This window comes from Pseudoalteromonas sp., from assembly GCF_036960685.1.
Classification (GTDB): Bacteria; Pseudomonadota; Gammaproteobacteria; order Enterobacterales; family Alteromonadaceae; genus Pseudoalteromonas.
The window spans coordinates 1-57671 of the sequence record NZ_JBALXK010000004.1 but is presented as its reverse complement, the minus strand read 5'-3'; the positions used below and the strand labels follow the sequence as shown (position 1 = coordinate 57671).

Sequence of the window (57671 nt, the reverse complement as noted above, 5' to 3'; positions counted from 1 at the left end):
ATTAATCGCGAGTTAGCCAGATAAGCAGTCAGCTAACTCGCTGCAAACATAGAGGTTTATATGTCTCATACAGTAAGTGCGCCGGACGATATTATTTACGCAGTAGACGAGATACCAGGGAAAACTGAGTCATTTTTTGCAGGGCTCCAACATGTATTGGCAAGCTTTGTGGGAATTATCACACCCACCCTTGTTATAGGTGGAATATTGGGTTTAGGTAGTGAAATTCCTTACTTGATCAGTATGGCGCTTTTTGTGTCTGGAGTGGGCACGATTATTCAGGCCAAGCGTGTTGGTTCTATCGGTGCAGGACTCATTTGTGTGCAAGGAACTAGTTTTGCTTTTTTAGGAACTATTTTAGCGACGGGATTTACCGTAAAAGCTACGGGTGGCACGAATGAAAAGGTGCTGGGCACTATATTTGCGGTGTGTTTTTTAGCTGCAATAGTGGAAATTCTGATTAGCTTTTTTATAGAGAAGCTTGAAAAAATAATCAAACCCGTTGTCACCGGTGTAGTGATCACCACGATAGGGATTTATCTCATTAAAGTCGGTATGACTGATATTGGAGGCGGGCAATGGTTACTGACCAATATGCCAGAAAAGTTTGCATCGGCTAGTAACTTAATTGTTGGCTTTTCAGTGGTTGCATTAGTTGTGCTACTAAATGCCAGTAAAAACCAATGGATAAGGTTAACAGCTGTTGTGGTTGCTATGCTGGTAGGTTGGTTAATGGCAATTATGTTGGGTATTAGTGAATTTAAAATGGGCGAGTTTGACTTAGTTGCCATTCCGCTACCTTTTAAATATGGCTTTAATATTGATTTTGGTGCACTGATAGCCTTTGGCTTTTTATATTTAATTACAGCAATAGAATCAACAGGTGATATTACTGCTAATTGTGCTGTGTCTAAACTACCTGTAAAAGGGCCTAGCTATTTAGCGCGGATCCGTGGTGGCATTTTAGGTGACGGCGTAAATTCGATGATTGCTGCTGCATTTAATACCTTTCCTAATACAACTTTTAGTCAAAATAATGGGGTTATTCAGCTAACGGGTGTGGCCAGTAGACATATTGGTTTATGGATTGGTTGTATTTTAGCTATTTTGGGTCTGTTTCCAGTGATTGGGGCTGTACTGCAAAATATACCTAAGCCTGTATTAGGTGGGGCTACCCTCGTTATGTTTGGCACTGTTGCTGCCGCTGGAGTCAAAATTCTCGCCAGTGAAAAAATAAACCGCAGAAGCTTACTTATCATAGCCGTTAGCTTGGGGCTAGGTCTTGGGGTGAGTTTTGTACCAGAGTTATTTGTAAACGCACCGAAGTTAGTAACCGCTATATTTGGCAGTGCAGTTACAGTATCCGGTATAACCGCAATTATCATGACGTTGGTGTTACCAGAAAATTATTCTGCAAGTACTGACCAGCTTAAATAGAGTGTTCTATATTTAAATAGATGGAAAAAACAATGAAAATCAAAGCAATAAAAAAACTAGCATTAGTAACTGCAATTACTTTTTGCTCAACAAGTGTATCAGCTAAACAGTTATGGTCTGATTTTAGTATTACTGGATTACAAGGCGCCGATTATTTAGAGCCTTTTTCAAGCACTGAAGATGACCGAACGGTTGTGACTATTGAGCATGCTTCAGGCCATACTTGGGGGAGTACCTTCTTCTTTATGGATAGGTTGAGTAACCCTGATGATGTTTATGGTGAGCTGAACATTAATCCAACGCTTTACACTCCAGAAGATAGTTTTGTTACTGAGGTATTTTTAGGCTTACAAACTGAGTATGGCTCTGGTGCAACAGATCAAAATAACTATCTATTTGGGGGCGGACTTTCTTTTGATGTACCAGGGTTTAAGTACTTTAAAGTGGCTTATTATCGTCGTTTTCAAGATGACATAGGTATAGATAGAGGCGATAACAATCAGATCACAGTGGTTTGGGGGATTGACGAAGGTAACTTCCGCTACGATGGTTTTTTAGATATTGTTGATGGGGCTGATACTATGTTTGGTAAAAATGAAGGAGGCTTCAACTTTACTTCGCAAATCAAATATAACATTGCACCTATGCTGGGTTTAGACACGGGCCGACTTGATGTTGGTATTGAGTACGTATTTTGGAAAAACAAATTTGGTGTAGATGGTGAAACGGAGAACAACCCAAACTTGTTAGTTAAATGGCACTTTTAATTGTTAAATAACACTCTATGAGATGTGCAATGAAGGCTACTTTTTAAGTAGCCTTTTCATTAAGTGTATTGTTTTATCCTAGAGCCATACGTGTATTCAAATAGGATCAGACTGTTAAAGGGACATTAAGATTAATATCCTGTAAGCGTTGTTTTGTCAGTATCAGGGTAAAAGCGGGATTTTTATAAACTTAGCTATTTAGCTCTTTTACATAAAGCACAAGCGAACTATACAAAACGCTCAGCGCTTTAGTTACGTCGTCATCGATTACAGTTTCTGCGGGGTGGTGGCTTACACCGCCTGGGCTGCGTATGAATAACATACCAACCGGACAAATAGCGGCGATTGCCATAGCATCGTGACCAGCACCAGAAGCCAAAGTAGGAGATGCCTGATTATTAAACTCGCAGGCGCTTGCAAATAATTGTTGAATTTTCTCATCGCAAGCAACTGCATCGGCAGCGTGAGTCCATTGCCAATCGAGGGTTAGATTACGCTGCTTTGCTATTCGCTCTGCGCGAGTTTGTATTGCGGCAAGTAAATTAGTTAAATCTTGATCATTTTGTGCTCGAGCATCAAGGCTTATTGTGGTTTTACCGGCAATGACATTTGTGGCACCTGGGCATGCATGTATTTGGCCAACAGTTGCTACCTCGCTGTTTGTTGCGTGTTTCGCAAGTTGTTCAATTGCCAGGGTTAGCTCTGCGCAACCGGCCAATGAGTCTTGGCGTAAATTCATTGGTGTAGTGCCTGCATGACCACTTTGTCCTGTTAAGGTGATCATGGCTCTTTTTGCACCAGCAATAGCCGTTACCACACCTAATGCTTGATTAACTGATTCAAGAACTGGGCCTTGCTCAATGTGGGTTTCCCAATAACCCAGTAGTTGGTTTTTATTTAATGCGGCTTTTGTGAAGTCATCAGGGATTAGACCAAAATCAAACATGGCTTGGCGCATTGTGATCCCGCTTGTATCTTTAATATTTAACCATTGCGGGTCAAACTCATTAGCCAATGCTTTTGAGCCAATTAAAGTAGTGGCGAAGCGTGTGCCTTCTTCATCACAAAACCCCACTACATCTAAATGAAAAGGTAAATCGAGTTTAAGTTTGTGAGCAAGGGCTGCAACCTCTATAGCTAAAAGTACACCTAAAATACCATCGTAAGCGCCAGCATTGGGTACCGTATCTAAGTGAGAGCCAATAATTAAACGTTTGGCATTTGGATTAGATGACTCTAAACGACCCCATAGATTACCCACCTCATCTTGCCATGTTTGCATGCCTGCATCATTCATCCATTTAGCAGTAACACGGTTACATTCTTGGTGCTCTTTTGATAAGTACTCGCGATGAATTCCTCCTTGCATTTGTGATATCTCACTGAGCGTTTTACATCGCTCTAATGAACGCTTTGCTTGGCTTTTCGCCAGTTCTTTATTTAATAAACGGCTGTGTTGTGAGTTTGTAGATGTCATGCTAATCCTTAACTTTTATTTATAATGAGAAAGGGCTGCGAGGGCTGCTTCGCCTTTTGGGCCTTTATAGCCATTGGCGTGCAGGCATGCATCTAGGCTTGCAAGAGTTTGCAGTACGGCGTCTTTACGGGCGTTATAACCCATTGTACCGATACGCCAAATTTTGCCATGCAAGGGGCCAAATGAAGTACCAATTTCGATACCAAAATCTGTCAGCATTTGCCCACGAACATGGTCGGCATTAATCCCTGCTGGTATATAAACTCCCAACACGTTATTCATTTTATGATCTAAATCACCAAACACATTTAAGCCGAGTGCTTGAATACCGCTGAGCATGGCATCACCATGTAACTTATGTCGTGCAACACAGTTATCTACACCTTCTTCAATTACAATACGTGCGCACTCAGATGCACAATACAACATGCTGGTGGCTTCAGTATGGTGGTTTAAGCGTTCTTCGCCCCAGTAATTCATGATCATGCCTAAATCAAAATAATTAGAGCGAACAAAAGGCTCACTGCCATCTTCATGATCAGCAGTACGAATACCTGCTTCTACTTTTTTACGTTTTTGGATCCAATCGGCACACTTATCACTCAGTGTTAAAGGTGCAGATCCCGATGGGCCGCCCAAGCATTTTTGTAAACCAACAGAAAGTGCATCGAGTTTCCATTCATCTGCAGGTAGCTCGTTACCTACAATAGAAGCGGTAGCATCACAATAAAATAGTACATCATGTTTTTGACAAATATCGCCGATGTATTGAAGTGGCTGGTTCATGGTTGTTGAAGTATCACCTTGAACCATAGCGAGTACGTGGGGTTTTACATCAACAATCGCTTTTTCGATTTGCTCTGGTGAAAACACTTCACCCCAAGGCACTTCAATGGTATGTACTTTTGCTCCTACACGCTCAGCAATTTCAGCAAGTAAGTGACCAAAGCGGCCCATAATTGGCACCAGTACAGTATCGTTAGGACGTAAAATAGAACAAAGCACTGCCTCTATACCTGCACGAGAAGTTCCATCTACTAACATGGTCCATTGATTTTTTGTTTTAAATACTTCTCGGAAGCGTGCCATAGTTTCGTTCATAAACCCGGTCATTACAGGATCATATTGACCAATAAGCTGAGCAGACATTGCTCGTAATACGCGAGGGTCGGCATTTATTGGTCCAGGTCCCATTAACAAGCGTTGCGGTGGGTTTAAAGTTTGAATTTGCGTGTTATTAAACATGTTTATGCTCCAAGAGTTTGAATAAGCATACGAATACCAGTGATCATTAGCACTATGGCAAAGGCTCGCTTTAATTGTTTTTGATCCAGCGTACTACCTATTTTTACACCAATGGGCGCAAACAAAATAGTGAGTGGAATGATAAGTAAAAAGGCAGGCAGGTTAACTAAACCCCATGTGCCTAGGGGAGCATCGGTTGGCATAGAGCCAATACTTAATAAGGTAATCACACCAGGAAGTGCAATGAGTAAGCCAAATACAGCAGCAGTGCCTACAGCAACATGAGCGCGAACATTAAACGCATTTAACATAGGCACGCCAATTGTACCGCCTCCTATGCCAATCATAACCGATAATCCGCCCACAATACTTGCCATTATGGCTTGGCCAAACTTCCCAGGTAATTGATTTACCAAAGCGGGAGCTCCTGCTCTAAAGAGCATATTTAAGCTTACTAAAATGGCAATACAAGCAAACATGAGCACCAAGGCGTTGCCTTGAATAGAGTGCGCTAAGTAACTACCGACAACGGCCATTACTAAAATAAAAGGGGCCCAAAATTGAACTAATGCGACATCAATATTGCCTTTTAAATGATGTGATCGAATTGATGAAATTGACGTAGGAACAATGGTCGCAAGTGATGTTGCTGTTGCTATCATCATCGCGGACTCAGGGCTCACACCAAAACCTTGCAATAAAAAATACAGAACGGGCACAATAACAATGCCGCCGCCAACGCCAAATAGACCCGCTAAAATACCGGCAAATATTCCGGTTGCTATTAGGGCCGCAATAATCGGCCATTGATTAATTATTTCTGACATTGTCTTCCTGCTGTAGTTACTATTGCACGGCCATCTGAACGAGGATCTGTTGCCGCTTCAAGGTTGTTAGGCGCATCTAATATAGCCCCGGCATGGCCCATCATTTCATTATTGTTGGCAACACTTACCCAATCATGTTCGCGTTGGTTTAATTCATTTTTAATATCAGCCGCTAAGCTTTCTTCAATTTTTAAATTGCTGCTAGTATCACCCCATGTTCGGCCAAGTAACCAGCGAGGATCACTAATAGCTTGGTTGATTGATTTACCACGCCATGCGTAACCTGCAAAAACCGCCGCTTGTGTTTGTGGTTGACCTTCACCACCCATGGTTCCATAGGCTAAGCGACGACCATCAGAAAACTTGGCCAGAGCAGGGTTTAATGTATGCGCAGGCTTTTTGCTTGCTGCGAGCGTGTTATTATCATTATTATTTAAATTAAAACTAAGGCCGCGGTTATTCCATACAAAGCCGCCTTCACTCATTAGTATGCCACTACCAAATTCCCAATAGACACTTTGTATGAAGCTAACGAGTTGACCGTTTTTGTCTCTTGCGGCCATCCAAACAGTATCTCCTGGTTCAGAGTCAAATGGCCATTGCTGGGCTTTGTTCATATCAATATTATTAGCAAGCTCAGTTAAGTGTTGATCAGTTAATGCATTGTCGTAGTCTGAGCTAAGTGCCTGGGGATCAGCCCAAAGATTCGGTCGTTGCGCAAAGCTTTGTTTTGTTGCCTCAACAATTAAGTGAGTCCAATCGGCTGGTGTTTTAGCCAAATGTTTTAACTTATTAACTGCCGCAATTATTTGAAGTGAATGAACACCTTGCGTTGGGGCTGGTAGGTTATAACAATCTATTCCGCAGAGATTGGCAGTAAGTGCAGTTACTACACTTGCTTGAGTTTGATTTATATCGTGTAGGCTAATAGAGCTGCCAGCTTCGGCTAAGTCGCTAGCAAATGAGTTGGCAAGTTCACCATGGTAAAATGCATTCAAGCCATATTTAGCAAGGAGCTCAAAGGTATCAGCAAGCTTCGGATTTTTGAAATGTTGCCCGGCTTGTAAAGGCTTACCATTGGGAATAAATAAGTTTTTAAATGCATCGTTGGTGTTTGTGACAGCAGCTAATTTCTCACAGCCTGCTTGTAAGCTAGCTGAGACTGTAAAACCGTTGCGAGCAAGGTTTATTGCTGGTGCTAATATATCACTGAGTTCAAGGGTTGCATGTTCATCAAGTTCAAGCGCTTTTTGCCAGCCGCGAAGCGTAGCGGCTTGGGTTAATGCGCTTAGTCCACCGCGCTCAGGTACATGCGATAGTTTAGCATAAGCACTGATATCATTTGCTGCACGCCCACACGCGTCAATTGCAGTAGGAGTGTGTTGATTGGGATTATCAATAAGCCAAAAGCTGTCACCGCCAATTGAATTCATATGTGGGTAAACAACGCTAATTGCAGCAGCTGCGGCTACCATAGCTTCGGTTGCAGTACCACCTTGTTTTAAAATTAATGTACCAGCTTCTGTGGCGGCAAAATGCGGCGCGGTGAAAGCAATATTGTGTGTGGTCATGCTAATGTATCCTGTTAAAATTGTGCAGCTAAAGACTTAATGCAAGCAAGTAAACTTTTATCGTTACCATGGCTCATCATTAATGAAAATCCATAAGGGTGACCATTCTCTAAATTGGCTAATGGCAGATGTACCTGTGCCGAACGGCTTAAGCCAGCAATTGCCGTTAACGTCATTATCTGCATACGTAAAGCGCTTGTGTCTGCGCCTAGTTTAGGTGCGGTTGTGGGGCTAGATGGTAAAAATAAACAGGCGTTTGAGTTTAAGTTTCTAGCTACTATAGCTTGCCACTGAGTTTGTATTTTCCGAGCTTCTAGCTCTTCTTTTGTCGTTAAAGCGAGTGCCATTTTAAAGCGTTCAGCAATAGCTGGCGCAAACTGAACTGTTTGCTCTGATTGCTCAAGCCAGTCTCGGTGGGTTTTTGCAATAGCACGTCCTTGTAATACTCTAAAGGTGTCGGCCAGCTCAGTTAGCAAAGCTTTATTTGGTAAGATAAAATCTTTATGGTCATTAAAGTGAGGTTTTACTTTGGCTAGTAACTGTTCAAGGTGCGCTTGTATGTTGGACTCAACAAGTTCAAACAATGGTTCACAAATAACCAATGTATTTACAGGGTGAATCGCTTGCTGTGGTAATAGAGTATCGCCAACTTCACTTAATAGCTCAGCATCGTTTGTAAACCAGCCAATCGTATCGAACTCAGGAGCTAGCGGTATTAGCTTGTCTTTTGCAATTACATCATGGCTGGGCCTAATACCAAATAAACCACAATAACTTGCCGGTATTCTAATTGAACCGCCTGTATCAGTACCTAAGCCTATATCTGCTAAGTTTGCGGCCACAGCCGCGGCTGAGCCCATACTAGAGCCACCACAAGCATGACCTAAAAGCTTGGGATTTTGCGCTGCTCCATAATGGATGTTATTGCCCTCTAAGCTATAGGCTAGTTCATCAGTATGGGTAAAACTTATAAAGTTACAGCCTGCATCCATAAGTTTTGTAACTGCGCTTGCAGTGTGTTTTGCAGGGGTTGCTGTATTAAACCAACTTGGGTTTCCTGCACTATTAAGCTCGCCTTTTATTGCAAATACATCTTTTACAACCAGACGTTGGTTTTTTAGTCGCCCTTGGCTATGTGTTTGCCATGCTTTAGGGCCATGGTCGCAAAAGATACCGTTATGTTTATTATTTTGTTTGGTACTCATTTCACCACTCGTTATGAAATAAATCTGACCAAATGGTTATTCGGCCAGATTTAGGGGGTGATCAAAAAGGCGATGTTTTATTATTTTTTGCTTACTGCTAACGTTATTATTTTATTTAACAGAGCTAAGTTCGCTTTTTAATCGGTTTGTTTATATTGTTGATTAAAAGCTAAGCAAGAGAGATGCCAAAAAAACAAAAGCTGTCCATTCGGTCAGCTTTGTTGGGGTGGAAGCCAATTTTTTAATAATTAACGGTTTTAGTGAGCGCAGAATTAGCCATGAAAACAAACCAACTTGGTGCAACTGTGCACTAATTTGGTTTTGCTTATAAATATTTTTTGGAATGAAATGTTTAAAATAATGGTACTTTACTAATTATTAAACCGTTTACATCAGCATAAAGCCAATCACTAGGATTGATTGTTGTACTTAACATGGTAATGGCTTGATTTTTGTCACCAAAGTCTCGTTTTAGTGTACTGCGAGGGGTAGAGCCTAGCGCCATAACGGGTAGTTCCATGGTCGCGAGTATTTCTATATCGCGACAACAGCCATTTATAACGATACCTTCCCAACCATTTTTTAAAGCACGCTCTGCCATTATGTCGCCTATAAAGGCAAACCGTTTACTGGCGAAACCGTCGATCACCAAGACTTTTCCTTGGCCATTTTCGTGAAGAATATTAGCGGCGTATGAGTTGTCTTCGGGGCAGGTAACTGTTACTGCTTGGCCACAGAATGTGGTCTTTTTACCAAAATGGCGTAAGCCACTGTCAGCGACTTGTAAATTGTTGCGGTGATCGTCGTAAAGATCAGGGGTAGTAAAGTTATTCATGGTTTATGCCTTACTTTGCTCTGGTACTTTAAGACCAATGCCTTTTAAAATAATGTGGGCAATTGATTGCGTAATTTGTGCCACATCTGTTTCGTCATATTCTAACTTGTTCATCACTAATAGTACTTCACTCTGAAAATCAGCGTAATACTGGGTGGTCGCCCAGATCGTAAATAGCAAATGATATGGATCGATAGCATCTATTTTTTTAGCGTCCATCCATGCTTGGAAAACATCAACCTTTTGCTTAACCCACGGTCGAGTGTTGGTTCTAAAATAGTTTTGTAAATAGGGTGCCCCACGTAGAATTTCACTAGCGAATAAGCGTGATTGAAAAGGCTCGTTGATTGCTAATATTACTTTACTTTTTATATAGTTATAAAGCACGGTTGCGGGATCATCATCAGCAGTTACATTATCAAGTCCTAAGTTCCAATGGGCAATTATGCGATCAATGACAGCCTCATAAAGGCCATCTTTGCTTTTAAAGTAATATAAAATATTGGCTTTGGGCACTTGCGCTTCTTTCGCTACCATACTCATGCTGGCGCCTTCATAGCCAAGCTGTGAAAACAATTGTTCGGCAGCATTTAAAATGAGATTTTGGTTTTTTTCTCGCGTGACTTCTTTTTTATTTGGCTTTATTTGTGTGGTCATTATTGAGTGTATATGTTTAAGCTGTTGATTGATTGTAGCTTTATTGACCGAAAGGTCAATTAATGTTGGATGGTTTTTTATTTTATTGAAATTGATAGGCCATGGGTAGGCTTTAAAGGGGAAGCTGAGAATATAAAAAGTAATACAGTTTGAAAAGCATGTATCACTTTTTAATTGCAGAGATCATTTTTTTACCTGTGTAAGTAACTCAAGCACTTTGTCTTGACCAAACGTTTGTGCAAACTGTTCGGCTGTTTGCCCAGCTTTATTTGCATGCTCAGTATCGCAATCAAGACTTACTAAGGTTTTGGCAATACTAAACTCACCTCTAAAAATAGCTGCCATGAGTGCGGTATTTCCGCGTTTATCTTCAAGACATGCATTAGCGCCCAAGTTTAATAATGAATTCACTGTCTTAGTATTACCGTGATAAGTGGCAATCATTAACGCTGTATACCCTTTATTGTTATAGCTGTCGATAGGGATACCGGCAGATACGAATTGCTCGATCACTTCTTTATCGTCAGTGCGCGCTGCGGCAAAATAATAGGCAAGTAGGTTTTCATATTGTGATTGTGAGTCAGTGCGCGCTGGCTCTACAGCAACCGAGTTGAAGCTTAAAACAGTGACAAGAATAATAAATAGTTTACGCATCAGAGTGTCCTTAAAAAAAGAGGAAGGGCGTCCTTCCTCATCAAGGTTGGGAGTTATATTACTTTAATAATTAAAGCTTTGCGGCCAGTTGTTTAACCATTTTGATATCACCGTTTACGGCTTTGGTTAAACGGGTGCCGTATTCGCTATCGGCTTTGTAGAAATGGCTGAGCATTTTGTGTTTAACATCGCTGTTTTGTACTTTGCCTAAGTCCCCTGCAAGGTTATTGATGAGGTTAGTACGCTCTTGCTTACTAAAGCCACGGTATAGCACACCAGCTTGGGCAAAGTTTTGCTGCTTTTTAATCGCGGCTTGCTGTACATAACCTTTAAGCTCTGTTTGGCTTCTACGGGCGATTGGGTTTTCAGCAACGTTTTCGTGACTCGGTTGATAGTTCACGTTGCTGGTGGTGTTACCATAATTCATTGCACCGTCTTGGTTGTAATTAACCACATCGACTTTGCTACGGTTAATAGGCAGTTGTTGATGGTTTGCACCTAAGCGATACATTTGGGTATCAGCGTATGAAAACACACGCCCTTGTAATAAGCGGTCTTCAGATGGCTCAATACCCGGAATGATGTTAGCTGGTGCCATTGCAACTTGTTCTGTTGATTGGAAAAAGTTAGTTGGCATACGATTTAATGTCATAGTACCTACTTTAGTTTCTTTCACATCTAACCACATCTTTGTTGCATCTAATGGGTTGTAATCAAAGTCATCAAGCTGTGATGGCTCAAGGGTTTTAATGTATAGATCCCATTTCGGGTAGTTGCCTTTACCAATTTCAGCGTATAGATCACGAGTCAGGTGTTGGAAGTCTTGGCTTTGTACTTTAGCCACTTCTTTGCTGTCTAAATTGTCGATACCTTGTTGACTTACCCAATGAAACTTAACGTATTTAACATCGCCTGATTTATTAATCATTTTGTATGCATGTACACCCCAACCATCCATTTTACGAAGACTGGCTGGTGTACCGTAGTCGCTATAAACCCAGGTTAACATATGGGTTGAACCTGGTTCATATGAGAAAAAATCAAAAAATCGATTAGGATCTTGAATGTTATCAACTGGAGAAGGCTTTAAAGAGTGCACCATGTCTGGGAATTTAATCGCATCACGAATAAAGAATACCGGTAGGTTATTACCTACGAGATCCCAATTGCCTTCATCGGTGTAAAATTTTGTTGCAAAACCACGTGGGTCGCGAAGAGTCTCTGGGCTGCCTTTAGAGTGAATAACGGAAGAGAAACGTACAAACACGTCAGTTTCTTTGCCCGCTTCGCTAAATGGTGCTGCAATAGTTAAATCATTTAATTCTTTACTAGCAACAAATACACCGTGTGCGCCTGTACCACGCGCATGAACTACACGCTCAGGAATACGTTCTCGAGCAAAGCGTTGTAGTTTTTGAATTAACTGCACATCTTCAAGTAACACACTACCGCGCTCACCCGCAGTGATTGAATTTTGGTTATCGCCTACAGCCGCGCCATTGTCTTTTGTGAGCATCGTTGCTGCAGTTGCTGGTAGTGCCATCGCTAATGTAAGCGCACTTAGTGTAAGAAATGATTTTTTATTTGTATTGTTTTGAGTATTCATATGTCGACCTCATGTATTTTATGAGCTTGCGCCGCGCAAGCGTTTTAACTGAGCTCAGTGTATGTAAGGATTGTTGTTCGGTAAAATTGATTGTTTAGATTGATGTGATTTGTATTTTGGATTGAATCAGTGTGTTCAGCTATTTCTAGCATATTCGACCTAAGTCTAATGAGACATCCTAACCTATTTGAAACTAAAAAGTTTTATTGTTTTTCCTTGTTAATAATCCCCAAGCTGGTGCGTTTCCTATTCACTTTTTATTGACATTACCTAACGCGAGGTGGGAATATGCCCATCAGTCGGGCTTATGCTCAAATTGGTGAGTCGAAAGTTTAATTGCACAAAAAGGTGGCAAAGTGGCTAACAAAATAGATCTTGTGATTTTTGATTGTGACGGCGTTGTTATTGACAGCGAGGTGCTCAGTGCCCGTGTATTAATAGATATGCTGAGTGATTTAAGTATCAATATAGACACGCATTACGTCCAGCAACATTTTCTAGGGTGTAGTTTTAAATCAGTCAGCGAAAAAATAGCATCAGTATTTGGCGTTGATTTGCCAGCCCAATTTGAGAGTGAGTATCGACACACTCTAGTTACTAGGTTTGTTGAGCATTTACAGCCAACAACAGGTATTAAAAATATACTTTTAAATTTGAATGTCCCTTTTTGCATTGCGACTAGCAGTAGCTTACAACGAACACAAAAAGCATTAAGTGCCGTAAAATTTGACTCTTTGTTTAAGCATATTTTTACCAGTGAAGAGGTGTCTTTAGGAAAGCCTGCACCGGATTTATTCTTACATGCAGCAAAAAAAATGGGCGTGTTACCTGCTAATTGTTTAGTAATTGAAGATAGCAGTGCGGGTATTCAAGCTGCTATCAACGCAAATATGCAGGTTATGCACTATTTTGGCGGCCAGCACTTAGATAAAGGCATTAATCATGTACATATAAACTTCCCTGATGTGGCGTTACTTTCGCACTGGGACTCGTTTTTTACTACTTACCCAACACTCACACACAAGTCATTATTATGAATCAAAAATCAAACAGTGAACTAAAAAAACTAGAAGATGCAGCTCGTGCGGCGTGGCTTTACTATGTTGCTAAAAATACTCAAGACGAGATTGCACAAAAGTTAGATGTGTCTCGTCAATCAGCACAGCGATTGGTTGCGCTTGCTGTCAGCGAAGGCTTAATTAAAGTTCGATTAGATCATCCCATTACACGCTGTATGGAATTGGCAGAACAACTTAAAAGTGCTTTTAATTTATTAGAGTGTGAAATTGCTCCAAGCGATCCAACAGACATCAATTCTACTTATGGTCTTGCCCAAAGTGGCGCTAAAATTTTAGAGCGTTACTTAAAATCAAAACAGCCAAAAATACTTGCCTTTGGTACTGGGCGTTCATTAAAAGCGTGCATAGATGAACTACCTAATATGGAGTGCGAGCAGCATAAATTAGTCTCGATTGTGGGCAATATGATGCAAGATGGCTCAGCCTCCAAATTTGATATTGTAGTGAGTATGGCCAATCGTGTGAACGCTAAACACTTTCCTCTTCCTTTGCCGTTACTTGCACAAACGCAAGCACAAAAACATCTACTGCAAGACTTAGCGCCAGTTAAAAATATCTTTAATTTAGCTGCCAACGCTGATGCAACGTTTGTCGGTATCGGTCATATGACACAAAACTCGCCGCTATTAATGGATGGCTTTATTGAAACAGAACAATTGCAATCATTTCAAGATGCAGGCGTAGCAGGTGAGGTTGTGAGTTGGCTATATGATGCAAACGGTAAGCTTATTAATAACGAGCTTACCGAGTGTTTACTCAGTGCACCACTGCAAGTTAATGCGATAAAACCTGTATTCGGCATTGCGGCTGGGCCAGAAAAAGTCACAGCAATAACAAGTGCCTTAAAAGGTAAGCTGATTAACGCGTTGATCACCAACGAATATACGGCTGAACAAATTCTTAAAAGTATTTCATAACAATTAATAACCCCGTCAGTGCTGATATTCGAACAAGGGTACGAATAAATTGTACAGGCATAGGAAGTGATAATGACAACACATCAAGACACACCTAATTATAGTGAGGTTAATGAAGAGCAACTACCCGTTGCTCAACATAAACTCCATGGTTGGAAACACTTTGCAGGACTTTTTGCAGGTGAACACGTAGCGGCAACTGAATTTGTAATTGGTGCTACGTTTGTGGCATTAGGTGCTTCAACGATTGATATACTACTTGGTTTACTCATTGGTAATTTACTAGCCATGTGCTCTTGGTGGTTGCTTACTGCGCCGATTGCTGTAGAGACCCGATTAAGTTTGTATAATTACCTGAATAAAATAGCGGGTAACTCAATGACCAAGCTCTATAACTGGGCCAATGTGGTCATATTTAGTGTTATCTCTGCCGCCATGATCACCGTTTCATCCACTGCGGTCAGGTTTCTATTTGATATACCCGCCCAGTTAAATTGGTATCCAAATAGCTTTTGGTTTGTCGCAATTGTGTTAGCTGTTGGCTCTATAGTGGTGTTTGTTGCCATGTATGGATTTTCTACTGTGGCTGATTTCTCAAAACTATGTGCGCCTTGGTTATTTGTCATTTTTGTTGGTGGCTCGTTTGCGCTTTTTCCTGAGTTATCAAATTATGTTTTAGGCTCAACCTCATTAACGGGTTTTGGCGATTTTATCACCATTGGGGATGCCTCAATATGGAGTGGTACAAATGCTGATGGCGAAAAAGGCATTGGTTTATTTGAAGTTATTGGTTTTGCATGGGCTGCTAATTCAATTACTCACTTTGGCTTAATTGATATGGCGGTGTTTAGGTTTGCTAAACGTAAAAGTTATGGTTTGTTCTCTGGCGTGGGCATGTTTTTTGGTCATTATATAGCGTGGATCTCTGCAGGTATTATGGGAGCGGGTGCTGCGGTATTACTGAAAACTACCATTTCAACTCTTGATCCAGGTGATGTGGCCTATCATGCACTTGGCTGGACTGGCTTTGTTATTATTATAGTGGCTGGTTGGACTACCGCAAATGCTAACCTTTATCGTGCTGGTCTCGCTGCACAATCTATTTTTACTAACCAATCCCGAGAACGCACCACTGCGATTGTAGGTGTAGTAACCGTTATTATAGCTTGCTTTCCGTTTGTGTTTTCACAAATGCTACCGCTGTTAACTTATGCGGGTCTAATTGTGGTGCCTGTAGGGGGAATTGTTTTTGCTGAGCACGTATTGTTTCCAAAAATTGGTTTAACGCGCTATTGGGTAAAATATAAAAATATTACTCGCAGTGTGCCAGCTATTGCATCTTGGGCTGCTGCACTGGTATTTGGTTTTGGTTTAAATGCCCTCGATATCATGTCGTTTTATTACTTATTTATTCCTACTTGGTTATTTACTATTGTTATATACACCGTTTTAGCTAAAAAGTATGGCGCTGATGAAGATTACAGCGATGCCATTATTGCAGAGGAACAAGAGTTAAAAGCAATTAAAGTGTATCAGCAAGCAGCAGCTAAAACGCTTTCTCCTGCTGTCACTGATTCATCAATGTTTACGAAAGTTTTAAATGCGGTATCAACATTATCGTTAATTACTATTTTTATTTATGCCAGCCAAGTGATGTTTTTTAGCGACACAATGAGCACTTATAAAAATAACAAATCACTTTTTGAAATCGTGTGCTTCATTTGTACGCTCCTTTATTTTGCAACTGCTTACTGGTCGTTAAAGCGCCACAAAGCATTAAACACAGCATCGTAATTTTGTTTAGTAAGGCAATAACAGTATGACCCAATTACAACACACTCAAGCTCACATTGTTGAGCTAAATCAAGACAGTATAATAACCTTACCAAGTAATGTTGATGTGCCAACGTATGACCGCAGCAAAGTAAAAGCGGGTATCGTGCATATTGGAGTAGGTGGCTTTCACCGAGCGCACCAAGCAGCTTATATTAATGAGTTACTTAAAATCCCTGGCAACGAACAGTGGGGTATTTGTGGCGTTGGCTTATTAGAAGCAAATCGAGGTTTACGCGATATTCTAGCTAAACAAGATAACCTATATACGCTCACTATCAGGCACCCAAATGGTCGGGTTGATAACTCGGTAATAGGTTCTATGGTAGAGTTTTTGTTTGCTCCTGAAAACAAGCAAGCCGTTATTGAAAAAATGGCGCACGCAGAGACAAAAATTGTGTCTTTAACCATTACAGAAGGCGGCTACAATTTTCACCCTGCAACCGGTGAGTTTGATTATTCTAATCCCGATATTGTGCATGATATTGAGGACCCGGCTCAGCCTATCACGGCATTTGGTTATATAACTGCGGCACTTAAACTTCGTAAAGAGCAAGGTTTAGCGGCGTTTACAGTGCAATCATGCGATAACATTCAACATAACGGCCTTGTTACACGTAAAATGTTATTAGCCTTTGCCCATCAACAAGATGCTGAATTAGCTCAGTGGATTGAGCAACATGTGGCCTTTCCTAATGCAATGGTTGACCGCATTACACCCATTTCTAAGCAGTCTGATATTGATTATGTGACGCAAGCTTATGGCATCACCGATGGTTGGCCAATTACTTGTGAATCTTTTGCTCAGTGGGTGATTGAAGACACGTTTAGTAATGGCCGCCCTAATTGGGATAACGTTGGCGCGCAGTTTGTTAGCGATGTAACACCATTTGAGAAAATGAAAATTCGTTTGTTAAATGCCGGTCATTCAGTGCTGGGGTTGCTCGGAGAAATACACGGTTTTAGTACCATTGATGAAACGGTGTCAGATCCTTTATTTGCTCAATACCTTCGTGCATTTATGGACTTAGAGGTAACGCCATTGTTAGACGCGCTTCCCGGTATTGATATCGATAGTTACAAAGATACGTTAATTGAGCGTTTTGCTAACCCTAATATTAAAGACAGCCTCGCGCGCATATGTTCGCAAAGCTCAGCTAAACTCCCTAAATTTTTAATCGCAACAATTAGTGATAATCTTGCGCTTAATCGCGATATTTCATTGGCTGCATTAGTGGTTGCAAGCTGGTGTTTATACAGTGATAAAGGTGTGAGTCAGCAAGGTGAAACACTTGAAATTCATGATGATATGGCTCAAGAACTCAGCACCGCGGCTAAGTTAACCACGACAAAACCAACATCATTTATAGAACTTGAAAGCCTTTTTGGTGACTTAGCTAATAATGAAAAATTTATCAGCCAGTATACCCATGCTATAGCCGCAATTTATGCATCTAACAGTCAAATAAAAGATGTAATGGCTGCAACTTTAGCTGCAAAGGGTAAATAAAAATGAGCGTATTAATAAATCAAAAAATGGCGAGTGAATTACATATTAGCTGTTTTGGCGAAGTTTTATGGGATTGCTTTGACTCAGGTAAACGATTAGGCGGTGCACCTTTAAACATGTGTGTTCGCATAAATGCACTGGGTATTAAAGCAGACATGATTAGCGCGGTGGGTAAAGATGAGCTTGGCAGTGAATTACTCGGTGAAATAGCAGCTAGAGGCGTCAGTTGTGACTACATTGCGCTAAATAATGATAAAGTGACCAGTACCGTTGAGGTTACTCTCGATAGCAGTGGTAGTGCTAGTTATGACATTGTGGCTGATACTGCATGGGATAATATCGCCCTAACAGATACATTATTAAACAAAGTAGCCACAGACGATGTATTTGTATTTGGTAGCTTAATTGGACGAAGCGCTCCTTCATTTACTACTTTGCAGCAATTGCTTGAAGTTGCCAATTTTAAAGTGTTTGATGTTAATTTACGTGCACCGCATTACAAACTCGATGCCTTGATTGAATTGATGAACAAGGCTGATTTTATAAAACTCAATGATGATGAACTTTATGAAATTGCCAAGGCGATGGGGTGTAAGTACCACTCACTAGAGCAAAACTTGGCTTTTATTGCAGAGCATACAAATACTGAGTACTTGTGTGTAACTAAAGGCAGTCATGGTGCCTTGCTTACAATTAAGGGAGTTAACTATTACAACTCTGGCTACTTAATCAATGTGATTGATACAGTTGGGGCAGGGGATTCGTTTTTAGGTGCTCTTATATATCAACTGTGCAGCAGTGATGATGCTCAGCACAGTGTTGATTTTGCCTGCGCAGTTGGTGCTATGGTTGCGCAAAGCAGTGGTGCAACTCCTTTACTGAGTCATCAACAAATAAATGAATTTATGGATCCCGTGTGATTTAACTTTTAATTAGAAAAGCGGTTTAAAAATCGCTTTTATTACCTTTTATTATTTCCACAGTAAAAAACTCTGTACCCAAGTATTTAATACCATTATCAGAAGGTCGTATTGTAGATTTATTCAAGCCCTGCTAAGGTGCGTCGATTATTCATGGATTGAATGGCGGAGCGACTGACAACGCGCTCTATTATACAAATACAAAAAGAGAAACGTGCTTATGATCATCTTTTTTATCTGCTTGACTATTCTAATATTAGGCTACAAGTTCTACAGTCCATTTGTAGAAAAACAAGCTGGTATGGACTCTACTGTTGATACACCACAAAAGCGTTTTAGCGAAGGTGTAGATTACGTTCCTATTCATCCAGTTAGAGCTTTTTTAATCCAATTTTTAAATATTGCCGGTGTAGGCCCAATATTTGGTCCTATTTTAGGCGCTTTATACGGCCCAGTTGCCTTGGTATGGATTGTACTTGGTAATGTATTAGGTGGCGCTGTACACGATTTTTACTCAGGTGTAATGAGTATCAAAGAGGATGGTAAAAGCTTACCAGAAATTGCAGGTAAGTATTATAACGTTGTATTTAAAGGCTTTATGCTGATATTTACCGCCATGCTATTATTTTTTGTCGGCGTGGTTTTTATTATGAGCCCAGCGGGCTTATTAAGTAATTTAGACGTTTTTAAAGACACTTTTTTAGCTGATAACACCTTTTGGGTATTAGTCATCTTAGGTTATTACTTTTTAGCCACTTTACTTCCTATCGATAAAATCATTACTAAGTTTTACCCGATCTTTGGTTTGTTAATGATTATAATGACTGTTGCTGTTGCAGCTTCATTATTAATGAATGCGCCGCACTTACCTGTAGCGGGGGATTTTTTAGCTTACTTTGAAGCCGATCATGCCCATGACTTTTTAGAGCCAAATCCAGATGGACTGCCAACTTGGCCATTATTATTTATTACTATAACGTGTGGTGCGATTAGTGGCTTTCACTCAACACAAGCGCCTATTATTGCGCGTTGTTTAACTAACGAAAAATACGTTCGCCCAGTTTATTACGGTGCGATGATGTGTGAAGGTATTGTAGGTTGTGTATGGGCGCTTGCCGGTATTGCTGCATTCCCTGAGGGCTATGCAGGCTTAAAAGCCATGTTAGATTTAGGTGGCCCAGGACTAGTTGTTAACCATATTGCAAATAGTTACTTAGGTGTATTTGGCGGTATTATGGCAATTATTGCGGTAGCTGTTTTCCCAATTACCTCTGGTGATACGGCGTTTCGTTCACTGCGCTTAACGGTGGTTGATGCGTTTAATATTCCGCAAAGTTTGCGTAATCGCTTATTACTCGCTGTGCCAATTTTAACTATCGCTTATTTTATGACTAAGCTCGATTTCTCCGTTATTTGGCGCTATTTTGCGTTCTCTAATATGTTGTTATCGACTAGTGTATTGTGGCTTGCGACTAAGTACTTATTTGACCGTGGAACATTCCACTGGATTGCCAGTGTCCCTGCAGTTATTGCAACAGCTGTGACGCTTTCATACATAATGACCGCGGCAATTGGCCTTAATTTATCAAGCGACTTAGGTAAACCGATAGGTGTAGCTGTGACTATTCTCGGACTCATAGGGCTTGTGTTTGTGCATTTAAAACATAAAAAGCAACCTGTGTAAAAACTGTTTATCTAATAAAAAACGAGCTTTAAAGCTCGTTTTTTTTGGATAAAAGAAATATCTACTTAGTTTGTTAACACTTCATCCAAGTAAGGTAGCGCAGGAAAAGCCCCTTTCTTTAAGCAAGCTTGTGCACCACAACGCAAGGCAAAGTCCATGGCCTGAGTAACTATTGCTTCATTTAGAATTTGTTCGTGCACAGCTGTGTCGTTGTTGAAATGATTAAAGTAATACAGTGCACCCGCAATAAAAGCATCACCAGCGCTGGTGGTATCTACTGCTTTTATTTCTGGGGCTTGTAGCATTATGTTGAAATGTTCACTGAGTGCTTGGGCAGGGTTTGCGCCATCAGTTACAAAAATGAGTTTAACCCCACAGGCCAGCAGCTCATCAAGATAGGCCTTTGGCTGCTTATGATTTTGTTTGGCTAAAAAAATAAGTTCATCTTTAGAGAGTTTGATGATGTCACAAAACTCGTAACAACGGGCCACTGCGTCTGCAATTTGAGCTGTATCTTGCCATAAGCTATACCGCAAATTAACGTCAAAGCTGAGCAAAATATTATGTTGCCTCGCATGCTCTAATGCCGAAATAGTGGTATATGCTGCGTGGTTGTCCGTGAGTGTATTTGAGCAAAAATGAAAAGTGGAGAAATCGTGCCATTGTATTTGTTGAAGATGTTGCTCAGTCAATAAAAGGTCAGCTGTGTTATGACGATAAAAATTAAAGCTGCGCTCCCCTAGTTCATCAAGGCTTACCATCACCATCGCAGTTTGTGAGCCTGCAATGGTAAATAAATACTGTGTATTTACCGCATATTGCACTAGAGCATCATTTAATTGCGTAGCAAAATAATCATCTCCCATACCACCACAAAATGCCGCATTTCCACCAAGTTTTGCATAGCCAACAGCTACATTCGCTGGTGCGCCGCCAGGAATTGGAGAGTAAGCGGTATTGTCATTATCATGAGGTAACATATCGATGAGTAACTCACCGAAGCTGAGTAATTTAGTCATTTTTAAAACCTTAAAAAGCCCAGCTATAATAACTGGGCTAAAACATGCTCGAAGGTTAACGCGATTAGTTAAACAGATACTTGAGCGTTAATGAGGTGGTGCGGCCATTGATGGCTCGGGCGCGAATAATGTTGTTCGCTGGTACACTGCCTTCTTCAGCTTCTGTAATACCGACAGTATCAAATAAATTGTTGACATTGAAAGCGAGATTCAGGTTTTCAGATAAGTCATAACTGACAAAGCCGTTAACTTGAGTATAGCCATCAAACTTAAGATCGTTATTGTCTTGTGCATACGCATCAGTGGTGCCAATAAAGCTTAAACCAGCTGCGCCTTGCTCAAAGTTATAACGCGCCATGAGTGAGTATATAAAATCAGCTTGGCGACGTGGTGTATTACCAACCACTTCTGGGGTCAATGCATCTTTAGCTATCTCAGCATCCGTCCAGGTCAGGTTGCCGCGAAAATCCCACGAATCAATGAAATAGGTTGATTCAAGTTCAATTCCTTTCGCTTCATATTCACGGTCAAAAAAGCGTTGTGAAGTGGCTTCAAAGTTTTGCTCTTCCGTTTCTGCGTAAAATGCGGTGGCGAATACTGACAATGAGTCAAAGCGCTTTTTAACGCCAAATTCGTACTGATTTACTTCATCTACGGCATCTTCATCAGCGACCGAGCCATCAGCAGCTACTTTACCAAATAACAAGCGATCAGCATTGGCGCGACCACCTTGGCTTATACGGGCAAACGCCGCCAAGCTAGGATCAATTTGGTAATTCGCACCGACAGAATAAGAGGTGTAATTCCAATCGTAATTAACGATGCTTGGGTTGCTAATATCTATTCCTGCCACATTTTGCTCAGGGATTGAAATTGTGCCATCGCGATTCATATCAACGCTTGATGTAACCGCACCAGCATAGTTACCGCGCGCTTCACCACTGTCATAGCGGGCGCTTGCATCAATGCTTACATCACCAAACTTAGTTGAAAAAGCAACATAAGGTGCGCGGGTTTCGTAGTCAGTATCATAGTTACGCTGACAACAATCACTACCCCAATAAGGCGTGCCATAAGCGTATAAACCGTTATCTGAGAAGCTATCACCATTTTGTGCAAATACATCAAGTAATGCTGCGTTATCGCCTTTTAATTCCATTAAATAAGAATTCCAAAGCCACGACATGCTAATTGATTGGCTTGACGCGTAGTAACCAAATGTCAGGCTAGTGTCATCACCCAGCTCTTTAGTTAGCTTTAAATCGTTAACGATAGAGCCAAAGTCATTGATGCTAACGTCAAAGGTATGAATACGCATGGCAAGTTCATCACTATATGCTTGCCCTTGTGAGCCACCAGTTGCGTAGTTAAGTGTCGCGCCACTGCCTGCAATACTGGCGGCAATATCACTGGCATTACCAACTTCAGCTGGAATTAATGAGATGAAATTACCGCGAATAGTTGATTTCCTAAAGCGGTTTTCAATACGCCAATCGTTGTCTAAGTCAAACACTGCTTCAAAACCGATAGCATTCACTTTAGGGTTCATACCGTTGCGCATATCACCGCGACTAATTTGGTTATTACCGTCTAAACGTGTTGTTGATAAAAACTGTGCTGAATGCGGTGTATCAGATTGTGAATCGAAACCTTTTATTGAACTGCCATCGGAATACATTGGCATTGGCAAATAACCAATGCTTTGGTCGTCTAGGTGTTTGTAGTAAAGGCGTACATAGCCGGCATCAAACTCTTTAGTGATATTGGCTTTAATTTGCCCGCCTTTATTTGCTGTGTAACCTGCTTCACGTGGGCCTTCACCTTGGCGAATAAAGCCACCAACATGAAACCGTACACTGTCGTTTAAGTATGTGCCGTATTCAAAATCAGTGCGTAAAGAGTCATAATCTAGGCCAATTGTTGTGGCTACACTGCCAGACTCTTCTTCACCCGTTTTTGAGATCAGATTGATAATCCCACCAGGGGCGTCGCTTGCTGCAGTGGAAGCAGAGCCACCACGCACAGACTCGACAGTTTGCACTGTGCTGTCAAGGCGCATAAAGATATCAGCGTTACCAAATGATACATCGCCGAACTGCATAACAGGTAGGCCATCTTCTTGTAATTGTAAGAACTTTGCACCACCGGATGCGACAGGTAAACCACGCACGGCGATATTTGCATTACCTTCACCACCGGTTGACTCCGCACGAACTCCGGGAATAATTCGAAACGCCTCGGCAGTTGAGCGGGGAGTGGCTACTTCAATTTCGCTTAAAGAAACACTACTAACCGATACACTCGATGCCATGATTGTGGTGCGTCGTGGTACACCGGTCACAACAATGGTTTCTAAACCTTTGTTGGCTTGGGGTTGTGTTGGTTGCTCAGTTGTTTCCTGTGCACAAATACCTTGGCTAACAGCTAACGCGAGAGCGCTTAGTAAATAAACGGATGTGTTGTGTGTTGTCATAGTTGTCTCGTTGGTTGTTTATCCAGTGGAATGTTATTTTTACTTAATCGATTAAGTAAAAATAACAAAGTTTTTACATTAAGCAACTTATTTTTGCAGTTTAACGTTGATTATTTTAGCTAGCATTGTTTTTAAAGACGTTTTTTTTGAGTGTTATTTTCAGTAAATCATCTTTGTTGTGTACCAATTTGCTGCAATGCATCGGCTGACGGATCTTTGAAGTAGTTATATAACATGGCTAAAAATAGCAGTACTGCAAAGCCGGTAGCGAGGATGAAGCCGTATTTTACATGACCAAATAAGTCACTGATCATACCCATAAACAAAGGAGCTAAAGCCGCTGAAAGCGCAGTAAAAAACAAAATGACTCCGGCAACTGCGCCATGTTGTTGTACCGCAAAACAAGAAATGCCTTTAGAGTTTAGGGTCGGGTAGACCATTGACATGAACAACCCAGATAAAGGTAATAACAATACCGCAGCATTAACGCCGCCAATGAGTGTGCCCACATAACAAAGGGCAATACCTAAGCTTAGCCACACCATGACACTTTGCCAGCTAAAGCGATTTAGTAGCCACACTGCAATAAAACGACCAGCGGCACGCAGGATAAAGAAGATGGTTAGTGCGTAAGTCGCCATTAATGTCCATGATCCAGTGTAATCAGCGAGTAAGGTTGGCATCCACACATAAATAGCAACTTCAGTTGCAACATACAGTGCTATTGCTAACGAGAAGCCCAGTGCATAAGGGTTTTTAACCATTCTCATGGTGGTTGCTAATGAGGTTGGCTTTGCTGTCGTTTTAACAACTGGCGGGTATTCTGCGCGCCACGCAAGGACGACCAGAATTAAGCACATGACCCCAGCTATAATGTATAAATACGTCCAACTTACTTGTTGGGTTAATAGAAAGCTGACTAAAGCAGGCCCTACAATCGCGCCTATACCAAAGAATCCTTCCACCTTGTTCATGGTTTTAGTGTGATCGTTGTTACTGTGTGAAATATCACCAAGTAATGCTAGGGCACCAGTTTTAAATAGTCCGATTGCTAAACCTATTAAACATAAAAGCAGCACAAAAATAATGAAACTGCTGCTAATAGCAAACAAAAAACAGCTGATGGAGAATATAAACAAGCCCAACATTATAGTTTGTTTACGGCCAAAGCTATCGGCTAAAAAGCCCAAGAAAAGGCCACTAAAGGCAATTAAAGCCATAGGGGCATAATGAAATGCGCTGGCTTGGGTCATGGTTAAATTAAATTCTTTGATCAACTCAGGAATGATCATGCCAACCGCATCTGAGGTCATGGCAAACATAAAGAACATCATATATGTTAACCAGCGTATGTGTTGCAATGACGTATTGCTAACGAGTGTGTGTGTTTTGTTCATCTTTATATCCTCGTTAGGCGATTAAGCATTTTTATAATTAACTCAATAGATTAATTATTAAATGATAGTTTAACCACCCCGTTTTTGTGTCAGTTTTGTAAAAACTTCTTGTAATAATTGGTTTCCTAGTTAAAGATATATCTTAATCGATTAAGATTCAACTTGGTATTTACACATGATGAAAAATAAAGTTCAACTGATCACATACGCAGATCGAATTACAGGACAAGGCATCAGTGCTTTGAGTGACTTACTCAATGGCCCACTAGAAGGGGTTTTCGGTGGCGTTCATTTATTGCCTTTTTATAACCCAATTGATGGCAGTGATGCTGGGTTTGATCCCATAGATCATAGTGCCGTTGATGAGCGAATTGGCTCGTGGCAGGATATCCACAGCTTGGGCGAAAGCTATGATTTGATGGCCGATTTAATCGTAAATCATGTGTCAGCGCAGTCGTTTCAATTTAAAGATGTACTACAACAAGGTGAAGAGTCAGCGTATTGGGATTTGTTTTTAACAAAAGAGGATGTATTTCCAAATGGTATGAGTGACGCTGAACAGGCCGCTATTTATCGCCCACGACCAGGTAGCTGTTTTACACCAATTACTTGCGGTAATGGTAAAACTTATGAGTTTTGGACTACTTTCACTGATAACCAAATAGATATTAATGTTAAATCTGCTGCGGGTATTGAATATCTTGATAACGTACTGACTAAGTTTGCACAAAACAAGGTTAATATAATTCGTTTAGATGCAGCCGGTTATGCAATTAAAGAGGCTGGAACTAACTGCTTTATGTTAGATAAAACCTTTGATTACTTAGATAAACTATCAGCACAAGCGAATGAACTTGGGATGGAAACCATTGCTGAGATCCACAGCCATTATCAAACTCAGGTTGAAGTCGCAAAACGCGTTAACATGGTGTACGACTTTGCATTACCACCGCTAATTTTACATAGTTTATTTACCAACACTAGTGACGCGTTGGTTAAATGGTTAGAAATTTCCCCGCGTAATTGCTTAACGGTTCTTGATACCCACGATGGTATTGGCATTATTGATGCGGGACCTATGGGGGATAAAGCAGGGCTTTTAAATGCAGCGCAAATAGACAACTTAGTTGAAACTATTCATGCCAATAGTAATAACCAAAGCCGCCAAGCAACCGGGGCTGCTGCTAGTAATGTTGATTTATACCAGGTAAATTGCACTTACTATAATGCTTTAGCCGCGAATGACTTTGATTACTTAGTTGCAAGAGCGATCCAGTTTTTTGCCCCTGGTGTGCCGCAAGTTTATTACGGTGGCCTTTTCGCTTGTGAAAACGACATGGAGTTACTGGCAAAATCTAATGTAGGACGTGATATTAACCGCCCTTATTTAGATGCAGATATTATTGCTCAGTCACTGGCGAAGCCCGTTGTACAAGGATTGCTAAAATTAATCGCGATACGTAATGCTCACAGTGCGTTTAACGGAGAGTTTAGTGTTTCAGGCAGCGAAAATTGTTGTAGCTTAAAATGGCAGCAAGCCAAGCAAGGGATTGAACTTAAAATTAATTTTGCACGTCGCGAAGCGCTTATTATTGAGCATAATGAGAATGAGCAAATACTCACCTCATTAAGCGATTTATTGAATTAAGCTAAGTTCAGGTTAGCTAAGCACTTATTAGCCACTTTGGCCGAGTTGTAACTCGTAGTTAATGAGTGCTTTTTGCTCTTCTTTTGTGATAAATAAATTGGCAGCCAATGCACCTTTTTCTTCACTATTTTGGTGGATGGTGGTTAGCTTAGGTACGAACCGTTGTGCTTCATCAATTCCATCAAACCCGACAATCCTAATATCGTCAGGGATTTTTAAGCCCATTTTAATTGCTTCGCGCATTGCCGCTAGCGCTATAAGATCACTCATGCAAAGCAAAACAGAAGGGCGCGGTAAGCTACACAGTGCTTCTTTGGCGGCAATGCTGGCAAAGCGTTCACTACTTTCTGGAATATTCCAAATACGGTCTTCGGCAATAGGGATATCAAGCTCGCTAAGTGCTTGTTGATAACCACGTAAACGTTGGTGAGCTATTGATTGACCAGCCTCACACTCATGATGATCGTAAACACGACACAACACATTTTCATCCAGCAATCGCAGCCCCAAAATAGCAACTTGATCGTCTTTATTGTGTAAGGCATGCTTTGCTACTTCATAACTTGCTTGCTCATTATTAATATTAACCGAGGCATTTCGGTCTATATCAAAATCAACAGTAACCACGTGCTTAGGTACTGTTTTTAACTGCTCTACTAATGATTGATTACGTGGACGACCATAACAAATAAAGCCATCAACAAAATCAACAACATTATTCAGGTTTTCGCTATTGCCTGAAAATAACAAAAGGTTGATACCGTCTTTTTCAAGTACAGAAGCCACGCCACGCATAAAGCTACTAGCAACAGGATCAGACACCATATACTCAATACTGTCAGGAAGTACCAATGCAACAATATTAAATTTACCGCGGCGCAGAGATTGAGCTGCTTTATTTGGCCCAAAATAGCCAAGTTCCTTACACGCGGCCAAGATAGATTCACGACGGCTTTTTGATAGTTGGTCGGGGCGATTAAAAGCATTGGAAACAGTCGCATTAGAAACGCCAAGTTCTTTTGCGATGCTTTTTAATGTCCAATGATTTTTTTTACTCATACCGCTCTCAAAAATAGTCAACTTGATAGAGTCGATAAATTAACATATTTGAACTTAAATCAAAGCGTTAATTACACTCGGCTAAAATTGAACAGAGTTTATTTATTATTGTTGTTTCTAATTTAAAATAATTGTTTTGCCATAAGAGTAAACTACGACAAAAGCATTGGTTAAGGGGTTTGTATAGTGTTTTAAATATATGATTTTAATTGATATAGTTTTTGTTGCTATTAAAATGTTAAATTGATGGATAGCTAAAAAGTATCAAATAACCTAAACTTTAAAATACGATAATAACAATAATAATAAGGTAGTGACGTAGCATTGATGAAAAAGTACCAACAAAAATCATTACTTACCGGGGTATTTGGCCTGCTCGTGTTTGTTTTCGGTGTTGTTGTTATGGCGGGCTTTGCAGGGCAACGGCTAGGACAGCAAATACAAGCAGATGCAACTTTACTAATCAATCATGTTGATGCAGCTGATGCTGAGCGCGAAAAATTACTGTCTGCGTTACACTCGCTGAATTTTACACAATGCAATGACAGCACATTATTGGCCATGCGCAGAGCACTATTTGACGCAACTTATGTTATTGATATCGGTTATTTTAAAAACGATAAATTAGTCTGTACAGCGGGCAACGGCTTACTTGCAACACCGCTCAATGATAAAGAGCCTGATTACATAGAGCGTGATGGTGTACGAGTTCGGTTTGCTCCTTCATTTTCTTTGATTTTATTTCCTGAGCGTATCATGCAAGTCATTATTGTGCGCCAACATAACTATAACGTCATCATTCAACCCTCTAAAATTGATCTGCACAACATTAATACAAAGACTTGGCAGGTTTTTTTCAAAAGTAATAAAACAATTAATCACTTAACAGGTACTGAGGGCGTGTATGAAAAAATAAGCTCTGCGATGGTATTACCGTATGAGAGTTTAGTGGTGTGCAGTCAAGTGACCCCGAATTACTGCGTTGCAGTATTTTCGCCATGGTGGGAGTACATCAGCAAAAAAAGGATGCTGTTTCTAATTTGCCTTACATTGTGTGTGTTAGCGGGCTTATCGGCAGGTTTATTGGCTAATTATTATATGGCGACTAAACGTTCAACATGGCGTAGGGTACGCAGAGGGTTGCATCAACATTCTTTTTACTGGACTTATCAGCCGATCATCAACTTACAAACGCAACAGGTGATTGGTTGTGAAGTTTTAGCACGCTTTAAAGACAAATTTGGCACGCTTACTCCTGATGAATTTATTCCTTTAATTCGTAAACATCAACAAACATGGCTGTTTACGCAAGCAATGATCACCACCATTTTACACGAGCTCAGTGATGCACCTCAGCTGCCGGATGAGTTTAAAGTCTCGTTAAATATTTTTCCGTACGATGTTCAACAAGGCAAATTGTCAGAGTTGATCCATATGCCATCATTGCATGAGTCTCGGTTCAGTATTTGTTTAGAGATCACCGAAGATGAGTATCTCGATTCAAGTATTGCCCATAGCCATTTACAAAGTTTGGCTGATGCTGGATTTACGCTATCAATCGATGACTTTGGTACGGGTTACTCTAACTTAGCGAATTTGCAAAATTTAAGTTTTCATCAACTTAAAATTGATCGCACCTTTGTACAAGATATTGCTACTGCAGGATTAAAAGCTTCAATGATCCCCAATATTATGGAGTTAGTAACCAAGCTTGGTTATACCTGTGTTGCCGAAGGTATTGAAACGCAAGAGCAAGAAGCTATTTTAAAAATGGCAGGTGTACAGTATGGACAAGGCTGGAAATACGGTAAGCCTATGGCTATAAAACAATTTAAACAGTTTATGGGTAAGCAAAAAAGCCCATAAGTATGGGCTTTATGAATGTGTTAACTGTAAGTTTTAGCTTAATTTTGAACAACCCGTTGATACACCGCCAGTGGGTGAGAAGTGCTTAAAGATACATGAACTTGATCGCCAGGACTGACAACCACCTCATGACTTACTCGGCTTGTAACAACGGTTTTGCAGCTAAGCTCTACCGCACATAAGCGGCTGCCACCTTCAAAACGCACCCATACAACTACACCATTATTGCCAATCTCGCCTTGCACTAGCATCACATCGTCAGGGCGCAGTAAAACGTCTACGTCACCTTGTTGGCAATCAACGCCGTGAGCAGGTACGTTGCCAATCGCTGTGGTTGCTTGGTTATTTGCAAACTGACCGCTAATAAAACTTGCTTCACCTAAAAAACGCGCAACAAAGCGGTTGTTAGGGATGCTAAAACAACGCTCAGGGGTATCAATTTGTTGAATTTTACCGCCATCTAGTACGCCAACGCGGTCGCCTACTGACAGGGCCTCTTCTTGGTCGTGGGTTACCCAAATTGCTGGTACGCCTGCGTTTTTAAGGGCATTGCGAATATCCCAGCGCAGCATATCTTTGAGTGCTGCATCGAGGTTTGAAAGTGGCTCATCAAGTAATACAAAGTCAGGCTGATGAGCAAGCGTGCGTGCAAGTGCTACGCGTTGTTTTTGCCCGCCAGAAAGGGTTGCTGGCTTTTTATTACGAAATGCGTCAAGACCAAGTAAGGTGATCCAATGATCGGCAATAGCGTTGTCTTTTAACCTAAAGCAAATATTTTGCTCAACAGTTAAATGAGGAAATAACGCAAAGTCTTGAAATACCATACCGACACTGCGTTTTTCAGGAGGTACTGTAAGCTTTGGCGTTGCACGCCATTTGCCTAAATTTATTTCCCCTGCACTGATCGGAATAAGCCCAGCCAAAGCTTGTAAAATAGTACTTTTTCCACAGCCGGTAGGGCCTACTAGCATGAGGATTTCGCTTTCACCAAGCGCTAAGTTTAGATCGCTTACTACACGGTTACTGCCATAATCTATAGACAACTGACTTACAGATAGCATTTGTATTTAAATCCTCAGTGTTCGGGTTGGTTACGTTTTTCGCCAGACATCATAATAGCTAAACCGCAGGCAGAGATCAGCACTAATAATAACCCTGGAATAGCGGCACGACCAAAATAGCCCGCTTCATAAACACGCCACAAATAAGTTGATAATGTTTCAAAGCCAGTGGGGCCAAGTAATAACGTGGCTTCTAATTCACGCATTGACTCTAAAAACACTAAAGCGGCGCCTGCGATGATACCACGCATTGTCAGTGGTAAGGTAATTCGGGTAAAGGCCTCGCGAGGGCTGGCACCGAGGACTCGCGCTGATTTCACTAAGCTCGGGTCAAGGTGTTCGGTACTGGTACGAACAGAGCCTACGGCTAAAGGTAAAAAGCGCAGCATATAGGCAATAATTAATAATCCTAAGGTTTGATATAAAAATGGCAATTGCAGGCCGCCATACACTAAGGCAGTACCCATCACTATGCCTGGAATACCAAAGCCAAAATATGTTACGCGTTCCATTACACGGCCGGTTTTACCACTGAGAGCGGCATGCGCCACAGGTATTGCGACGATGACAGCCACCACGGCAGCGATAGCCGATGCATACGCTGAATTCCATGCAATACTAAAATCAAATGAGCTAAAGCCATCGCGGGCGAGCCACAGTGTAAATATAGTCAGTGGTAAGCCTATAGCTAACAATAAAATTGGCGCAAACGTAGCAAACATGGCGCCTAGTTGCCACTTTTTTGGGAATAGCATTAATGCTCGGCCGTGGCGTTCGCTGGCGGTTTTTATTTGTGATTCAATCAACAGTAAAAAACCAACGATCACTAATAATTGTAACGACAACATAGCAGCGCGACTTAGTTCAAAGGAATTGTACTCAACATAAATAACCCGAGTGAAGGTATCAAGGCGCATCATCGCTGGTGTACCAAAGTCTGACAAGGTATACAGCGCAACTAATAATGAACCTGCGGCAATACCATTGACCACTCGCGGTAAAATAACTTTAAACACACTTTGCGTCATCGACATACCTAAGGTACGGGCGGCATTAACCATGCTTGCATCAAGACTGAGCAATGACGAGCGGGTAGTCATCATCACAAATGGAAAAGTGTAAAGCGTCATAACAATTGCGGCGCCACTGAGGCCATCCATCGAGGGCAGTTCAATGCCGAGTAGGTTATGGATCTCCCCCCCTGAGCCAAAAGCCGCATAAAGGGTAAAGGCGCCAATATAACTGGGAATAGCTAAAGGGGCTGCAAAAAACACTAGCCACACCTTTTTAAAAGGCAAATGGACATACGCACTAATAAAAGCCAGTGGCACTCCGATCACAATGGAGCCAATAACAGTGAGCACCATAAGTGACAGCGTATTGCCGAGAATTTTTAAATTATGGCTATCAAACAAAGAGCTGGCATCAGTGGCCAGCGTAATTAAAATAACAATAGGGGTTAACGTAATGAGCGCTGCAAGCAGCGCCATTGGGTAAGAAGGGGGTAGTCGCATTACAGTACGCCGTTATTACGCATCAAATTAATCGTTGGCCGTAAATCAGCGAGCTGAGTTAAGTCTATCTTAGGTGGCGAGATGCTGGTCAATGGAGGTAATCCTTCAGGCTGCGCTACCCCATTAATAAGTGGGATCTCATACGCTTCACGGGCTAAGTAACCTTGTACTTCAGTACTTAATAAGTAGCGCATAAAGTTAGTCGCAAGTGGATCGTCGCTTAGCGCTAAAATGCCAGAAGCATTGACTAAACAGCCAGCATCTTGCTCGGTAAACGCTAAATCAAGCTTGGCATCTGGTTTACCTGATTTTAAACGCAACGTGTAATAATGATTTGCAAAACCAATATCAACTTCACCACGTTCAACGGCCATCACTACGCCTAATTCACCTGCGTAGGTTTTAGCGCGTTTTTTAACTTTTTTCAGCCACTTTGCTGTTTTATCGTCACCTTCAAGGATACGCATTGCCGTTACAAATGATTGAAACGAGGCATACGCTGGTGCCCAACCAATGCTTAAGTCGCTGTCAGCAATTTCCATGATGTTGGTTGGAATTTGCTCTTTTGTTAAACGTGACGTGTTATACGGTAAGGTACGAATACGGCCTGTAACAGGCGCCCAGTCTTTATAGCGAAATTGCGGCTGTAGTTGTGCTGATAAATCACTCGGCATTGGCTGTGCAAGGCCTGCATCAGAAACTAGGCCAATCGCACCAGAATCAACAGCCCAAAACAAATCAGCTCTGTGCACACCCGCTTTTGCTTCAGCGACAATAGTATTGGCTAAAGCAGCCGTAGGACCGCGACGAATACCCAATTTAAAATCAGGGTTCTTCTTCTCAATTGCTTGTAGCACATTTTCGTATAATCCCCCTTCACCACGACCTAAATAAAGGGTCAGCTCACCTTTTAGCTTTGGTAAGTCATCCACAGAAACAGGGTTCGCAATGCTGGCTGCTAGTGCGCGAGACAGAGGCAATGGTAATGTAGCCATTGCCCCAAACGCAGCTAGGCCTTGGATAAAGGTCCTACGTTTCACTTAAAATACATCCTTACGCGCTTTCTCGGCTTGCTCAAGTAATACTTTTGCGCGGTCTAATTTAGTGTGCATATCGTTTATGACGTCGCGTACTTCATCAACGCTTTTGTTATCAGCGATTGCTTTAGGTAGCGTTACGTTAAAATCTTTTTCTAGTACTTCAACCAGTTTTGCATCTTGCTCAATAAGCGTGCCTTCAACACCTTCAAACAGGTGCAGGTAAGTGTCATGAACAATGTTGGTTGCTTCATCGCTTAAACGCTCTGCGTATTTTGCAACAACACGGTCAAGTTTATGTTTAATTTCATCAATCGTGGCACTTTGCGTCATACCGGCCGTTGCGGTAGCTTTAACGTTTGCGAGCAAACCTTTTTGTTGGAATTGCGCCGCAAGTTTAACTGCGCCAAGACCTTGCCACAGTGCAGCGTTCATGGCTGCTTGTTGCTTACGTGCCTCGCTGGCTGGTTGGTTATTGTCGATAGCCATTTTTACGCCGTAAATACCTTGCCAGATTGATGCGTATACAGGCACATAATTTGTTTCAATTGCGCTGTGGAATTTAACTGATTCCCAATATTCGATGAGGTCGTCACTTTTAACGGCCTTAGCACCTTTGCTTTCATAGTCGCTTACCATGGTATCGACTTTGCCGATCATCCATTCAACTTCTTCTGAGTAATCTTTAATATTTGCTTGTAGGTGATTTACATGTTCGCCAATTGGGCCATTCGCCAATACAGGTTGTGCAACAAATGTTGACATTAAAAGAAGGCTAACACCTAAAGTTGTAGCTGATTTGAATACTGCTTTCATAACTGAGGATCCGAAAGGTAATTGTAAATGATAGCCATTATCATATCGATAAAAATGGCTAAAAGCAATATACCTAAATTTGCCGTTAAATGCCCATTTTATCTTTGTTTCTAAAGTGTTTTCTTGAATTTAATGGGCTGTAGTGATTGATAGTGAGCAGACTGTATAACGCAGTTGCTTAATTTGTGGGCAAAAGTAACAAATAAATACACTTTAAAACCCATAACCAGTCAAAAGACTATTGAGCGATTGCAGCCAAAGTGCAACTCGGATATGGTTTGTACCTCAGCGCAGAGGATCTAAACAGCGTTTATCATAGTCTCGGAGGAAATGTGGAAAATTACTTAATTTATATAGGCGTCGCTGCTGCAACTATTTTGTTGCCTGGGCCTGCCGTAATGCTGACTTTAAATAATGCAATGCAAAGAGGTTTTATTAAGACCTTAGCAGGCGTTTTTGGTGTTGCATTAGCAATTCTCTTAGTCGCGATTATTTCAGCAAGCAGTTTAGGTATAATTTTGGCAACCTCAGCCTTCGCGTTTAATGTAGTGAAAATTGTTGGCGCCGTATACCTGATTTATCTTGGTGTGAAAATGTTCCGCAGTAAAGTGAAAACGAATGCGCATGTTGCAGCGCAACAAAACTCTTTGCTGAGATGTTTTATGGAAGGTTTCTTCGTTTCAATATCGAATCCAAAAGCAGTGATCTTTTTTATGTCGATATTCCCGCAATTTATCAACCTAAACGAAGCGTATGCTCCGCAGTTTATCTTGCTTTCGCTGACGTTTAGTTGTCTGGTTATTGTTATTCATACAGTTTATGCGCTTGGTGCTACTTATGCTAAATCCAAGCTTGCCTCTGAAAAGGGCAGTGCTATTCTCAATAAAGTCAGTGGTGGTGTATTTGTTGGGTTTGGAGTGGGTCTGGCGGCCTCAAGTAAATAATTTATGCTATAGCGTAACCTTTATGGCTACTTTTAATGCACAACAATTAATGCAAAACAATAAAATCATTTTATTCGACGGGCAGTGTCGGCTCTGCAGTGCCTGGTGCAATTTTATTATTAAACACGATAGCAAACTACACTTTAAATTATGCAGTGTGCAGTCTCTAAAAGGCCAAGCAATACTCAAGCACTTTAGCTACCCAACGGATAGCTTCAAAACCATGATCTATGTTGAAAACAGTCAATGTATCACACAAAGCGATGGGGTGATCAACGTAGTCTCACAACTTGGCGGGCTGTGGCGCTTTGTTAAAATTCTGCGAATAATTCCTAAAAGTGTGCGCGATTGGGCATATGATCGCATTGCGTTTAATCGCTATCGATTATTTGGCCAATATAATTATTGCGTGCTGCCAAGTGATGAGTATGATCAACACTACTTATAAATATTAAAGGCATACCATTGTTGGGTTACTTAGTGAAATTAAGTGTGTTGTATTCACTGTTATTGAGTCTTGGTGTGTGTGCCAAAAGTGACGAAAACAATGACGCACCGATGATGGTCGATATGCGTGATAAACTTAATTTGCGAATGCAAAATACGGCCCAGTGGATAGATGATCTGTTAAGTGATGACAGTGCTCAAAGCCAAGCTCATGCCAAGGGATATTTACAGTTAGGTTGGGCGCCACGCACTGCTGATTGGGCTGATACCGAAGCGCGATTTAAAGTGTCTTTGAGCTTACCTAGTTGGGAAAACCGCATAAATTTAATAATCGATAATGACGCAGATGAATTCAGCCGCCTACCATTTGAAACAAACTCAGGCTTAAATCAAGACGATGACGAAGTAAATGCCGCATTGCAGTTTTTAGTGGAGCGTACTGCTAATTTAGAATTTGAAAATCGTATTGGTGTATCACGCAGTCAGTTATATGGCCGCAGTGCGGTTAGTTGGAAAAAAGAATTTAATAACACCTTATATTCTGCATCCGCTGGCGCTGAGTATTACTTCTCAGATGGCTTTGGTTACTTTGTGAAGCTCTCAAGCGATACAAAAATAAATGAATTTTACGCTCTCAATATATCTGCTAATTACCGCGAAATTGCCGATGAAACGGATAGTGAATTACGCTCTGGAGTGTACTTAAGTTATATACCCGATCCGCAAAGGGCCATGGTATTTGGCGCCAATGTACAAAATAGCTTTGATGATTTAACCCGTTATACCCTCTCGTATCGTTATCGCCAGCAAGCACAGTACAGTTGGCTATTCTTTGAAGTAGAGCCCTTTTTAGAATACCGGGAAGAGCTAAACTACCGCGATGAAATTGGGTTAGCTATTCGTTTAATTGGCTATTATGGCCAGTGATAATGATCATTGCAGATTTGTTGTGTTAAAATCGCTGCAGTTTAATTTAGTAGAGACAGATCATGGCTAGCACCGCCCACGCATTACATATTTTAGTTAAGCATAAAGAACTTGCTGAAGACATCATCAAACAGTTAAAAAAAGGCGCTAAGTTTCAAGTACTCGCTAAAAAATATTCCTCTTGCCCATCGGGTAAAAAAGGGGGGGATTTAGGTGAATTTAAACGCGGCCAAATGGTGCCACAGTTTGATAAAGTGGCTTTTGGCGCTGAAATTCTCGAGCCACATTTAGTTAAAACCAAGTTTGGCTGGCATGTAGTTAAAGTGCTTTATAGAACTTAAAGTGAATGAGAGTCAATAAGAAGAAGAAATGCTACGGGTTTCGAGCGACGAGCTTCGAATACCCCTAGCACCTAATCACTTCCTAGAACCTAACCCTATTTTACAATTACTTCTCTAAAACGCAGCGTTTTTTAACCGCCAGCGGCACTTGGTTGTACATCTAAGCCATAACCCAACATCACTGCCAGCACTAATACTATGGATGCTGCGACCATCATACCCAGCAGTAAAATCAAAGAATGCGGCACTTTGAAAGAGTTATTCATACATTCTCTATTTTTATAATTGGCACAGCGAATGATGCCTCACTGCTTTTCGTAAAGGATAACACGAGTTATAAAATCACAATCAAAATAGCAACGTTGCACTGTAAAGGAATGTAACTAAGTTGAGATTGTGAGTTTCATCAAGAAAGGGCATGAAAGGTGTTGATTAAATTTGCTGAGAAATGGCTGGTGCGTAGTGAACAATAAAGCTTTTACATAAAATTAAAGTAAACAATTGAACCCAAATAGGAACTCAGCTATGGTGAACCATCAATAAAAAATAAATTAAAATCAACTATTTCTATATGCTCGTTATGCTTTAGTGAGCATTATCACATTCAAGGATAGATCATGAAAAAATGTATTTTGATCATTTCACTGACGACTTTATTTTATGGCTGTATTACAGTGCCTGTTGTTGATGATTCTCATACACATAAGTGCGAATTATCAACAAATATGAAAGTTCTCAAAATAGTTGATGTAGCCAAAGAGACCAATTCTTTTTATTCAGTCGGTGGGTTGATTTTATCACCGATCCTCATTCCTACATCTGCTATTATTTCTGGTACTTATGTTTTAGTTAATAACACATATCACCTTGGAGAGAAGGAAATAAAATGTGGCGAAAATAAAACTGAGGGGTCAGCAAGCAGTAAAGCTAAATAATTCATCGTTAGCGATACCCTTAAAGCTGCCATGTTTTTACAAATTTAGATTTTTGAAAAGGGATATTATGAATTACGTTAGTATTTTTGCCTTCTTGCTTTTTACTTCATGTGTAAATGCAAATACGGCTTTGCCTGCTAACCGACATATTTCAGTCAACGGGGAAGCGCAGTTAAAAGCAAAACCAGATATTGCTGTGATTAACTTAGAAGTGGAAAGTTTGCAAGGCTCTAGTTTAGATGCGAAAAAGGATGTTGATAATAGGATCAATAGTTTTTTAGCTGGCATCTCTAACTTTAATATTGATCAGACGAATGTTTCTGCTTCAACTATTAACACGCAGCCAAGCTATTCGTATTCCGAGAATGATAAACAGCAATTGGAAGGCTATTTAGCTAACCGCAGTATTAAAGTAACATTAACGGATATTAAGCGCCTGAATGCACTCCTGGATTTTGCACTGAGCGTAAAAGTTGATGCAATTAAAAGTATAGAGCTAAAATCATCCGCAGCGAAGACCCTAAAAGAGCAAGTTAATGTGCTGGCTGTGAGTGATGCCAAGGAGAAGGCTATTTCATTAGCCAAGGCATTTGGTGCGAGGCTTGGGGGCATTTATAGTATCAACTCGGCGACCAATAATAGTTTTAATCGGTATGGCGAAAATCAAGCTATTGAACGGATTGTAGTGACGGGTAATCGGGCTCAGCAATTTGCAAGCCCTGGTAAGTATTTGCAGGAAAATATTATTTTTTCGTCATCAGTCAGTGCCGTATTTGATTTAGAACTCACAGATCCGACAGCTCCCTGAGATTAGCACTTAAGGTAAAAAGCCAGATAACTTAGTTGTTACTTGGCTTTTAACTTTATTGCTGTTGTTGCGCTTCTTGCTCGGCGATTTGTTTAAATGCTTGCACAAATGCATCACTAGGTTGACCACCTGTGAGGGCGTATTGATCGTTAATGATAAAGGTTGGCACTGAGGTTATGCCCATTTGTTGCAGTGCATTTTGCTCGCTGCGAACCTCTTGAAAATACTCACCTGAATCTAAAATTTCTTTTGCACGGGCTCTATCAAGGCCAACACTTTGCACTACATCAAGCAGCGTATCTTGCTCATTCAAATAAACTAAATCAGTAAAGTGTGCTTTAAAGAAGGCTAGTTTTAGTTCGGTTTGCTTACTTTCACTGGCAGCCCAAGTGAGTAGTCGGTGTAAGTCAAAACTGTTGATCATGATACGTTTGCCGTCAAAGTTAAAATCAAAGCCTGCTTTTTCACCCATCTCTAAAATACGTTGGCGGTTTTCATCGCCTTGCTGTTCGCTCAGGCCGTATTTTTGTTGTAAATGCTCGTTTAAATCTTGCCCTTCAATTGGCATATCTGGGTTTAACTCAAATGGCTTCCAGCTTATCTCAACTGCAAATTCGTCACTTAATTGCGCTAATGCGGTTTCAAGGTTTTTATAACCAATGATGCACCACGGACACATAACGTCTGAAACGATGTCGATTTTAAGCTTGTTCATGAGTGAGCCTATTTTTTACTGAATGTAGGGGATATATGCAGGCGAGGGGGAGTTAATTCAAGGGCTGAGCATTTTTATCTAATAAACTGCACGGTAGTAAGGACCGTGCAGGGTAAATGATGGGGAACTTAAATTAGTCAGTTAAACCAAACGGGTTCTCAATGCTGTGAGCAGGCTCGGTAAACCACTGTGGGCCGCTGTCGGTCATGTAGAAGTGATCTTCTAAGCGAACGCCAAACTCATCAGGCACTACCAGCATTGGCTCATTACTAAAACACATACCTGTTGCAAGTGGTGTTTTGTTTCCACCGACTAAATAAGGCCACTCATGAATGTCTAAGCCAATACCGTGGCCGGTGCGGTGCGGGCAGCCAGGTGTTTGGTACTCAGGCCCTAATCCCTGTGCAGCTAAATAACTGCGTGCCGCCGCATCAACGGCCTCGCATGATTGGCCAATTTTTGCTTCATTAAATGCGGCGATTTGCGCGGCTTTTTCGTAGTCCCAAAACTGGCGTTGGCGCTCGCTTGCTTCACCAAATATATAGGTACGGGTAATATCTGATAAATAATCGTGTATTTTACATCCGGTATCTATCAATACCATGTCACCTTTTTTAAGGATTTGCGGATCTTTCACCCCATGTGGGAACGAGGTAGCAACACCAAATAATACGATGCAAAAGTAATTTCCCGGCGCGCCTACTTTTTGGTGCGCTTGCTTAATAAAGGCTTCCACTTCAGTGGTGCTAATACCTTCATGCAACATACTGGCTGTGGCTTTGTGTACGGCTAAAGTCATATCCATCGCACGCTGCATTAGGGCCAGCTCATTTGCTGATTTATGCATACGGCAATGTGCGGTGACTGGCTGCGCATTAATAAGCTTTAAGCCCGTTTGTGCTTTATTGATACCGTCAAAAATAAAGAACTGCGCGCTTTCATCAATGCCCACAGTGCCATTGGCCGCAATACCCATTTCAGTGATTATTTGTACAAAGAGTTCATATGGGCTTTCGTGTTCTTGCCAACCTCGAATAGGACCATCGATGACTTTAAAACCATTAAGTGAACCAATTTCAAAAAACGGTGCTATGTATTGCACATCACCTTTTGCAGGTAAAATTGCCCCTACGAGTCGCTCACTGGCGTACCAGCGCATGCCTGTGAAATAGGTTAAGTTGCTGCCCGCGTTAAGATAGATGGCATCTATATTATTAGCCTGCATGTATTGTTGGGCTTTGCCAATACGAGCCAAGTGTTCATCAGCCTGAATAGGGATTAAGTCGTCAGTCATATTGCTTAAACTGGCGAGTGCTTGTTCTTTAGTTTGCGTACCAATTCCGAATGTTGTCATGGTGCTCTCCTTTATTTATATGCGGCTATTGTGCTTGTGGTATAGGTGAACTGCAAGGGACTTGCGTTGAAAAACGGCTGATGCAATAAGGCGTTAGATCAATGCGGCGGGTATTAAGAATATGCCGCTATTAAGAGAGGTAAACTAGGCTACTGCTAGCCTATTTCAAATGAGGTTACCCCAAATACTTTATTTAAAGGGATATTAGGTTGTTGCTGCGTATACATTCTGGCGGTTTCAAACGATGGCTGCATATTATAGCGTTGCGCTAAAGCCAGTGCGGCTTGATTAACGTTTGGTACGTCAAGATAAACTGTTTCCCCAGTGGCTGTTGATGCCTTTAATGCTAGAAATAGCGCCTCAGCTAATTGCGGTGTGTTTGCATAGAGAGGGGCAATTTTAAAACCTTCACGGCATGGCCTGATCACACCATAACCGGCTAACTCACCTTTGTCTAAAATCCCTAAAGCTACAGAGTTAGGCTGGCTAACCCAGTTTTGCAAAAAAGTGGATCTAACTGCGGGGAAAAAGGGCTTTTCGTAATCGCTGACTGCAGAAAATGGCAAGTCTGCAAGCTTGATAATATCGTTATTAGTTGGAAATTTTCCGCCACCAGCGCCTGCAAATCTAATATTACTGTAGGCGAATTTGAACCCTGATTTTTTATAATTAGCTTGTTGGTCTAGTACGCCATCAAGGGCAATGTTGCACTCTTTTAGGTAGTTCAGTCCCGCTTGCCAAATTTGCATACCATAACCTTTGCCACGGTATTCGGCCTTAACAATATAAAACCCTAAAAAAGCAAAATGGTTGTCATATTTAACAACAGAAATGGTTGCAATAGCCTCATCGCCAAGGTAGCCAATTAAAAAACCGTGGGGATCTGCCTGATAATAATTATGGGCGTCATGAAGCCCTGGATTCCAACCTTCTTGCGCTGCCCATTCAACGGCAATATTAACTTCTTCTTTTGTCATTACTTTGATATTGAAGGCTTGGTTTTGCATGTTTATCCTATTAATTATTCTATCGATGCCGTTTTTTAATGTAGCAGTTATAAATTATTATATAGAACAACAAATTTGTATCAATGAAGCACTCAAACATTAATTTTTTAAGTATGTTTTAGTTAGCGTACGCGAGTTAGCTGTGTGATTTTTTCGCATACGCTAAGCGCTTTAATGGCTGCGTTGTATGGTAGCTATCGAGGCCGCTGACGGCTACCGTTTGGATCGACGCTAAATCAATAAAACCGTCTTCTTGCACTGCATTAGCGTCAACATGTAAGTCGATGATTTCACCAATCACCAGTTCGGTGCCATTAATTGCTAGGTGTTGGTGTTCAACTAATTTAACGGCGTATTTTAAGCGGCTTTGTGCGACAAATGGCGCGTAAAAATCAGCTAGGTACTCGGTTGTAAGACCTGTAGCAGCAAATTCAGATTCATCTTTATCATAGCGAGCGGAAGTCTGATGTGCTTGTTGATAAATCTCGCTATTCACTTGGTTGATGGTATAAACGCCGGTCTCTAATATGTTTTCAAAAGTATGGCGAGGCACACTGTGCGGACGCATTATCATACCTACCAAAGGTGGGTGCGCGCCTAAATGAAATACCGAACTAACAATAGCTAAATTGGTGTTGCCAAGTTTGTCTTGTGTGCCGATGAGGTTAGCGCTTTTGAAACCAGACAATGAATTGATTAAATGTGTGCGAAACCGCTGCTCTAGTAGGTTTAACTGTTGTTTTGTGAAATGCATAAAATTCCTTACCAATTTATATGTTTGCCTTGCCAATCAAGATAAGCAGGTTGACCTACATCCGTTAGCTGCTCTGGTTGCTGTAAAAGGGTATAAAGTTGCTCAGCCACAAATTCAGGGCTGAATAGTTTGCCTATGGGAACATTTTTTTGAAATGGTTTTGACAGCTCTGTATCGGTTGTACCCGGATGAAATAACACCAACCTCGTTTGTTTTGCTCTGCGAGCCAGTTCAATCGCCGCTGTTTTAAACAACATATTTAACGCCGCTTTGGAGGCGCGATAGCTATACCAGCCCCCCAAATTGTTGTCTTCTATGCTACCAACACGGGCACTGAGCGCGGTTATAACACAAGGCGTTAGCTGATTTAGTAAGGGCAAAATTGCTTGTATGCATAAAATTGGGGTTAGCGCGTTGCTGCACAGTAAAGTCGAGAAGTAGGTTTCGTCTATGTCTTCCAATTTTTTTTCAGGCATGGCCTCATCATAGTGGAGCAAGCCATTAAAGATAAGTACCTGTGAAGGAGTAATATCATGAGCGCGTAAGTGCTCGCTTACATGTTTTAGGCTGCTACGAGAGTAATCGCATTGCAGGTGGGTAACCTGCAGTGTGGTTTGTGGGAGCACAAGCCGTTCACGGCTAACACAAATTACAGTTGCTTGCGCTTGATGTTCAGCAATGCGGGAAATGTAAGCTTTTGCTATTGCACTGCTGGCGCCAAATAAAATATAGGTTGCGGTCATTATTTTATTCCACATGCTGATTTACAAAGTGAACCGGCAATAGTTGTTCGATATTTTGCAAACACCTTATAACCTTGATCTGCTAGAAAACGAATACCAGGTAGTTGCAACACTCTTAACCATTTATGGCGGCCAACGGTTTGCCATGCGGCAAAAGTAACATCTAAGCCATAAATCATTTCACCGTTGTCTTGCTGACCATGTAAAAAAGCCAATGCGTCTTGGCGCTTTATATGATTAAAACGTTGCTCAAAATCACCCGCGTTAATGTCTTCTAAAGCGATTTTATTATGTTTATCAGCCTTTTTTAACAACCGCATTTCTTTGGCGCATAAAGGGCAGTTAGCATCGTAAAAAATGATCATAAGCATGTCTTAATTGATCGGTACATTATTTCTTGTTACGAAATAGAATAAGCTTTGGATCTGTTAAATTAACTGCTGGGATGATATTAATAGTGTCTTACAAATATAAAGGTAAGCAGAATGTCGATTTTTTATCTATCTCACACTCCACACTTAAAAATCGAAGACAGCTTATTATTAGTACCTTTATGGTATAAACATCAACAATGGAGTATCAGGAATGAGTGAACAATATGCCGCCTTGCGTGGGAACGTTAATTTATTAGGGCAGTTATTAGGCCAAACTATTAAAGACGCCCAAGGACCTGCGATTTTAGATAAAGTGGAAGAAATTCGTGCTTTAGCAAAATCCTCACGCACAGGAAACGAGCAAGACCGCCAAGCCTTAATTGATGTTCTGCATGCTTTAACCGATGAAGAGTTGCTACCGGTAGCTCGTGCTTTTAATCACTTCTTAAATTTAGCGAATGTTGCAGAGCAATTTCACACTATCTCACGTTTTAATGATGTTGGTTTTTGCCAATTAAGTCCACTTACGCAAACTTTAAAAGCGCTGGCTAGTCAGGCGCAAACCGGTAAAGTTAACCCAAATCAAATTGCTGACACACTCGCAAAGCTGCATATCAATTTGGTGTTAACAGCGCATCCTACCGAAGTAACACGCCGTACAATTATTAATAAGCACGTTGAATTAAGTGATTGCTTAGCAGCGCTGGAACGCACTGATAACCTGCCTTATGAGCGGGAAAATATTTTAAACCGTATTGCGCAGTTGATCAGCCAAGCATGGCACACCGATGACATTCGTCGTTCTCGCCCAACCCCAATAGACGAAGCGAAATGGGGTTTTGCAGTAATTGAAAATAGTTTATGGCATGCCGTGCCACGTTTTTTACGTGATTTTAGTAAAGAAGTTAAACAACATTTAGATTTAGAGTTACCCAATGATTACAGCCCAATAGAGTTTACTTCTTGGATGGGCGGCGATCGCGATGGTAACCCATTTGTAACTGCCCAAGTGACTCAGCAAGTACTTGATCATGGTCGTTGGATGGCGCTGGATTTATACAGCCGTGATATCGACACCTTGAGCACTGAGCTTTCAATGTCACAAGCCAGTGATGAACTTATTGAGCTCGCAGGACAAGATTTTGAGCCGTATCGCGCAGTATTAAAAGTACTTAAAGCACAAGTGAGCGAAACCGTTGCTCACCTTGGTGCTAAGATTATGAATAAGCGCACAGATGCACAAGACGTGGTGACTGACATTAACCAGTTAAAGCAGCCGCTTGAAGCTTGTTATCGTTCATTGCTAAGAACCAACATGGGCGTTGTTGCCAATGGCTTACTGCTTGATGTACTTCGTCGTATCAATAGTTTTGGTATTCGCTTAGCTAAATTAGATGTACGCCAAGATTCATCGCGCCACAGCGGTGTGTTTTCTGAATTAACTCGCTATTTAGGTTTAGGCGATTACGACCAATGGCAAGAAGAAGACAAACAAGCATTTTTACTAGCAGAACTTAATTCTCGTCGTCCGCTTATTCCAAAGCATTGGCAACCAAGTGCTGATGTTAAAGAAGTGCTCGATACGTTTGATGTGATCGCCAAACAAGATGCCTCAACTTTTGGTTTATATATTATCTCAATGGCACGTACAGCCTCTGATGTATTAGCCGTGCAACTGTTACTAAAAGAAAGTGGTTGTAGCTTTAAACTGCCTGTTGCACCATTGTTTGAAACCTTAGACGACTTAAATGCTGGTAGCGATGTTATTACCCAGTTATTGGATAACAATTGGTATCGTGGTCAAGCCGAAGGCGTGCAAAACGTGATGATTGGTTATTCAGACTCGGCTAAAGATGCCGGTATGATGGCCGCAGGTTGGGCGCAATATGAAGCAATGGATAAGCTCGTACAGCTGGCAGAGCAACGCGGTATTGAGTTAGTGTTATTCCATGGCCGAGGTGGTACGGTTGGCCGTGGTGGTGCACCGGCTGCGCAAGCTCTGCGCTCGCAACCACCAGGTTCACTCAAAGGTGGCCTGCGTGTTACTGAGCAAGGGGAAATGATCCGCTTTAAGTTTGGTTTACCAAATGTTGCGCTTGAAAGCTTGAATATTTACGCCGGTGCGGTGCTCGAAAGTAATTTGCTACCACCACCAGAGCCAAAAGATGAATGGCGTGATGTGATGGCGCTCATCAGCGAAAAGTCATGCGAACATTACCGTAATGTAGTGCGTTTTGATGAAGACTTTGTTCCTTACTTTAGAATGGCTACACCGGAGCAAGAACTTGGTAAGTTACCTTTAGGTTCTCGCCCAGCAAAACGTAATCCACATGGTGGCGTTGAAAGCCTGCGGGCTATACCGTGGATTTTTGCATGGAGCCAAAACCGTTTAATGTTGCCAGCCTGGTTAGGTGCCTTAACGGGATTACAAGCGGCACTTGAAAAGTACGGCGCAGAGACGCTTAATGAAATGAGTCAACAATGGCCGTTCTTCCGTGCTCGTTTAGAAATGCTGGAAATGGTATTTAGTAAGGCGGATAGCTGGTTAAGTGCGCATTATGATGATGCCTTAGTTGAAGAGCAATATAAGCCTCTGGGAGATAAACTTCGCGAAGAGCTTAAGCAAGCTATTGCATTGGTGCAATCGTTAAGCCCGCAACAAAGCTTACTGGCTGATCAACCCTGGATCAAAGAATCTATAGGTCTACGTAACCCGTATACGGATCCACTTAATGTGTTGCAAGTGGAGCTGCTTAAGCGTTCACGCGAAGCGGCAGAAGGCAGCTCTGGTGATATCGATAATGCACTTATGATCACTATGACCGGTATTGCCGCGGGCATGCGTAATACCGGCTAATTGTTTGCTCTTTGTTAGGCCTCATCGCGCTGTTTTGCAGCTTGAGGCCCATCAATTGGTAAAGCAATTACAAAGCGTGCGCCGTGCTGACAAGGCTCGGCGCATATATTGCCGAATAGATTATATTTAACGGCATTAAATACGACATTTAACCCTAACCCTAAATGATTCCCGCCCGGGTTGGTTGAATAAAATGGTGTAAAAATATCTTTTAATATAGCGTTGTCTATACCACTGCCATTATCTTGGAAAACTATCATAACCTGTTCATTTTGTTCTTTAATATCAATGTTTATTATTGCATTTTCAGTATCTTTAAAACCGTGTTCGTAGGCATTAATGACTAATGTTTTTAACACATCACCGATAATCGATGGATAGGAAGTAATACTTAATTCTGCGCCGCTGTACTCAAATCTAATATCTTTAGATAGATAACCCTGTAACGTATCCATCCGTTCAACAATAAAACTGCGCAGCTTAATTTTGCTCATTGGTTTGTCTAATGCAATTGAGACATTCAATGCTTTAAATTCTTCAACCATCTTTGCTAAGCGATTAATATTGCTGATCACTAAATCTTTAGCGGTATTGCTTTGTTGGATAAACAGATTAAAGTCACTAGGGGAGAGCTTTTTGTCATTAAATTTTTGTTCAAGTGATTGTAAATTATCTTGAATAAACGAACTGGCAGTTACAATCGTGCCAATGGGGGTATTTAACTGATGAGCCATGCCGGAGACAAGTGCTGTGAGCGAGGCCATTTTTTCAACCTCGATTAAATGTGATTGTGTGTTAGTGAGTGCTTCTAAGGTATTTGCCAATGCTTGTTTTTGATTATATATACTGCGGATGGCATACATCGAGCCAAACAGGATTATCATTAATGAAATTGCGATTGCTAGAGCGAGCTCTTTAAATGCTTTTGCTTGAGTGGCTTTAACTTGCTGCTCTTTGGTTAAGTTCGCTATTTGAAGCTCTTTACTTGCCATATCAACCTCAGCAAGTGCTTTAGCCAAATTTACATTTGATTGGCGTAGTAGCAAGGCTTGCCTGCTTTGGTTAAATTGTTTATAGGCAACTAAAGCGGCTTTAAAATTCCCCAAGGACTCTGATAATGAGGCTGAAAACTCGCTTACAGTGGCGGTTAAGCTTAAATTTTTCAGCTGGGTCGCTTGTTGCTGAATTTCGTTAGTTAATTGTAGTGCTTGCGTAGTTTGGCCCATTTCATGGTAAGTTTTAGCAAGCGATAACTTGGCGTTAATCAGCTCTATCGGCGTGCCGCTGCTGGTGAGTAACGAAATAGCTTGTTGTAAATAATGCACCGAGCTTTGATAATTTTCGGTTTCTCGCTCAATTTGACCTAACAGCTGATAGCTCCATGCTAAATGGTAATCAAATTGATTGTTTTGTTGTAATGTTATGGCACGCTCAAGCAGTTCTTTTGCTGCGGGGTATTGTTGTTTTGCTAGCATCACTTTGACTAAATTGGTCATCGCAATAGAGAAGTCTAACGGTTTATTGAGTGGCTTAGTGTATTCGTAGTATTGAGTAAATGCCTGATCAGCCTCATCAAACTTATGTAATGCAAGATATACCTCACCAATATTGTTTTCAGTTTGATGAACAAGTTCTACTTTTCGCATATTAGCCTGTTCAAGGGCTTGCAGAAAATAATTAAGCGCTTGCTCGTACAAAGCAAGTTTAGAGTAGATACCGCCGCTAATATTATAATAGCCATACATTAAGGAGGGATCACTTGAGCGTAAGGTCATTGCTTTATAGGTGACTAAGGTGCGTATTGCTTCTTCTAACTGATCTGTCTCAAGTTGGAACCAGGCTTTGTAATTAAGTACTTTAATTTGTTGCTCAAGAGTCAGTTCTTTGGTTTTTAAAACGGTGTCAGTGAAGGCTATCGCGGTGGCTGGGTTTTCAGCATAAGCACTACGAATATTCTGCCTTAGTTCTTCAAATTCAGACTCACTAAGTGGGGCAGCTAAAATAGTTGAACTCAGGCTAAGTAAACATACATACGCGCAAATACGAAAAACGGATGGCAGTATCATAATGACAAGGTTACCTTGTGAACAGCATAAGCCAAGTATAACGAATAATCGTTATTTTTCACCGCGCCATTAGTATCATTTTAGCAACAAAAGTCATTCTTTAGGCTGGATTATCAATCTGGTCTGACCTGATTTGTTGTTAGATATTGACTGTTTTTTTATTTTATTTAGAATGTCGGCTGTTTTGCCATTGTGGCAAGTGCATTAATTACCGAGTAGTAAAATGTCGAATGTGTCTACTTGCATCACATATGATGCTTCTACGTCATTAATTATGATGACGCTCAGAGGGACGGCAAGTGCACAGGATGTGATGAATTTTTATCAAATAGCCCAGCAGTATGTGTCTATTTATGGCAGTAATAAATTACTTATCGATGTGTCTGAGTTGACGCATAAATTTCCGGCCAGTGATTTGTTAACGATAATGCCAGCAGTATCAAATTGGTTAGCGAATTGCTTTATTGCCAGAGTCGTTAGTTTTGATGGTTTTATGCACGATTTGTTTTTGCAAAAAGCAAAACGTTTTGATCTCAAAGCAGAAAATTTTGATTGTTTTACTAGCGCTAAAAATTGGCTTGAAAATCAATCTGGTAATTAGTAGCCGAACATTTTACACTGTGAAGCCATTAAATAAGTAAAATTTGTTTATGACTTTATCAACTTCGTCTTCGCCTATAAATTCTATAACAGGACATGCATTTGTATTTGATGAACATGCGCGCAACGCGCTGTTCAATCAAGTTAAGTCACAGCATGGCAAATTGACTGCCACTGATATTAACCATCTTTGTCACAAACATTCGCTGACCCAAGAACAATTGTTAAGAGCGTGCTTACCTGTGGCATCTTTATTGGCCGTAGCGCCTATTTCACAGTTTTTGGTTGGCGCCATTGTGGTTGGTCTAGATAAAGATCAGCACGCGCACTTTTACTTTGGTGCTAACGTTGAATTTGCCCATCAGCCACTTAGTCTCGTGGTGCATGCCGAGCAATCCGCTATTAATAATGCCTGGCTCAATGGCGCTAAAACGATTATTCAAATCGCAATTAGTGATGCGCCATGTGGTTATTGTCGCCAGTTTATGAATGAGTTGGCGGATGCAGATACCTTTGACATTCTATTACCTACGCAACAATTTAAACTGGCAGAGTTGTTACCAGCCGCTTTTGGGCCAAAGGATTTAGGTAATCAATATAGTCTATTTAACCCAGCTCCCCATTCAGCTCAGTTCGTTGCAAGCGCAGACGTGTGCCCGTCGCTCGTTGCTCAAGCACGACATGCTTATGTCCCTTACACTGGAAACTTCAGTGCTGTAAAAATAACCACCTTTGAGCATGGCAGTTTTTATGGACGTTACGCTGAAAACGCGGCGTATAGCCCAAGCCTTGCACCACTACAAAGTGCAATAAGTCAGCTACATTTGGCTGGTTTGAGGATGGATAATTCGTGCATTGAAAAAGTAGAGTTATTACAAACTGAGGGGGCTGAAAATCAACTGCAGGTAACTCAAGCAGTGCTGGCAAGTTATGCGAACTTACCAGCTTTAGAAACCTATGGTTTACGATTTAAGTAACAGTTTTGCGGCTTCAAGTACCACGGCGACGGATTTTTTCTCAATCTCGCCGTGATCTACATTGGGTATTTCTTGGCGAGTACGATTAACTAATACACCTGCTACACAGGCTGCTTTTAAACCCAGTGCAGCACACATAGTGAATAACGTAGCCGATTCCATTTCATAGTTCATTACGCCCAGTTTTTGCCACTCTTCACAGCTACCTTGGAATGCTTTTGGCACATAGCCTGAGTAAGTGTCGTAGCGCTCTTGACCAGGATAGAAAGTATCGCTTGATGCTGTAATACCGATATGAAAATCAATGCCTAAATTACCACAGGCTGTAACCATTGCTTGGGTGCTAAAAAAATCTGATACAGCAGGAAAGCTAAGTGGTGCAAAATGCTGACTTGCGCCATCTAAACGCACAGAAGCTTGGCTGATTAAAATGTCACCTTCATTAATATGCGGTTGAATCGCGCCCGTTGTACCAATACGTAAAAATGTTTCAACACCTAACTGTGCTAGTTCTTCCACCGCAATAGAGGTTGAAGGGCCGCCAATGCCGGTTGAACATATCACTACAGAGTGACCGTTAAGTTGCCCTAAATAAACGTGAAACTCACGGGTTTGAGCAAGACATGTTGGGTTTTCAAGAAACGTAGAAATACGTGCTGCACGGTCTGGATCACCCGGCACAATAGCCAGTGTTGCACCTTGTAAATCGTTACGAGTGAGTCCTAAGTGAAATACCTTTTCCATAGCGAAGCCTTATTACTTTTGAAATTATTACTTTTGAATTTAACGTGATTATCACATTAATTTTTAAAGAGTCGTTGCCAATTTAGCATAATTACCACAATGCTAAGTACTGTACAGGACGGATGTCCGTTTTAAGGTTTATTCATTGCATTTGAATAATCAAGCAGCCAGAAAAACCATGCAATAGCCACGCTGGTTGACTTGTCTGTGTAGACACTATATCTATCTTACTAAGCATGTAATTTGAATTTATACGCTGTTAAAAAATAAACGTTAAATATATGTTTTATATAAATATAAATTGTTTTTTAACGGGGTTGGCTAGGTCGTCTATGAATGTTTTTCTAAAACGATAATGGCAAATGAAGCTTTTATTAAATTTATTTTTAGCAGCTTTCTTTTTGCATAACTACGCAAAAGAACACAGTGAGGAATCGTTATGAGCACACAATGGCAGACATTTAAAAATAAAGTAGAGCACTGTTTATGCCCACCAGGTGATGGTGTTTTTACGGTAAATACCGCAAAAGAGCGCAAAGCCGCACTGCGTATGAAACTGTATGGACAAGAAGATAATATTGATACGTTATGGCGCGAGTCACTAGAAGAGTTAACTGATAGCCCTTATAAAGCGGTGACTTTAGGAGTTAGCTCTGATTGCGGTGGTGGTATTTTACGTGGTGCAAACTGGGGGCCATTATTTTTACGCTCTACGTTGATTGATCAACAACCTCAAGCTAAGTCGTTTGATTTAGGTGATGTACGAGTTATTCCACATCTGTTACATGATAAATATCTCAATGACGCCACAATCAGTAATTGTCAAAAAGCATTATACGACAATCCAAATAGTGAGTATTACGTGAGTCCACTATCCATTACTGAAGATGTGTGCGACAGCTTTTACGCGACCTTTAAAGATAAGGGGATTTTTGGGATTGGTGGCGATCACTCTATTAGTTATCCGCTCACTAAAGCGTATTTAAAAGCCAAGCGTGAGCAGGGCAAACGCACGGCAATAATTCATTTTGATGCGCACACTGACTTATTGGTCGAGCGTTTAGGCATCGATTTATGCTTTGGCTCGTGGTGTACGCATATTTTAGAGTTCTTACCGGCACCGCATCATTTGATTCAATTTGGTATTCGTTCAAGTGGTAAGCCAAAACAGCATTGGGAATCAACCTTTGGTGTGAAACAGCATTGGGCCCATGAAATTATTGAACGTGGCGCGCCGGCCATTGCTGCTGAGGTTATTGCTCAGCTTAAGGCTGATAATGTTGATGAACTATACGTGAGCTTTGATATTGATGCGTTAGATGAAGAGTTCGCATCAGCAACGGGTACGCCTGAAGGCAATGGTTTAACACCGCAGCATGCATTAGATATCTTAGTAGCGCTAGCGGATGAGTTTCCGATCACTGGCGCAGACATGATGGAAATCGCCCCATTTACCGACAGCTCTTTGGTTGGTCAATCAAGCTCGGAAACAACATTACGTGAAGGCGCAAAAATCTCCGCATTTTTAATTAATGCCATGAATCGCTAGTTTTTATCCATTGATTAAAAAAACAGATCTATGATGGGTCTGTTTTTTATTCACTTATCAGCTAATTAGCGCTATATTTAAGCTATCATCATAGTGATTGATGCATAAAGTTGAATATAGCGGGGTAATAGTGAGTAAATGGATCTATTTATTATTTATTGTTTTTAGTCATCAATGTATCGCTAAATTACATATTGTGACTGAACATTTCCCGCCTGCCCAATACCTTGACGATAATAATAAACTCACAGGTTATCTAGTCGAAAAAGTACGAAAAGCACTCGATGCTTCTTCGCTTGATTATTCGATTACAGTAAATAGCTGGAGCACGGCTTTTAATACTGCACTACGCGATCCTAAAACCTGTATTTTTTCTGTTTCACGCTCTGCAGAGCGTGAAGATAAGTTACTTTGGATTGCAGAACTTGCCAAGCTGAATGCTTATTTCTACGCCTTAAACTCAAAAGATATTAAGCTTGCAGATATTGAGCAAGCCAAGCAGTATCGTATTGCGGTATTAAAAGATAACTACAGTCATCATTATTTGGTAGCACAAGGTTTTGAAGTCGGTAAAAATTTGTTGTTAATGGATAGCTTCGATAATATTTTTCACATTGTTCGTAACCGTAAAAGCAGTATTGATTTAGTGATACTGCCTGAACAACGTGCTATTTATGAGCAAAGGCAACAAAAAATAGGTGATTTATTACAACCCATCCTTAAGTTAAATACGAATCAACCTTCCTTATACTTTGCTTGCAACAAAAATATAGATAACATTTCTAAATTAGAACTCATCCGCGCATTCACTGCTATGTAAGCTGAATCTTCACATTTAACATTATGTTACTAAAGAGCTTTTAAGATAAATTAAATATCAATTGCTGTGTTTAAAAAAGAGTCTATAATCCAGCTGCTTTTACTTATAAAGCGCTTTTTTTGGAGTTATAAATGGGTGACTTAATCGGGATTGGTATGTTGATCTTGATCAGTGCGTTGTTTGCTATGTCGGAAATCGCTATTGCAGCATCACGTAAAATTAAATTAAGAGTAATGGCTGATGAAGGCAATGCCAATGCAGCAGCAGTACTAAAGCTGCAAGAGCAACCGGGGGCTTTTTTTGCGATGATCCAAATAGCCTTAAATGCAATTGCTATTTTAGGTGGTATTGTTGGTGAGCAGGCTCTTTCACCCTATGTAGAAAGTGTGTTAGTTATGGTTTATCAAGGGCCGTTATTAGCGCAAATTAGCTTTCTAATTTCGTTTTTTACCATTACCTCATTATTTATATTATTTGCTGATTTAATGCCAAAGCGGTTAGCGATGATCATGCCCGAAGCCGTGGCTGTAAGACTGGTTACCTTGATGCGTTGGGTTACCTTTGCATTAACTCCATTAGTGGTGTTTTTTAATGGTTTAACCAACGTTATTTTAAGAATCTTTAAAGTACCAGCCGAGCGTGAAGATATCGTCACCACTGAAGATATCGTTGCGATGATGGACGCAGGTGCTGAGTATGGCAGCTTACAACAGCAAGAGTATGACTTAATTGGTAACGTATTTGATTTAGAAGCGCGTTTCTTATCAAGTGTTATGTCACCACGCGACCAAATAGTTTACTTTGATATTAATGAAGCCAGCGCTGATATCGCCAGTAAAATTATTGAGCATCCCCATAATCACTTTTTAGTGTGTAATGGCAATTTAGATAAATTAATTGGCTCGGTGGAATCAAAAGATATTTTACGTCAAGTGCTCAAAGGCGATGCAGCCAATATTAATGCTGATATGCTCGAAAAAGAACTGTTTTATTTGCCGGAAACACTGAGTTTATCTGAGGCATTAAATGCGTTTAAAGGTGCTGCAAAACCGTTTGCCGTCGTGGTTAATGAATATGCGCTAGTGGTAGGTATTGTCACTGTTAAAGACTTAATGAAAGGCTTTATGGGCGATTTGATCACCCATACTGGTGATGAGCTCATTATCGAGCGAGACGCTAACTCATGGCTGGTGGATGGCTTAACACCGATTATAGAGTTAGCAAAAGTACTCGAGATAGATGAATTTCCTGATCAGATGCATTATGAAACAGTGGCTGGTTATTTAATCTTCTCAATGAAGCGCATTCCGAAACGAGCTGAGTACATTCAATTTGCGGGATTTAAATTTGAAGTGGTTGATGTAGAAGGCATTAGGGTAGAGCAGTTATTGGTGTCAAAGATCCCTTCAGGTATTTAAGATCAAACAGCGTGGGGGCGAAAGTTCGCCCCTTCACTGCTTAATTAGTTATTCAAATGGGCCTTTAACAATGGCTTCACCTTGCTCGACCATGAGTTTGCCATTACTCCACACATGTTTTGTTGAAAGGGTTGTTTCATCCAGTAGTACTAGATCAGCATCACCTTGAATATGAATAGTACCTTTTTTAAGACCGAGTACTTGCGCAGGGTTCGAGGTGATAGCCATGAGTGCGTGTTCAATGCTGACGCCGTATTCATGCACAGCTTGCATGAACGACTTGTGCAGTGACGCTTCTTTGCCAACTTCAAGACCTAGTAAGTTAAACGAATCATCAAAAATAGGTAAGCTTGCATGACCATCTGAGCTCATTGTCAGTTTAGTGGCGTCAACGCCATGCTCTAAGCAATAAGCAAGGGCGTTCGCTGCAGCATATTCACCGTGAGCTAAATCATACTCCGTGGTGCTGGTAGTAAAATCAATACTGCCACCTGCTTTGCAAAAGTCTATGCCTGCATCAAGCAATGCTTTATTGCGATTCATATGCGTAGGATAGAACTGAGATAGCGCTATATCAGTACTGTTATCAACCTCATGAAGAATGTTTAAGTGGCTATCAATTGGGCCGACATGAATGCTAATAATGCCTTTTTTACCACTTAACATACCTGCCACTTTTGCCTCAGCGGCAAGCTCTGCTAGTTGTTGTACTGTGGGCTGACTACTGCGGTGATCCGAAATGGCGACTTCACCCACACCAATAAACTCATCAATATACATGATGTCATTGGTCACACTTCCAGTCAGTGTTTTAGCTGGTAAATGATATGAGCCTGTATGGCAAAATACATTTAACCCCAGCTCTTTCAAGCCTTTGGCTTTAGCGACTAAATTAGTTAATGTACGGCTGCTTGAATCTGTGCCAAGTGCTGCAACTACGCAGGTGATGCCATGTAATGTCGCGTCGGTTAAGTTCATTTCTGGGGTGCGACTGGCAAAGCTGGCTTCGCCACCGCCGCCGGTTATATGTACCAAAGAATCTACAAAGCCGGGCGCTAAAATACAACCTGTGGCGTCAATCTGCTTTACATTGATATTACTATCGAGTTTTATGTGCGGCTGAAAATCAATTACTTTGGTGCCAGCAATTAGCACATCCATTTTGCCTTGAGGGCTTGGGGTGTAAAGGCTTGCCCCACGAATTAGTGTTAACATATTAACGTCTTTTTATTGATAGTTAATGAAGTAAGCAAGAAAAATAAAGCCGCTTGCTAATGTAAATAGTGCCAAGGTGAAGCGCCAAATGAAAGCCGCCCACTCACTCCAGTCAAGTTTTACAATACCTAAACAGCCAATCAAACTTGCTGAGGTAGGGATCAGTATATTTGTAAGGCCATCGCCTAACTGAAATGCAAGAACAACTATTTGCCTAGATACATTGAGTAAATCACCAAGCGGCGACATTAAAGGCATGGTGATGGCTGCTTGACCAGATCCCGATGACACAAAAAAGTTAAATATACTTTGAAATAGTAACATACCCCATGCCGCTACAAAGTCTGGCACTGCGGCAATGCTACTGGCGCTATGGTAAAGCAAAGTATTGAGAGTAGAGGGCGAATTTAAGTCGCTGCCACCTAAAAGCAGCACCACACCTTTTGCCAGTGCAACCAACATTGCCGCTGGTAGCAACTCTTGCGCGCCGTGCTTAAATGCGTCTGCACTCTCATTGGCGCTTTGTTTGTTAAATATACTGGCAATAAATGCGCTGACTAAGCCTATACAGAAGAACTGTGCAGCAAGTTCAGGAATGTAATACTGGCGCGCCATTACGCCCCATACAACCCAAGCAATACCTGCTACAAAGGTGAATAAAATTAATTTATCGGCAATGTCTAACGCAGGCTGAGTATTTGCTGGTGTTTGCTCGGTTTTATTCTGCCTTATTGAACTGGCATAACGCACGGTAAACACTAAGCCAAATAGCGTGAATACGCACCAAGCAGCCATCCTAAAACCTGCGCCAGAAAATACCGGAATTTCAGCTATTGATTGTGCAATTGCAATACTAAACGGGTTCATCCATGAGGTCGCAAAGCCTATTTGAGTTGCTACGTAAGTTGTTAAAACAGTGACTTTCGCGTCATAACCGAGTTGTTTCATTATTGGCAGTAGCACAATACAAAATGCTATGGCTTCTTCACCCATGCCAAATACGGCACCTCCTAGCGAAAACAACACAAATATTAACGGAATAAATAGCCACTCAACCCGCTGAGTCTTGTTGATTAATACCATTATACCGTTATTAATGGCACCGGTTTTCATGATGATCCCAAAGGCGCCTCCGGTGATTAATATAAACGCCATCACACCAATGGTTGCGCCATATTTATCGCCAGACACTAACCCTTCAAATAAAACATTAGCTAAACCAATCTCACCGCCTTCAGCAAACAGCGGAGTTTGCTTGCTTACAGTTACAGTTTGGTATTGAGAAAGTTCAACATTATGGCTGTCTTTTGCGGCGTTAAATACCCCAGGGGTAATAAATAAAGTTGCCAGATAGGCAATGAGTGCCACAGATAACAAGATGATACTTGCATCAGGCATGGAGAATTGTTTATTTTTCATAATTTCACTTTCAACTAAGGAAGGCACTGCTTAAAAAGTAAGTCACGCATCCGAGAATTCTAACACGAAGTTAATGAAAATAAGTGGCTGAGCAGATCAACTGCAAAGCCACTTAGTGCAATTTAGACGGTGCTGTTAACCTTTAAAAGCGATAGCTGACACTTAGCGTGTAGCGAGCGCCATAGGCGTTGTGGTTTATTGAGTCAAAACCACGGCTTGAACCATAGAGTTTAGGCGGTTCTTTATCAAAAATATTATCTATACGGGCGCGTAAAGTAAGCGCTTTATTAACATAGAAACCCGCTGATAAATCCCATACGAGCCAATCGTCAACCTGATGACTGCCCTCTGGATCAAGTTTACCGAGTTCATCAAGTTCGTCAATCTCACGGCCTCTAAGCCCTTCGATATCGTCTTCATAACTGCTGGTGTAGTTAGCCCCTAAGTTTAAGTAGTAGCTTTGTGCTTCCCAATCGATTGACATACGAGCGATGTTTTCAGGGTAGCGATATGTACCCACTAGCTTTTCAATTGAATCTGAGC

50 protein-coding genes and 1 pseudogene are annotated in these 57671 nt (G+C 41.1%); 22 read left to right on the top strand and 29 right to left on the bottom strand.

Annotated elements, in window-relative coordinates:
* Window positions 1–60 precede the first annotated feature (60 nt).
* Window positions 61–1437 (top strand): uracil-xanthine permease family protein, encoded by a 1377-nt coding sequence (locus V7783_RS05280; RefSeq protein WP_335677820.1) that lies wholly within the window; start codon window positions 61–63, stop codon window positions 1435–1437.
* Between the two features lie 32 nt (window positions 1438–1469).
* Window positions 1470–2204, top strand: coding sequence for a DUF5020 family protein (locus V7783_RS05275; protein WP_335677819.1), 735 nt, complete (start codon window positions 1470–1472; stop codon window positions 2202–2204).
* A 190-nt stretch (window positions 2205–2394) separates the two neighbouring features.
* Here V7783_RS05275 and V7783_RS05270 read toward each other — a convergent pair whose 3' ends face one another.
* The 9 genes from V7783_RS05270 to V7783_RS05230 all read right to left on the bottom strand — a co-directional run bounded on the left by V7783_RS05270 (window position 2395) and on the right by V7783_RS05230 (window position 12281).
* The gene (locus V7783_RS05270) at window positions 2395–3681 is read right to left on the bottom strand and encodes an allantoate amidohydrolase (protein WP_335677818.1); all 1287 of its coding nucleotides are present in this window, start codon (window positions 3679–3681) and stop codon (window positions 2395–2397) included.
* Window positions 3682–3696: 15 nt separating this feature from the next.
* A complete protein-coding gene (locus tag V7783_RS05265) occupies window positions 3697–4926 on the bottom strand; it encodes a pyridoxal-phosphate-dependent aminotransferase family protein (RefSeq protein WP_335677817.1) in 1230 nt (409 codons plus the stop codon).
* Between the two features lie 2 nt (window positions 4927–4928).
* Window positions 4929–5753, bottom strand: a complete 825-nt coding sequence (locus tag V7783_RS05260) for a sulfite exporter TauE/SafE family protein (protein WP_335677816.1) — start codon at window positions 5751–5753, stop codon at window positions 4929–4931.
* On the bottom strand, window positions 5741–7324 hold the full coding sequence (locus V7783_RS05255; protein WP_335677815.1) for a gamma-glutamyltransferase family protein: 1584 nt from the start codon (window positions 7322–7324) through the stop codon (window positions 5741–5743). Before V7783_RS05255 ends, V7783_RS05260 begins: the two co-directional genes overlap by 13 nt.
* Window positions 7325–7338: 14 nt before the next feature.
* Entirely contained in the window at window positions 7339–8529 is a 1191-nt protein-coding gene (locus V7783_RS05250) for an amidase family protein (protein ID WP_335677814.1), read from the bottom strand.
* A 352-nt stretch (window positions 8530–8881) separates the two neighbouring features.
* On the bottom strand, window positions 8882–9364 hold the full coding sequence (locus V7783_RS05245) for a putative 4-hydroxy-4-methyl-2-oxoglutarate aldolase (protein WP_335677813.1): 483 nt from the start codon (window positions 9362–9364) through the stop codon (window positions 8882–8884).
* A gap of 3 nt (window positions 9365–9367) precedes the next feature.
* Window positions 9368–10021 (bottom strand): TetR/AcrR family transcriptional regulator, encoded by a 654-nt coding sequence (locus tag V7783_RS05240; RefSeq protein WP_335677812.1) that lies wholly within the window; start codon window positions 10019–10021, stop codon window positions 9368–9370.
* Window positions 10022–10204: 183 nt separating this feature from the next.
* Window positions 10205–10675, bottom strand: a complete 471-nt coding sequence (locus tag V7783_RS05235; RefSeq protein WP_335677811.1) for an ankyrin repeat domain-containing protein — start codon at window positions 10673–10675, stop codon at window positions 10205–10207.
* Between the two features lie 70 nt (window positions 10676–10745).
* A complete protein-coding gene (locus tag V7783_RS05230) occupies window positions 10746–12281 on the bottom strand; it encodes a catalase (RefSeq protein WP_335677810.1) in 1536 nt (511 codons plus the stop codon).
* Between the two features lie 356 nt (window positions 12282–12637).
* Here V7783_RS05230 and V7783_RS05225 point away from each other — a divergent pair, with 356 nt between their 5' ends.
* The 6 genes from V7783_RS05225 to V7783_RS05200 all read left to right on the top strand — a co-directional run bounded on the left by V7783_RS05225 (window position 12638) and on the right by V7783_RS05200 (window position 20224).
* On the top strand, window positions 12638–13318 hold the full coding sequence (locus tag V7783_RS05225; protein WP_335677809.1) for an HAD family hydrolase: 681 nt from the start codon (window positions 12638–12640) through the stop codon (window positions 13316–13318).
* Window positions 13315–14277: a sugar-binding transcriptional regulator gene (locus V7783_RS05220; protein ID WP_335677808.1), complete on the top strand. Its 963-nt coding sequence runs from the start codon at window positions 13315–13317 to the stop codon at window positions 14275–14277. Before V7783_RS05225 ends, V7783_RS05220 begins: the two co-directional genes overlap by 4 nt.
* Before the next feature lie 72 nt (window positions 14278–14349).
* A complete protein-coding gene (locus V7783_RS05215; RefSeq protein WP_335677807.1) occupies window positions 14350–16071 on the top strand; it encodes a purine-cytosine permease family protein in 1722 nt (573 codons plus the stop codon).
* Window positions 16072–16096: 25 nt separating this feature from the next.
* Window positions 16097–17620 carry a mannitol dehydrogenase family protein gene (locus tag V7783_RS05210; RefSeq protein WP_335677806.1) on the top strand — a complete coding sequence of 508 codons (1524 nt, stop codon included), beginning with the start codon at window positions 16097–16099 and terminating at the stop codon, window positions 17618–17620.
* A 2-nt stretch (window positions 17621–17622) separates the two neighbouring features.
* Window positions 17623–18540, top strand: coding sequence for a carbohydrate kinase family protein (locus V7783_RS05205; RefSeq protein WP_335677805.1), 918 nt, complete (start codon window positions 17623–17625; stop codon window positions 18538–18540).
* A gap of 220 nt (window positions 18541–18760) precedes the next feature.
* Window positions 18761–20224, top strand: coding sequence for a carbon starvation CstA family protein (locus tag V7783_RS05200; RefSeq protein ID WP_335677804.1), 1464 nt, complete (start codon window positions 18761–18763; stop codon window positions 20222–20224).
* A 65-nt stretch (window positions 20225–20289) separates the two neighbouring features.
* On the opposite strand, the gene V7783_RS05195 is transcribed toward V7783_RS05200, so the two are convergent.
* From V7783_RS05195 to V7783_RS05185, 3 genes are all read right to left on the bottom strand, one after another.
* Window positions 20290–21243 (bottom strand): carbohydrate kinase family protein, encoded by a 954-nt coding sequence (locus V7783_RS05195; RefSeq protein WP_335677803.1) that lies wholly within the window; start codon window positions 21241–21243, stop codon window positions 20290–20292.
* A 64-nt stretch (window positions 21244–21307) separates the two neighbouring features.
* Complete coding sequence (locus V7783_RS05190) at window positions 21308–23716, bottom strand: TonB-dependent receptor (protein WP_335677802.1); 2409 nt, start codon at window positions 23714–23716, stop codon at window positions 21308–21310.
* Window positions 23717–23883: 167 nt separating this feature from the next.
* Window positions 23884–25113, bottom strand: coding sequence for an MFS transporter (locus tag V7783_RS05185; protein ID WP_335677801.1), 1230 nt, complete (start codon window positions 25111–25113; stop codon window positions 23884–23886).
* A 175-nt stretch (window positions 25114–25288) separates the two neighbouring features.
* Between V7783_RS05185 and gtfA the strand changes: the two genes are divergently transcribed.
* The gene (gene gtfA, locus V7783_RS05180; protein WP_335677800.1) at window positions 25289–26761 is read left to right on the top strand and encodes a sucrose phosphorylase; all 1473 of its coding nucleotides are present in this window, start codon (window positions 25289–25291) and stop codon (window positions 26759–26761) included.
* Between the two features lie 27 nt (window positions 26762–26788).
* Here the strand turns inward: gtfA and V7783_RS05175 are convergent, their stop codons facing one another.
* Window positions 26789–27820: a LacI family DNA-binding transcriptional regulator gene (locus V7783_RS05175; RefSeq protein ID WP_335677799.1), complete on the bottom strand. Its 1032-nt coding sequence runs from the start codon at window positions 27818–27820 to the stop codon at window positions 26789–26791.
* Window positions 27821–28147: 327 nt separating this feature from the next.
* Between V7783_RS05175 and V7783_RS05170 the strand changes: the two genes are divergently transcribed.
* Complete coding sequence (locus V7783_RS05170) at window positions 28148–29686, top strand: EAL domain-containing protein (RefSeq protein ID WP_335677798.1); 1539 nt, start codon at window positions 28148–28150, stop codon at window positions 29684–29686.
* 38 nt (window positions 29687–29724) lie between these two features.
* Here the strand turns inward: V7783_RS05170 and V7783_RS05165 are convergent, their stop codons facing one another.
* Genes V7783_RS05165 through V7783_RS05150 form a run of 4 tightly spaced genes read right to left on the bottom strand, consistent with a single transcriptional unit; the run spans window position 29725 to window position 34114 of the window.
* A complete protein-coding gene (locus tag V7783_RS05165; RefSeq protein ID WP_335677797.1) occupies window positions 29725–30747 on the bottom strand; it encodes an ABC transporter ATP-binding protein in 1023 nt (340 codons plus the stop codon).
* A 14-nt stretch (window positions 30748–30761) separates the two neighbouring features.
* Entirely contained in the window at window positions 30762–32261 is a 1500-nt protein-coding gene (locus V7783_RS05160) for an ABC transporter permease (RefSeq protein ID WP_335677796.1), read from the bottom strand.
* Window positions 32261–33301 (bottom strand): extracellular solute-binding protein, encoded by a 1041-nt coding sequence (locus V7783_RS05155; RefSeq protein ID WP_335677795.1) that lies wholly within the window; start codon window positions 33299–33301, stop codon window positions 32261–32263. The genes V7783_RS05160 and V7783_RS05155 overlap by 1 nt, the downstream gene beginning before the upstream one ends.
* The gene (locus V7783_RS05150; protein WP_335677794.1) at window positions 33302–34114 is read right to left on the bottom strand and encodes a hypothetical protein; all 813 of its coding nucleotides are present in this window, start codon (window positions 34112–34114) and stop codon (window positions 33302–33304) included.
* Window positions 34115–34446: 332 nt separating this feature from the next.
* Here V7783_RS05150 and V7783_RS05145 point away from each other — a divergent pair, with 332 nt between their 5' ends.
* From V7783_RS05145 to ppiC, 4 genes are all read left to right on the top strand, one after another.
* A complete protein-coding gene (locus V7783_RS05145; protein WP_335677793.1) occupies window positions 34447–35058 on the top strand; it encodes a LysE family translocator in 612 nt (203 codons plus the stop codon).
* 22 nt (window positions 35059–35080) lie between these two features.
* On the top strand, window positions 35081–35506 hold the full coding sequence (locus V7783_RS05140) for a thiol-disulfide oxidoreductase DCC family protein (RefSeq protein ID WP_335677792.1): 426 nt from the start codon (window positions 35081–35083) through the stop codon (window positions 35504–35506).
* A gap of 32 nt (window positions 35507–35538) precedes the next feature.
* Complete coding sequence (locus tag V7783_RS05135; RefSeq protein WP_335677791.1) at window positions 35539–36432, top strand: hypothetical protein; 894 nt, start codon at window positions 35539–35541, stop codon at window positions 36430–36432.
* A 62-nt stretch (window positions 36433–36494) separates the two neighbouring features.
* Window positions 36495–36773, top strand: coding sequence for a peptidylprolyl isomerase PpiC (ppiC, locus tag V7783_RS05130; RefSeq protein ID WP_335677790.1), 279 nt, complete (start codon window positions 36495–36497; stop codon window positions 36771–36773).
* Window positions 36774–36904: 131 nt separating this feature from the next.
* On the opposite strand, the gene V7783_RS05125 is transcribed toward ppiC, so the two are convergent.
* Window positions 36905–37039: a hypothetical protein gene (locus V7783_RS05125; RefSeq protein WP_335677789.1), complete on the bottom strand. Its 135-nt coding sequence runs from the start codon at window positions 37037–37039 to the stop codon at window positions 36905–36907.
* Between the two features lie 351 nt (window positions 37040–37390).
* Between V7783_RS05125 and V7783_RS05120 the strand changes: the two genes are divergently transcribed.
* Together V7783_RS05120 and V7783_RS05115 are read left to right on the top strand one after the other, a co-directional pair.
* Window positions 37391–37708: a hypothetical protein gene (locus tag V7783_RS05120; RefSeq protein ID WP_335677788.1), complete on the top strand. Its 318-nt coding sequence runs from the start codon at window positions 37391–37393 to the stop codon at window positions 37706–37708.
* 67 nt (window positions 37709–37775) lie between these two features.
* Window positions 37776–38516, top strand: a complete 741-nt coding sequence (locus V7783_RS05115) for an SIMPL domain-containing protein (protein WP_335677787.1) — start codon at window positions 37776–37778, stop codon at window positions 38514–38516.
* A gap of 55 nt (window positions 38517–38571) precedes the next feature.
* Here the strand turns inward: V7783_RS05115 and V7783_RS05110 are convergent, their stop codons facing one another.
* From V7783_RS05110 to V7783_RS05085, 6 genes are all read right to left on the bottom strand, one after another.
* Window positions 38572–39231: a DsbA family oxidoreductase gene (locus tag V7783_RS05110; protein WP_335677786.1), complete on the bottom strand. Its 660-nt coding sequence runs from the start codon at window positions 39229–39231 to the stop codon at window positions 38572–38574.
* Window positions 39232–39364: 133 nt separating this feature from the next.
* Complete coding sequence (locus tag V7783_RS05105) at window positions 39365–40585, bottom strand: M24 family metallopeptidase (protein ID WP_335677785.1); 1221 nt, start codon at window positions 40583–40585, stop codon at window positions 39365–39367.
* Between the two features lie 155 nt (window positions 40586–40740).
* Window positions 40741–41592 carry a GNAT family N-acetyltransferase gene (locus V7783_RS05100; RefSeq protein WP_335677784.1) on the bottom strand — a complete coding sequence of 284 codons (852 nt, stop codon included), beginning with the start codon at window positions 41590–41592 and terminating at the stop codon, window positions 40741–40743.
* Window positions 41593–41728: 136 nt separating this feature from the next.
* Entirely contained in the window at window positions 41729–42346 is a 618-nt protein-coding gene (locus tag V7783_RS05095) for a flavin reductase family protein (RefSeq protein WP_335677783.1), read from the bottom strand.
* Between the two features lie 8 nt (window positions 42347–42354).
* Window positions 42355–43089 (bottom strand): SDR family NAD(P)-dependent oxidoreductase, encoded by a 735-nt coding sequence (locus V7783_RS05090; RefSeq protein WP_335677782.1) that lies wholly within the window; start codon window positions 43087–43089, stop codon window positions 42355–42357.
* The gene (locus V7783_RS05085; RefSeq protein ID WP_335677781.1) at window positions 43089–43454 is read right to left on the bottom strand and encodes a thiol-disulfide oxidoreductase DCC family protein; all 366 of its coding nucleotides are present in this window, start codon (window positions 43452–43454) and stop codon (window positions 43089–43091) included. Before V7783_RS05085 ends, V7783_RS05090 begins: the two co-directional genes overlap by 1 nt.
* A gap of 220 nt (window positions 43455–43674) precedes the next feature.
* Between V7783_RS05085 and ppc the strand changes: the two genes are divergently transcribed.
* Window positions 43675–46320, top strand: coding sequence for a phosphoenolpyruvate carboxylase (ppc, locus tag V7783_RS05080; protein ID WP_335677780.1), 2646 nt, complete (start codon window positions 43675–43677; stop codon window positions 46318–46320).
* A 14-nt stretch (window positions 46321–46334) separates the two neighbouring features.
* Here ppc and V7783_RS05075 read toward each other — a convergent pair whose 3' ends face one another.
* Entirely contained in the window at window positions 46335–48386 is a 2052-nt protein-coding gene (locus V7783_RS05075) for a tetratricopeptide repeat-containing sensor histidine kinase (protein WP_335677779.1), read from the bottom strand.
* A 223-nt stretch (window positions 48387–48609) separates the two neighbouring features.
* Between V7783_RS05075 and V7783_RS05070 the strand changes: the two genes are divergently transcribed.
* Both V7783_RS05070 and cdd read left to right on the top strand, forming a co-directional pair.
* Window positions 48610–48987 carry a hypothetical protein gene (locus V7783_RS05070; RefSeq protein WP_335677778.1) on the top strand — a complete coding sequence of 126 codons (378 nt, stop codon included), beginning with the start codon at window positions 48610–48612 and terminating at the stop codon, window positions 48985–48987.
* Between the two features lie 49 nt (window positions 48988–49036).
* Entirely contained in the window at window positions 49037–49963 is a 927-nt protein-coding gene (gene cdd / locus V7783_RS05065; RefSeq protein WP_335677777.1) for a cytidine deaminase, read from the top strand.
* Here cdd and udp read toward each other — a convergent pair.
* Entirely contained in the window at window positions 49949–50707 is a 759-nt protein-coding gene (gene udp / locus V7783_RS05060) for a uridine phosphorylase (protein WP_335677776.1), read from the bottom strand. The genes cdd and udp overlap by 15 nt on opposite strands.
* 439 nt (window positions 50708–51146) lie before the next feature.
* Between udp and V7783_RS05055 the strand changes: the two genes are divergently transcribed.
* The 3 genes from V7783_RS05055 to V7783_RS05045 all read left to right on the top strand — a co-directional run bounded on the left by V7783_RS05055 (window position 51147) and on the right by V7783_RS05045 (window position 54494).
* On the top strand, window positions 51147–52256 hold the full coding sequence (locus V7783_RS05055; protein WP_335677775.1) for an arginase family protein: 1110 nt from the start codon (window positions 51147–51149) through the stop codon (window positions 52254–52256).
* Window positions 52257–52386: 130 nt separating this feature from the next.
* Window positions 52387–53076, top strand: a complete 690-nt coding sequence (locus V7783_RS05050) for a substrate-binding periplasmic protein (RefSeq protein ID WP_335677774.1) — start codon at window positions 52387–52389, stop codon at window positions 53074–53076.
* A 131-nt stretch (window positions 53077–53207) separates the two neighbouring features.
* Window positions 53208–54494, top strand: a complete 1287-nt coding sequence (locus tag V7783_RS05045; RefSeq protein ID WP_335677773.1) for a hemolysin family protein — start codon at window positions 53208–53210, stop codon at window positions 54492–54494.
* A gap of 48 nt (window positions 54495–54542) precedes the next feature.
* On the opposite strand, the gene iadA is transcribed toward V7783_RS05045, so the two are convergent.
* The 3 genes and pseudogenes from iadA to V7783_RS05030 form a co-directional block, all read right to left on the bottom strand.
* Window positions 54543–55709 (bottom strand): beta-aspartyl-peptidase, encoded by a 1167-nt coding sequence (gene iadA / locus V7783_RS05040; protein WP_335677772.1) that lies wholly within the window; start codon window positions 55707–55709, stop codon window positions 54543–54545.
* A gap of 12 nt (window positions 55710–55721) precedes the next feature.
* Entirely contained in the window at window positions 55722–57128 is a 1407-nt protein-coding gene (yfcC, locus tag V7783_RS05035) for a putative basic amino acid antiporter YfcC (RefSeq protein ID WP_335677771.1), read from the bottom strand.
* A gap of 142 nt (window positions 57129–57270) precedes the next feature.
* Window positions 57271–57671: pseudogene (locus V7783_RS05030) on the bottom strand (TonB-dependent receptor); the annotation flags it as partial.

What these genes read in the sequence shown, in the direction of transcription:
- V7783_RS05110 (WP_335677786.1), bottom strand. Translation starts at nt 39,231, where the DNA reads ATGAACAAGCTTAAAATCGACATCGTTTCAGACGTTATGTGTCCGTGG.
- yfcC (WP_335677771.1), bottom strand. Translation starts at nt 57,128, where the DNA reads ATGAAAAATAAACAATTCTCCATGCCTGATGCAAGTATCATCTTGTTA.
- V7783_RS05125 (WP_335677789.1), bottom strand. Translation starts at nt 37,039, where the DNA reads ATGAATAACTCTTTCAAAGTGCCGCATTCTTTGATTTTACTGCTGGGT.
- V7783_RS05115 (WP_335677787.1), top strand. Translation starts at nt 37,776, where the DNA reads ATGAATTACGTTAGTATTTTTGCCTTCTTGCTTTTTACTTCATGTGTA.
- V7783_RS05215 (WP_335677807.1), top strand. Translation starts at nt 14,350, where the DNA reads ATGACAACACATCAAGACACACCTAATTATAGTGAGGTTAATGAAGAG.
- V7783_RS05200 (WP_335677804.1), top strand. Translation starts at nt 18,761, where the DNA reads ATGATCATCTTTTTTATCTGCTTGACTATTCTAATATTAGGCTACAAG.
- V7783_RS05185 (WP_335677801.1), bottom strand. Translation starts at nt 25,113, where the DNA reads ATGAACAAAACACACACACTCGTTAGCAATACGTCATTGCAACACATA.
- udp (WP_335677776.1), bottom strand. Translation starts at nt 50,707, where the DNA reads ATGGAAAAGGTATTTCACTTAGGACTCACTCGTAACGATTTACAAGGT.
- V7783_RS05140 (WP_335677792.1), top strand. Translation starts at nt 35,081, where the DNA reads ATGGCTACTTTTAATGCACAACAATTAATGCAAAACAATAAAATCATT.
- V7783_RS05195 (WP_335677803.1), bottom strand. Translation starts at nt 21,243, where the DNA reads ATGACTAAATTACTCAGCTTCGGTGAGTTACTCATCGATATGTTACCT.
- V7783_RS05175 (WP_335677799.1), bottom strand. Translation starts at nt 27,820, where the DNA reads ATGAGTAAAAAAAATCATTGGACATTAAAAAGCATCGCAAAAGAACTT.
- V7783_RS05270 (WP_335677818.1), bottom strand. Translation starts at nt 3,681, where the DNA reads ATGACATCTACAAACTCACAACACAGCCGTTTATTAAATAAAGAACTG.
- iadA (WP_335677772.1), bottom strand. Translation starts at nt 55,709, where the DNA reads ATGTTAACACTAATTCGTGGGGCAAGCCTTTACACCCCAAGCCCTCAA.
- V7783_RS05280 (WP_335677820.1), top strand. Translation starts at nt 61, where the DNA reads ATGTCTCATACAGTAAGTGCGCCGGACGATATTATTTACGCAGTAGAC.
- V7783_RS05240 (WP_335677812.1), bottom strand. Translation starts at nt 10,021, where the DNA reads ATGACCACACAAATAAAGCCAAATAAAAAAGAAGTCACGCGAGAAAAA.
- V7783_RS05255 (WP_335677815.1), bottom strand. Translation starts at nt 7,324, where the DNA reads ATGACCACACACAATATTGCTTTCACCGCGCCGCATTTTGCCGCCACA.
- V7783_RS05210 (WP_335677806.1), top strand. Translation starts at nt 16,097, where the DNA reads ATGACCCAATTACAACACACTCAAGCTCACATTGTTGAGCTAAATCAA.
- V7783_RS05095 (WP_335677783.1), bottom strand. Translation starts at nt 42,346, where the DNA reads ATGCATTTCACAAAACAACAGTTAAACCTACTAGAGCAGCGGTTTCGC.
- V7783_RS05120 (WP_335677788.1), top strand. Translation starts at nt 37,391, where the DNA reads ATGAAAAAATGTATTTTGATCATTTCACTGACGACTTTATTTTATGGC.
- V7783_RS05075 (WP_335677779.1), bottom strand. Translation starts at nt 48,386, where the DNA reads ATGATACTGCCATCCGTTTTTCGTATTTGCGCGTATGTATGTTTACTT.
- V7783_RS05165 (WP_335677797.1), bottom strand. Translation starts at nt 30,747, where the DNA reads ATGCTATCTGTAAGTCAGTTGTCTATAGATTATGGCAGTAACCGTGTA.
- V7783_RS05105 (WP_335677785.1), bottom strand. Translation starts at nt 40,585, where the DNA reads ATGACAACATTCGGAATTGGTACGCAAACTAAAGAACAAGCACTCGCC.
- V7783_RS05055 (WP_335677775.1), top strand. Translation starts at nt 51,147, where the DNA reads ATGAGCACACAATGGCAGACATTTAAAAATAAAGTAGAGCACTGTTTA.
- V7783_RS05190 (WP_335677802.1), bottom strand. Translation starts at nt 23,716, where the DNA reads ATGACAACACACAACACATCCGTTTATTTACTAAGCGCTCTCGCGTTA.
- cdd (WP_335677777.1), top strand. Translation starts at nt 49,037, where the DNA reads ATGACTTTATCAACTTCGTCTTCGCCTATAAATTCTATAACAGGACAT.
- ppc (WP_335677780.1), top strand. Translation starts at nt 43,675, where the DNA reads ATGAGTGAACAATATGCCGCCTTGCGTGGGAACGTTAATTTATTAGGG.
- V7783_RS05160 (WP_335677796.1), bottom strand. Translation starts at nt 32,261, where the DNA reads ATGCGACTACCCCCTTCTTACCCAATGGCGCTGCTTGCAGCGCTCATT.
- V7783_RS05220 (WP_335677808.1), top strand. Translation starts at nt 13,315, where the DNA reads ATGAATCAAAAATCAAACAGTGAACTAAAAAAACTAGAAGATGCAGCT.
- V7783_RS05250 (WP_335677814.1), bottom strand. Translation starts at nt 8,529, where the DNA reads ATGAGTACCAAACAAAATAATAAACATAACGGTATCTTTTGCGACCAT.
- V7783_RS05260 (WP_335677816.1), bottom strand. Translation starts at nt 5,753, where the DNA reads ATGTCAGAAATAATTAATCAATGGCCGATTATTGCGGCCCTAATAGCA.
- V7783_RS05045 (WP_335677773.1), top strand. Translation starts at nt 53,208, where the DNA reads ATGGGTGACTTAATCGGGATTGGTATGTTGATCTTGATCAGTGCGTTG.
- V7783_RS05275 (WP_335677819.1), top strand. Translation starts at nt 1,470, where the DNA reads ATGAAAATCAAAGCAATAAAAAAACTAGCATTAGTAACTGCAATTACT.
- V7783_RS05205 (WP_335677805.1), top strand. Translation starts at nt 17,623, where the DNA reads ATGAGCGTATTAATAAATCAAAAAATGGCGAGTGAATTACATATTAGC.
- V7783_RS05100 (WP_335677784.1), bottom strand. Translation starts at nt 41,592, where the DNA reads ATGCAAAACCAAGCCTTCAATATCAAAGTAATGACAAAAGAAGAAGTT.
- gtfA (WP_335677800.1), top strand. Translation starts at nt 25,289, where the DNA reads ATGATGAAAAATAAAGTTCAACTGATCACATACGCAGATCGAATTACA.
- V7783_RS05230 (WP_335677810.1), bottom strand. Translation starts at nt 12,281, where the DNA reads ATGAATACTCAAAACAATACAAATAAAAAATCATTTCTTACACTAAGT.
- V7783_RS05090 (WP_335677782.1), bottom strand. Translation starts at nt 43,089, where the DNA reads ATGACCGCAACCTATATTTTATTTGGCGCCAGCAGTGCAATAGCAAAA.
- V7783_RS05150 (WP_335677794.1), bottom strand. Translation starts at nt 34,114, where the DNA reads ATGAAAGCAGTATTCAAATCAGCTACAACTTTAGGTGTTAGCCTTCTT.
- V7783_RS05085 (WP_335677781.1), bottom strand. Translation starts at nt 43,454, where the DNA reads ATGATCATTTTTTACGATGCTAACTGCCCTTTATGCGCCAAAGAAATG.
- ppiC (WP_335677790.1), top strand. Translation starts at nt 36,495, where the DNA reads ATGGCTAGCACCGCCCACGCATTACATATTTTAGTTAAGCATAAAGAA.
- V7783_RS05265 (WP_335677817.1), bottom strand. Translation starts at nt 4,926, where the DNA reads ATGTTTAATAACACGCAAATTCAAACTTTAAACCCACCGCAACGCTTG.
- V7783_RS05070 (WP_335677778.1), top strand. Translation starts at nt 48,610, where the DNA reads ATGTCGAATGTGTCTACTTGCATCACATATGATGCTTCTACGTCATTA.
- V7783_RS05170 (WP_335677798.1), top strand. Translation starts at nt 28,148, where the DNA reads ATGAAAAAGTACCAACAAAAATCATTACTTACCGGGGTATTTGGCCTG.
- V7783_RS05245 (WP_335677813.1), bottom strand. Translation starts at nt 9,364, where the DNA reads ATGAATAACTTTACTACCCCTGATCTTTACGACGATCACCGCAACAAT.
- V7783_RS05235 (WP_335677811.1), bottom strand. Translation starts at nt 10,675, where the DNA reads ATGCGTAAACTATTTATTATTCTTGTCACTGTTTTAAGCTTCAACTCG.